Origin of the sequence: Lacrimispora amygdalina, from assembly GCF_900205965.1 — a bacterium.
Lineage (GTDB): Bacteria > Bacillota > Clostridia > Lachnospirales > Lachnospiraceae > Lacrimispora > Lacrimispora amygdalina_A.
Window position 1 is genome coordinate 173,015 of the sequence record NZ_OAOF01000001.1, and the last position, 57,671, is coordinate 230,685.

A 57,671-nucleotide genomic window follows, 5' to 3' on the forward strand; every position below is an offset into this window, starting at 1 on the left:
CCGTTTGATATAGTGAACAGCTGTAACATACACCTCCTCATGGATCGTGCTGTCCGATTTCACTGCACAGATTCTGATATAATGAGGAATATGGGTAGATTTATAAAGGGTGAACTGCAGCGTGTCATCAGCGGATATTTCCTCCATAAACCGGTAATTCTTAAGTTCTGTCTCCCGGTCGGACCAATAGACACGGTAAACTTCTGCTCCCTCCAGCCGGTCCCAGGAAACCGTCACCTCCTGGTTTAATATCTCTTTTAACCTGATCATGTTTCCCTCCTGACTTACATTATGCCTTACGGAACGTTTCCTCCGGCATGGTTTCTACAAGTTCATCCCCTTCCTTTAATGTCTTTGGAAGATAACTGCGGATAAACTCAAGAACAACAATCACATTTAAACACCACTGTGCGGTAAAATTCGTAGATATCCACGGAATCTCTTTTAAATCTTTTTGATTTCCCTGATTGGATACAGTAAGAATTCTAAATCCGTCGTGGTTTCCCTGGTTGATAGAAGCATGCAGGAGATACTGCCACGTTCTTTCTGCCAGCACCTGATCGTTCAGATACCAGGCCCCGTAGCCTCCCATAGCCGCCGCCATAAAAGGAAGACTGAATTCCCTGCTGCCTATGATACCTTCTGACTCTTCCAACTGCTGCTGCCGGGGCAGATAATAAAACCTGCCGTAATCCGCCAGCATCCGCTTCCATTCCTCATCGTCTATTAAGTCGGATAATTCCATCCATACCTCAGGTGCTCCCATGCAAATCTGAAGATGGGTGCCTCCTGACGCCCTCTCTCCGATATAACGCAGATGGACATCAGCCGGATTAAATTCAAAATCTGGTCCTGATATCAGCTTTAAAGGTGCCTTTTTAATATCCCGGATTCCCGTTAAAATCTTATCTCTGTATTTCTTATCGTCAAACCGTTCCCACTCAGTCAGCCAGTTTGCGCACAGAGAAGACCAGTCCGGTCCGGTTCTTGCATGAGCCGGATAAACCATTTTCTCCTTATCATAAAAATCGCCCAGGGGATCCTTATTCAAAAAGGTTATTTCATTATCCTTTAATTCTTCAAATATATCTTCCAGCCGCCGGTCTCCGGTCAGATAATAATAAAACCGGTGATGGGCCGCCATGGCAATCCGTGCCTCCTTGCATGGACAGCCCCAGTGCCTGACATTATGGCGGGAACCCAGTCCCTTGTATCTGCCCATATGGTATACATCAACCTCGGAAGCATGTCTTGACAGTTTCTCTGCCAGGATAAAGATATCTTCCCGGCCTGTTCTCATGAATGCATACCATAACCAGAGAGTGGGAACCAGTTCCGTATTGTCCCAGGCATATCCGCCCATATCATACCGCCACTGATGGCGCTCCCTGTCATAGGTATGCATGAAATCACCATAATTAAACAGACCATACCAGTTTCTCTGATCCACTTCATTCCGGTAAAAATCCACGGCCATATCAAGCTGATTCTCCAGCCAGCACTCCATCTGCGTATTACGCTGAGGCAGGGACCAGTACCCAAATGCCTTCCTCTCATGATAATATTTGGGGGTTCCTAAATACTGAACAGGCCGTTTCACTGATTGTGCAAATTCCTCCAGTTCCTGGTCATTTGGAATTATCTCCTCCGATAGCATGACAGAGCATTCGCTGGTACAGGCGATTCCATAAGGTGTGGCGCCCTTATAATCATATCCCTCGTAATATACCTGGTTATAACCACGGTTTGCATAGTGACGGAAGTCCATGGACTCTGCACTGGGAGACCACAGCCACATGACAGTCTCCGCCGTATCCCCATCCAGATTCCTAAACGTATAACCGGACGGATACTTTTCCCAAAAATCCCTGATTGAAAACAATACCGAGCCATGCTCTGATCCGAAGGCAGCCCCACCCTCTGTCCTTTTCCCGTGAAGGCAGTCCAGATAACAGCAGTTTTCATCCTTTATTTTCTTTTTGATTCTAAAGTGGCTTGCGCTGTCCTGGCATAAATCATATTCACTCCAAAACGGCATGTCTTTCAGAACTGTGTCCACGGTCTCTTTATCACTTCCGGTAAGCTTCAGTCTCTCCCCCCTGATCTGTTTTTCATAAATTTCCTGTGAAACCTTTGGTCTCCATGACAGAAGCTGGGCCATGCTTTCATGGAACATTCCATGGTCCCCCATGAATTTTACATGCCGGTTATAAAGCTTCCCTTCTAAAGGAGATTGAAAGCGAATCCCGATTCCTTTTAAAAAATCTTTCTCTTCCTCACCGTCATATAAAAAAGTATGTATAAAATCAATACGCGGGCTGTCAAATCCCACTTTCATACGAAGGATAAACGGAATTTTTTTATCACCGTCAGCTGATTCATGATAACCGGTATATTTTATAATAACCTGTAATACCCCCTCCTCCTCCACTGTCAGTTCCGTAATCCTTGAATCGTATTCTCTTTGGATTCTGACTGTATTTCCATTCCAGACGGAAGGTTCTTCCAAAAGCAATACCGTTTTGCCATTTATGAGAAACTCTTTGTCATGAAAAGAAATGGAATCAACCAGCTTCCTGCTGTCACAGGCAATTTTTACCTTTATGCTGCCTGCAAGAATCTCCATAAGACCGTCTTTTTTCATAACCTGGATTTTCTGCTTTAATTGAGAAGGGGTTCCGGGCACAACTTCAATCTCATTTCCCAAAAGGGCAGCATCCGCCGTATGAGCGGTCCATTTTACGGAACCATCGGGCCACCAGGCTGTAATCCGGCTCTGCATCGGCAGATTATCTTTCTCCCTGTTTTTCAACTGATACCCAGTATCTTTCGCACAGCTTCCTTTCTCCCACAAACAACCCCAGGTTGTATATCCAGACAGCTTTCTGTCTCCCAGGCTATGTAATATCATATCAATCTGCCTCCTAAAAATCCTGCTGCATAAAAGGCTTCAACCGTTGTCACACGCCTGAAGCCTTTTTATCACTGCTGTGTTATTATTTTGACGTATCGTTCTGATAAAGCTGGTTGATCTCTTCTATCAGTCTGTCTCCGCCGCGGTCCAGCCACTGTTTTGCTGCTGCCTCCAAACCTTCATCGTCAATCTGTCCGCAGATATACTGGGTTCTGGCATCATCAATGATCTGCTCTATGTCTGTTCCCACCTCTGCATTTACCTCAGAATTGGCCAGGTATCCAAGAGCCGGGTTATAAACGGCAACCTTTTCATTTCTTTCATATGCCTGATCCTGTGCGATCATCGGCTCATCCTTTTCCAGTGTTGGAGATTTGGCTTCCCGGTTTGGAATGTAACAAATACTCTGGTTTAAGCCTGCAGACGGAGTATACTGTGCCTCCATTTCATGTCTTAACACAACATTCCCTGCATCATTTAAATCGTAAGTAACTCCTTCTAAGCCGTAGTCAGCCAGTACAAGCATCTCATCATCACACATCTTATCCAGGAAATGCAGACAATTCTTTACCTCATCCTCTGTCTTTGCCCCTGCTTTGGTAATCAGATAGTATCCGTTAAAGCCGCTGTTTGCCAGTGTTCTGTCATTGATTGGTCCTACCAGTGTCATGGAAGCATTCTTAGAGGGATCGGTCACTGATTTTACATTGTTCATATTATAATAGGACCAGATTCTCTTAGCACCATCCATAACATCAAGAAATGCTCCTGCTTCCCCTTTCTTACAGCCATCCTGAAAGGTTCCTGAATCGACCGTAGCCCAGTCTTTTCTGATCAGGCCATCGTCATATATTTTTTTCATCCACTTTAAAGCTTCTTTGTATTCTTTTGTCTGGTGGACCGGAACCAGCTTTCCGTCTTTTTCCACCCATTCATTCCCACAGCCAAACCATGTCTGGATAATATCAAGCGGACCTGTATATTTTGTCATTTCAAGGCCATAGGTATCATTAACTCCATTACCATCCGGATCGTCATACGTAAATTTGTAAAGCATATTGTAAACATCTTCAACCGTTTTCGGCTCTTCAGTGATTCCTACCGCCTCTGCCCAGTCTGTACGGTATGAGAATCCGTAGCGGCCGATCACTCTGGACCGGTAAATACCTATGATTTTCCCATCTACAGTCAATGCCTTTAACACCTTAGGATTTGCCTGTGATAGGTTTTTATAATTCTCCTTATCCTGCAAATATGGTGTCAGGTCCCAGAAAGCGCCCTTTCTTGCTGCATCCACCACATTAGCCGTTAAGTCTCCGGAAGCAGTCACCACCATGGGCATATTGTCCTTATCCATTAAAGTAAGTCCAAGCTTTTCTTTATAAGTATCATTGGATTCCCATTGCCAGTTCACATGCGTGCCGGTGTAATCTTCAAATCTTTTAATAACCTCATCAGACTTATCATTCTTTAAATCGGTACCATAAAATGATGGTGCCATGAAAGTAATGGTTGGTTTTCCATCTGCCGTTGTATTGGCAGCCTCCTTTTTTGCGGATGCCGCATTACCGCCGCAGGCAGACAAAGATAATGCCACCGCACCTGCTAATGATACCGAAACCGCCTGTTTCCATGCTTTTTTCATCTTAAACCTCTCCTTTTACATATAATAATTTGGGGACTCAGCCTTTTACTGAGCCTACCATAACACCCTGGGTAAAGTACTTCTGTATAAATGGATATACCACTAAGATCGGAACAGTGGCAACCACAGTTGTGGCCATTTTAACCGCCTTCTCAGGAGGCATACCAAACAGCCCCCAGTCAAATCCACCTTCCGTTGCAACGGAAGACGTGAGAAATATAATTCGTCTTAATACAATCTGAATTACTTCTTTGTTTTTATCAGAAATATACATCATTGCATCAAAGTAAGAATTCCAGTGAGAAACTGCATAAAAGAGGGATACACTTGCAATGACCGGTTTGGAAAGGGGAAGTATAATTTTTATAAATATCTGTGCATCATTACCGCCATCCATTCTGGCCGCTTCCTCTAATTCTGCGGGAAGTCCCTGAAAATAATTTTTAATAATTATCATATTGAATGCATTGACTGCCCCCGGAAGCCATAATGACCAATATGTATTCTTTAAATGTAATACATTGGAAACCAGCATGTAGGCGGGAACCATACCACCTGAAAACAGCATGGTGATAATAACCATATTGGTAAAGAAAATCCGTCCTTTGAAATACGTTCTGGACAAAGGATAGGCCAGTGTGCAGGAAAGAGTCATATTAATTAAAACACCAACAATTGTCACAAACAGAGAATTTAACAACCCTTTTACCACATCACCTGTTTTAAAAATATACTGGTACGCATTAAAGGATATGGTATGAGGAAACAGAAAGAAAGCGCGCTCTGTCAGTTCCCTTTCAGTTGCAAAAGAACCTGCAACAATATAAACAAATGGAAGAAGAGTAATTAATGCAAATATTCCTATAAAAAGGTAGATGAGACACTGAACCAGTTCATCACCCGGACTTCTTTTTACTTTCAAATGCTTTGTTTTTGTCATTGCTTCATTCTCCTTTTTAATAGAATCCGGACTCTCCAAACGCTTTCGCCAGCTTATTTGCTCCTAAAACCATAATCATACTGACGATGGATTTAAACATACCTGCTGCCGTTGCCATGGAATAATTCCCGTTTACGACCCCTTTCGTATAGATGTAGGTATCAAAAACATCGGAAACGGACCGGTTCATGGAATTTTGCATCAGAAAGATCTGTTCATAGCTGGTATTTAAAATTGTTCCGACTTTTAAGATCAGCATAATAACAATCGTAGACCGGATCGCAGGCAATGTAATATGCCACATCTTGTGCCATCGGTTGGCACCATCAACCTCTGCTGCTTCATAAAGCTGGACATCAACTCCGGAAAGTGCTGCAAGAAAAATAATGGTGCCATATCCGGTTTCCTTCCACATACTCTGCCCCACAATCATATGGACAAACAGCCCCGGATCCGACATGATATCCGGTGCATTGGCTCTGCCGAACATCTGGACCAGACCATGATAAACCAGACCATCTGTCGTACTAAAAAGCTGGGAAGTCAATGCTGCCACAATTACCATGGAAATAAAATGGGGAATATACACCATTGTCTGTGTTACACGCTTAAAAGCTACATTCTTAATCTCATTTAGGAATAGTGCCAGTATAATCGGAGCTGGAAAGTAAAAGATTAAACTGGCAAATGAAATAGACAGAGTATTTTTAAGAACCCTGTAAAAATCCGGACCTGTAAAAAACTTTTTAAATATATCCAATCCTACAAACGGACTCTTAATAAACGCACCCATCATGGAATCGCCGTTATAAGGGCTGAAATCCTGAAATGCCATAATTAATCCGCCCATGGGAAGATACCGGAATACCAGCATATAAATCACACCTGGTATAATCATGATATACAGCCACTTATGTACGGAAAGTTCATGTCTCCATGTACCCGCTCTGGGCTTTGCATTGCTTTGCATCTTTTCCATATGCTCTCCTTTTCAATTTCCCCTTTTCATAAATCTACCTGATTTTGGTGATTATGTCTGGTTTTCGTAGTTTGCGGCACCGCTGTGTGAGCACATTTTATATCCTGTAACCCGTATTTGTAAATAATCATTTTATAACCGGTTTCAAACAGAAAAAAAGCCCCATATCCCGCATTATGAAACGGTTTTATGGGGCTATAAAAGGAAAATTATCAATTTCTTCCATCACTTACGGTGTTCCCTGCGAAATGCCGCGGGGGTAAATCCCACATTATTTTTAAAAAAGCGGATAAAGTTTTGTACATTATTATAGGTCAGTTTTTCAGAAATCTCAGCCACGGAGTATTCTGTTGTCAAAAGCATATATTTTGCCTGCTTCAGTTTCTCTTCCGTTGCCATATCGGTAAACGTAATTCCTAATTCCCGTTTAATAACCTTGCTTAAATAATTGGGGTGATAGGACAGCTTTTCTGCACAATCATTGAGGCTTAAATTTCCTTTGCTGTCTTTAATCAGATCAACTGCATGCCGGACTATTTCGGACTCCTCGCCCTCCTGCCCCTTTTTGATCAGCCTGGAGATAATTGGTTTAATAATCTGATCATTTACTGCAGAAATAACTTTTTTCTTATCATAGATCTGAGTGATGGAACTGAGTATATTATACTGTTCGCTGTCAAATACATCGGATAACGAAATATTGGCAGATGACGGTATATTCAGCATAGCGGTAAGCAGCCTTGTCAAATAGAAATTACGTTCGATCCCCACCACATTTTTAACTTCCATTCGGTCAATGATCACATTCAGCAGGCATTTGGCCTCTTCTTCCTTGCAGCTTGTAATTGACTGGATCAATTCATTTTCCATAATCATATCGTAAACATTTCCCACCTGGCTCTTCATTAAATAATCATCAAACAGGACCAGAGTGGAAGTATTCATGTCCGCTTTATTTGATTTATTATACAGTGCCTCTGCACATTCACTGTATGCACGCCTAACATGATGGAGTCTGTGAAATGGCTGGCTGATGCCCGATGCAATGACAAGTCCATAAGATTCTGCAATATAATCTTTCAGCCCCTTATAAAGCACAGCTGTTTTCGAATCCACATCCACATCGTTTTGTGCCCCGGTTATGAATATCAGCTTATCCCGGTAATATACAGGAGTGATAAAAATATCGTTTTCCAATGCCTTCGGAAGCGCAGAAAGAATTTCAGTATATTTTTCCTTTCCTTTTTCCTCCTCGTATGGAACGCTTTTACAGATCATTGCAATCATCCGGTATGCAAACAGGGGCATGATTTCCGATTTTTTTAATGCTTCCTCAATATTTTTCTCATTCAGCTCCCCCTCAATCAAATTGGAGACCAACAGCTTTTTAATCTGACGATCCTGGTCATCCACATATTTTTCCAGCCTTTTAAGAGGCATGGCAAATGTAACCGCAGTAAGCTGAATGAAAAAAAGGATAAGAGCAAAACCCGCCAGAACTGCAAAAGAGGCAAAAATAAATACGAAGGCATCTTTTTTTACGTTGGCTGTATTATAACCCACCAGATAGTTGAGTCCGCTTATCTCATCAGTCCGTACATTTATATGATATTTATCACCGTTTTCACTCTTATAGACTCCGGAACTTTCTCTCCCGCTGTTTCGATACACATTCGTCATTGCAGGATTGGTTTCCAGAAGCACTTCCCCGCTTCCGATTATTGAAACATCGTACCCCATCATTTTATAGGACTTAGCCATTTCATTCAGCTGGTTTTTATCAATCTTAATGGTAAGAAGCCAGGATAATCCACTTATTCCCTGTTCTTTTTTTATGACAAGGCGAAGGCCGGAGGAATCCACCGTATCCGTGATCCGCATACTACCATCCATCGGACTAAGAGCCCCGGACCGGTTCAGCCAGTACACCGACAACAGCATATTTTCCTGTTCTTTTAAAAAATGTTCTGTCTCTACCCGGTTCTTCATTTTATCAAACGAAAACATTCCATAATTATTAAACACCCAGCCATATTTTACATTAATGAACTCATAGTCAGCAATATATCTTCTCATAAAGTAATTGCCTTCTAAAATCCTCTGGGCCTGTTTTAAATTGCTGTATTTAGAAAACGGAGGCTCTTCCTGACGTTCCAGCCAGTGTATGTCATCTTTGCTGACTGCTTCAATGTAATATTCTTTTAAAGTGGACAAAATATTTTTGTATTCCCGCGAAACTTCATCACTATAAGAGTTTAATGCCATCTGTTTTTTTGAAGTCTCTCCCCTGATATAGATATTGCACGATATAATCCCCATAACAATGAGCGGTATCGTCACCAGCCCCAGCAGTTTCACAAATATCTGCTTTTCATAGGTTAATGAGCTAATAATTTTTTTAATCCGCATATTCCCCATTCCTTAATTGTCAATTTCTTTCGTCTTGCTCTTTAGAAACTGTTTCCAGAAAAGCGTGTCATTTCCTTCTACCTTTTTATCACAGATAATATGTAATCCGGCTATCTGTATGGCGGGTGTTCCCTGTTTTTTTATACAGTGCCAGCCATCAGACCGCTCTTCCCATACCGGCCGTTCCCCCATAGCGTAACCGGAAAGCGCTGTAAATCTAACCGCTTCTGTATTATATTCTTTATTAAACCAGGCTTTCTGAGACATAAAGGATGATGCAAACTGCCCTCTGGCTGCTTCCTCCCAGTTCTCTCCCTGCCGCACAAGAACCTCGTAGTCTTTTATACAGCCCTGATGCATTCGATCCTTTTGATCCGGTACAACAATTAATCCCGATACCAGAATGCTCTCACTGAAAGAAATTTCCACAGAAATCGGATAATTATCTTTTTCTATCCACACAGAGTGGTTTGGATTTTCATCTTCAAGAGCTGTGAAATTTATTACCGCTGCCTCTGGCTCTGCCTTGTAACTGGCATTCAACTGCTTCATTCTGTTATTTGGAAAAAGGTGATTCTCAATCCATTCCGGCTTAAGCTCTGTTTCCGGGCAGAATGATTCTGAAGCTGCATAGGTAAGAAGAGCCTTCTTTAAACTCCAGGCTGCCGGCCGCTTTTTAAATTCCCCTTCCAGACATGCCAAGACAATAAGAAGCCTTCCTTCGTTTACTCTTCCTTCAAAAATCAAGCCCAGAGGCAGATTCCTGTTCCAGTCATCAATCACTGAAACGATGGGAGTCAGTCCTTCTGGCATTTCATCAAGAAGAAAGCCTCTTGCCTGTTCCTGTATCTCCTCCCACTGCCAGCCTCCGTATTCCTCTGTTGGGAAATTTTGAAACAGGGGATGATCGCTCTGTATTACCAGTCCCAGGCTTCTTGTCCAGCCCGGTCCCATCTGGCTGTTCCAGAATACTGATCTCATGGAACAAGGAGGGCAGTCAAAGTCAAGCTCAGACAGATAGGGAGAATAAACCACCCGTTTCCCCCGCCCCAGTTCTCTTTTCGCCTCCTGCCAGTCTCTGGTGTACACAACCTCACTGCTTTTTTCCATATCAGAACAATCACTGCTTTTCTCGTATACAAAAAAATCCCAGTGATTTCTTACCTTTCCCATTTCCACAGTCAGAGTGAGCTTTTTACTTTCTTTTATTACCGTAAAATCAGGTTTGATTTCCCCGATCTGCGTATTCTTTGCTGCGGGGATAAAACAATCCTTCCACACTCCCTTAAAAATCACAGTTTTTAAGCCATTTTCTTCTGTCTCAATGCTCCATTTGACATCCCAGCTTTTAATGGGCTCTTTCCCAAAATGACATACTTCAACCGGAATATTAACCTGGTCTGCTGTCTGATAAACATAGGAAGGCATCCTGGCCAGAAGTACGGTTTCTCCACAAAATTCCCGGAATTCTTCCGGCTTTACATAGCCCTTACTTTCCCAGAATGGATCCAGCACCCCTACAAGGGCAGTTCCCTGTCCCAGATAATCATGTAGGTCCAACATTTCAAATCCATAAAGATGAGGAGTCCTGAAATTAGCTTCTATATCTTCCTTATACATCAACACCTGGTTTTTACCGGAACACCAGGCAAATTCGCGGTTCTTTTGAAGCACGCCGTGTGCTCTGGCACTTCCCTGGAATACGTTATAATTACCCGGTTTTAAATATCCGGTAAATTTCTCCATGACTGAAAAATCCGGATAAGAACACCATTGCCCCATCTCATGGCAAATGACTGGAAGCCTCGTCCCCTTTAAGGAAGCCCGGTAATCCTTCCCCCGCCAGCCTTCCGGCCCACGAATGTTTCCTCCCAGAATCGGACCATAAGCGGAGCGATGAAAATAAATATAATCGGTTCCTGTTATCTCTTCGGGAGGTGTATCGTAAAACCAGCCTGACTGGGCCGTATAAAGCCGTCTTCCTTCATACCCCAGACTTCGGTCGTATTCCCGGGTTTCTTTCACCCAGCGTTTCAGCGGGCCGTACCATTTCCCAGATGGCTCATTGGTAGCAGATAACAGCACAAATGACGGGTGATGACCAAACTGTCTTATAATTCTCCTGGTCTCATCTTTTAACACAGAAAGCATTGGGATCCCTTCCTCAAATACATTCCACATACCACATTCTGCCTGAATATAAACACCTGCACGGTCGGCTGCTGCAAATGCCGCCTCAGGAGGACAGTATGAATGGCATCTGAGAAAATTAAATCCCCATTCCTTTAAGGTTTCCATACGTCTCTCCCACCAGTCCGGGTCCGTCTCCGGATATCCGGTTAACGGATAATCACCGCCAAAATGGGTCCCGCGAAAATATTCCGGCCGGCCATCCACATGGAACACCCCTTCTCTCACCTCCAGAACTCTGGGTTGTTCCTTTGCATATCGTTTTTTTTCTTTCAGACGCCGCTTAACTTCACCGGAAGATATTACAGCAATTTCTCCAGCCATACCATTCCATGTTGATCCCAGGGCATCCGATACCCCATGTCCATCGGGACGGTAAGGATACTGGAACCGGTTATCAATGCATACCGTCAATGTATGGGGCCCTGCGCTCAGCTTTCCCAGACTGATCTGATGCGCAGTACACAAAGAGCAGTCCCCGCCCCGCGGCGTTTCATCAACCCATGCAAAAGAGCGCCATCTGGTTAATTCAATAACGAGATAGAATTCATCTCCTGTATCCTCTGTTACAGTAAATTCTCTCTCATACCAGGCCCTTCCTATGTAATGGCGTGGAGGCTGCGACAGGAACGGAATACTTACCTCCCCATCCTGTCCGTACGAATATTCTTCCCTTTCATACCAGAAAGGATCATGAAGCCCGCTGATCCACGGCGTATCCACCGTAACCAGGTCACCATATCCCTGGGCCTGCAGAATCCCCGGAAGTATAACCGATCCAACCGGCTTCTTTTCCGGCCGTTCCATTTCCGGTATTTCTTCCTCTGGATTTTCCAGCCATAACTTCCATTTCCCCGCCAAATCCATTAACATGCTTTCACCTTACCTTTCATTTTATCTGTGTTATTCTTTTATCATGCATACAGGCATAAAAAAAGAGAGCAAAAGCTGCGTATTCTTATACTAACGCAGCTTTTGTTCCGTTTATCTTCCTGTATCCGATATACACCTATGTGGCATATTATATCCCTGGCCCTGGTAAATGTAAACAATCATTTTCTATCCACTTTTTGTCTGATTTTCTTCTCAATGACAATGAATTTCTCCGGTTTTAAACGGTAGTTATCAATTTATGCCATTTATTATTGTTGAAAACTAAATCAATTCATACACCTTTAAATTCCTGTAATCCGCAGTAAGAGGCGCTAGCTGGCGGAATCCGATTTTGCCTCCATTTAAAACTTCTCCAATTGTATGTCCATCGTCTTCAAATTCAAATACCTGAAGATCATTGATTAAAAAACGGATTTCGTTATTATATTTCCGAATGGACATTCGGTAAAAATCGTTGGCATCCGCTGCTCCCGGCAGAGGGTCCGCGCCCTGTGCAACCAGATGGAACCCGTAGCTTTTTCTTAAATTACAGGTATGAAACGCTCTTTCATCCGGTTCCTTCCTGCGAAAATATGACACATGAAAGGCATTGATATCACCGCTGTGATACTGGGGATATTCCCCAGTCCGTTCTGCCAGGGCAGAGTCAAATAAGTCTTCTCCATTTCGTCCTGATGCAGCAAATAATAAAATGCACAGCCCCTGGTCAGTAACCGGTTTAAATTCCCAGGTAATCTTAATATTTTCCGGAAATTCCTCCGGACACCACAAAACGTAATTGGCCTTTTGCCCCAGTTCCTGATCCAGACCATTTTTTAAACGCATGTTCCCCTCTTCAAAGCTTATCGCTGCCTTTCCTTCCAACACGAAATTTTCCACATCTTCCGGTCTGGAAAGAGGATTGTCGTAAATTAATTTTTCTTCAATCAGTTGAATGTAACCCGTTGTTTCTTTCTTCATGCTATTCCCTCCATAAGCACCTCTCATCATCATACACAACGATTTTATTATACAACCGCTCTCTATTATTCACAACTCGTTTTCCAGAGCTGTGTTTAAAATTTTACACGAAAAAGCCGCTATTCTCTTCTTTCCATATGTAAACAGATATGGTAAACTATGTTACAGAATTGTGTACGAAAGGAGAACCTCATGCATGCAGGTACAGTATACCAAAGCGATTAATAACGAAAGTATTTTTAACATTATACGACGTTTTTGCAATTATATAGATCCCAGGCTCACAGAACACGGTACCCATGTATCTTACATTGTTTTCCGAATGCTGAAGGAGACGGGTAAGTTTACCAGCCAGGAGCTGAGAAACATCTGTTTTGTCGCACAGCTACATGATATTGGCGCTTACAAAACAGAAGAAATCTCCCGCATGCTTCAGTTTGAAACGAAAGATGTCTGGGATCATTCTTTCTATGGATATCTTTTTATCCGTTATTTCTCTCCCCTTAGGGATTTAGCTTCTGCAGTACTCCTGCACCATACCAACTGGGATTTTCTGGAAAAAGAGAGCGGGCTGGATCCATTAATGAAGGATTTAGGGCAGCTGATACATATAGCAGACAGGATCGATGTTTTAATGTCAATGCAGAATTGTTCCTGGGAAGAAACGCTTTCTTTCCTAAAAAAGGAGCAGGGAACCGTTTATGCTCCTCATATCATACAACACGCAGAAAAACTTTCCTTCAAAAAGTCTATTGATGAAGAATGGCAAACAGACTGCCAGTTTAATGATTTTCTCACCGGAATTCCGCTTTCCGGAGAGGATATTACTGATTATTTGAAAATGCTGGTTTTTATTATTGATTTCAGAAGCCACCACACAGTTACCCATACCATTACCACAACAAGCATCAGCTACGAGCTTGGTAAGCTTCTTTCCTTTCCGGAGGACCGCTTAAATGTAATTCTCTGCGGCGCTCTGCTCCATGATCTGGGAAAAATCGCAGTTCCTGTGGAGATACTTGAGTATCCTGGAAGGTTAAGCAGACAGGCAATGAATATCATGAGAACTCATGTTGATTACACGGAAGAGATTTTTGGCGGGAGCATTGACGATGCAGTTGCACGGATTGCTCTTCGACATCACGAAAAGCTGAATGGATCCGGTTATCCAAAGGGGCTGTCAGCAAAGGACTTATCAAAAGAGGAGCGTCTGGTTGCCATCGCGGACATCATAAGTGCACTTACCGGAACCAGAAGCTATAAGGATATTTATCCAACAGAAAAGATAAAGATGATACTGGATGGTATGAAGAACGATCAGCTTGTAGATCCGGATATAGTGAGAATCGCCGTGGCACATCTGGATTCTATTCTTGATACTACTGCTGTCCGCTGCACACCTATCCTCCATATTTGTGAAAATCTGAATAAGGAATACCTGTATTTTTTAGGGCTTTCTACCGATGAGGAAAAGCTTCGTTTTGCTCTTTCCATAAAGCAGCCGGAAAAAGCAGCGTTATGGCCTTAAATCAAAAAGGTGTGTTGTAAAAACAGGATTAAAATCTCTATTCTAATCCTGTTTTTTTAATTTGATTCATAATAAATCCACTTTTAGGCAAAGTTGGAATCCTTGAGAGACTATAGCTTAAGTCCTGCTCCGGCACTACAAAATCAATTTTGTTCACCAGGAAATTCAAACCGGCTTTCATAATTTCAATCGTAATACCTTCACCAGGACAGCGATGCCCTTTTGCCGGGTCCCCGCCGCCTTGAGGAATAAAACAATATGTCCTGTCTTTTTCTTCCTGAAAGCGCTCTGGACGAAATTTATCAGGATCCCCCCATATGACAGGATCATGGTTCATTCCGTATACATCAAGTAATACCAGTACTCCTTTTTTGAACTCATACTGATCCCAGACAAAATCTTTGTGAACTCTTGCTCCTACAAATGGAGTAAATGGATAGTACCGGCGTACTTCCTGTACAAACATTTCATAATAATTATTATCATTATGAATCAGATTTTCCCTGCATTGTGGATGTTCATATATGGCTAAAGCTGTAAATGTGATATATGAACATCAGTCATTAACGACATAAACAATAACTTTCGCTGTGTGTGTGCTTCCTTATCCATTCCTTGAATTGCATTAACTCCAAACAGAGTTTTTTGAATTCTCATTGGCATTGCACCTTTTCGCTGAAATAGCTCTTCATTATAAAAAATTTTACATGCTTCCTCTCCGCTTAAACAGATCGCTTTTTCTCCCATAATATGAGTTTCAAACATATTGCAGTGGTACCGTTCAGTTCTGTTTTTTATAAAGAGATACCCTTCTTCCAATATCTTAAGTGTGTGATCCAATCCTTTATCTTGCACGATTCTCTCTTTGACTTCCATTTTCTTTCTTCTTTCTTTTAATTAAAGTTTTATTTAAATAAATCTACTGTTTGCTTTATTATCACTCTGTTATTCATAATTATTCGTCTTATATCTTTTGGATTTCCTATTATTATACCTTTTTAAGCAAAATATTCCCTTCCTGACACACGAAAAAACAGGGTTTGAATCAAAATAGAATTCAAACCCTGTTTTTTGCATAAAAATTGTAACAACAACGAGTACTTACAATAGTGATACTTACAATGTATTTACAGCCCGCTCCAGTCTGCTTAAAGCCTCCTTAAGAACTGACCGGGGACAGGCTATGTTGATTCGTTCAAAGCCTTCTCCTGATTTACCAAACTTTAGACCGCTGTTCAGCCAGATACCAGCATTATTCTCAAGCAGATCCATAAGTCTCAACAAAATCAGATGTTATGATGTCTTTAATCGCATAAAAAAAGATCAAAAGATGGCTGCAATAAGCGTCCATCTTTTGATCTGTATTGAAAGAGAGTATGACATTTTTATTTTGCAATAACTTTTACAAACTTCTTCTTCCCCCGGCGAACTACAGCGCCGTCAGCCAGCTGTTCTCTGGTAAAGGAAGTTTTTATATCATTCACGGCATCACCATCTACCGTAACACCGCCCTGTTCTACATTCCTTCTTGCTTCTGAACGGGATGGTGCAAGTCCTGATTTCTGGAGAATGGTTAAAATATCAACACTTCCGTCGGTAAAGTCAGCTTCGGCCAGCTCACAAACAGGCATGTTTTCTGCATTACCGCCTGTAAACAGCTCTCTTGCACTCTTTTTTGCCTTCTCTGCTTCTTCTTCTCCATGCACGAGCTTGGTCAGTTCGAAAGCCAGTATCTCCTTTGCCTCGTTTAACTGACTGCCTTCCCAGCTGTCCATCTCATCAATCTGGCTTAGCGGGAGGAAAGTAAGCATACGAAGGCACTTTAATACATCGGCATCGGCAATATTTCTCCAGTACTGGAAGAAATCGAACGGAGAAGTTTTTTCAGGATCAAGCCACACAGCACCTGACTGGGTCTTTCCCATCTTTTTGCCTTCTGAGTTCAACAGCAGGGTGATGGTCATGGCATGGGCATCCTTACCAAGCTTTCTGCGGATCAGCTCGGTACCCCCAAGCATGTTGCTCCACTGGTCATCTCCGCCGAACTGCATATTGCATCCATAGCGCTGAAACAGCTCGTAGAAATCATAGCTCTGCATAATCATGTAGTTGAATTCCAGGAAGCTTAACCCTTTTTCCATACGCTGTTTGTAGCACTCTGCAGTGAGCATCCGGTTTACAGAGAAATGAGGACCAATTTCCCGGAGAAAATCAACATAGTTTAACTCCATCAGCCAGTCCGCGTTGTTTACCATCAAGGCTTTTCCTTCTGAAAAATCTATAAAACGGCTCATCTGCTTTTTAAAGCAGTCACAGTTATGAGCGATGGTTTCCACTGTCATCATCTGACGCATGTCGCTTCTTCCGGAAGGATCGCCAATCATAGCGGTTCCTCCGCCGATTAATGCGATAGGTTTATTGCCTGCTGCCTGCAGACGTTTCATTAAACACAGAGCCATAAAATGTCCCACATGCAGACTGTCTGCTGTCGGGTCGAATCCAATATAGAATACTGCCTTTCCTTCATTAACCATTTTGCTGATCTCTTCTTCATTGGTCACCTGAGCAATCAGCCCTCTGGCCTTCAGTTCTTCGTAGATTGTCATTCCAATTCTCCTTTACATAAAAAAATAAACCCCGTCCCATTAAAAGGACGAGGTTAAAATCTCGCGTTACCACCTTTTTTTATAAACAGCTCACGCTGCTTATCTCTTCGAGTACTGATCTGATACTCTAGCACAATAACGGGTGCAGGAATCCGTCGCCGCCTACCGGGTCTTAAAACCTTTGGGAGCGAAGCTCAAAGATGTATTCACAGTCCGTTTTCCATGCGCCTCTCATCAACCGGCTGCTCTCTGTCTGGTCCTGCGTACTGCTACTTGTTCTTATCAATGCTTTTTCTTGTATATGAAGTTAGTTTTTAGTATATGAGGTTTCTTTTTATTTGTCAAGATCCTTTTTTAACAAAGCAAATCCAACCAAAAGCGTCAAAATCATGAAATAATATCGTGGATCTGACGAAGTATCTTCTTTAAGTTTCCAGCTTCAACCTGCCCCGGTGCCGATTCTTTTCCAATTGCAGCAAAGGTCAGTGCAGATCCAAAAAACTCACCGGAGAACCGGCTGATCACACCCTCTTTTGACATGGACATGGTAATAATGGGGCGGTCCGAAATATAACGTGACATCTCGTAAGTTGCTATAAGAAGTACCATAACGTCCTCAACTTTTTGCGGCATCACCGCAATTTTAGGGATGTCTGCGCCCAGCTCAATCATCAGTTTCACACGGCGAAACAATTCCTCCTTCTCCGGTGTTTTCTGAAAATCATGATTGGAAGCGATGACACATACGCCCTCTTTGTGAGCTTCTTCCACAAGTATCTTAGAGGCTTCTTCATCAAAAAACAGTTCCACATCAATCAGGTCTACATAACCGGAACGTATAAGAGCGAGATATAAATCAATATACTGCTGCACACTGATTTCCTTTTCCCCCCCTTCTCCTGCTGTCCTGAAGGTTGCAAGAAGAGGAACCTCCCCAAGGGCTGTTCGGATACAGCCTGCCGCTTCCACAACTTTACTGATATCATGTGCATCATCAAGCCAGTCAATCCGCCATTCCGCCACATCGGCACCCCTGGCTTTTAAGTTCCCGGCAGACAATACTGCATCATTCACTTTTGTTTCCACGATAGGCACGCATACCTTTGGCACACCTTCTCCAATGACCACATCTCTCACTCTGACCGTTTTCATTCTAATCCCTTTCCTTATGCTCATATAACATAAGCATCCGTAAATTATATTTTTTCTATTATAACGTTGAAGAGTAAATAGTTCAAATATAATTTTCAAGTCAGCCTTTTCTGGACGCACCTAACCTTTGACAGCACCGGATACTCCCTCCACGTAGTATTTTTGTGATAACAAAAAAATAAATGCAATTGGTATCGAGATCAATACACAGCCTGCAAAGAACTGGGTATAATAATATTCCACAAATTCTTTCTCTAACATCGTCCATAATCCGATCGCAATGGTGTAATACTGTCTGTCCTGCCCCAATATTACCTTGGCAAAAATATAATCCACCCAAGGTCCCATAAAAGAAGTTAAAAGTGTTGTAACAATAACCGGTCTGGATAGAGGAATCGTAATTTTACGAAACACCTCCCACTTCGTTGCTCCATCGATAAATGCTGCTTCATCTATGGTTTTCGGAATGGTATCAAAAAAGCCCTTGATGACTAAATATCCCAGTCCCGAACTGCCTGAATATACCATAACCAGAGCGACTAATTTCAGAGGACCTGCCTCTAAAAATCCAAATCCCTTTAATATATAGTAAACAGCATACATTGACATGAAACCCGGAAACATACCAAGTATCAAAGCAATATTCATCATTATTTTACGCATTTTAAATCTCAGCCTGGATGTTACATAAGCGACACATAAAACAAAAAAAGCGGATAATAAGCAAGAACATATTGCTACGATTAATGTGTTGAAAAACCATCTTTCATAATTTAAGTTGCCTGTCTGATCAAATAATTTCTTATAATTATTCAGCGTATATCCTCTTGGCAATATATAACTTTTATAAGAGCCGCCTTCTGCACGAAAAGAAGTCAGGATAACAAAGAAAACAGGCAGTACCCATATAAATCCGAGAATACCCAATAATACATGAACAAAGGTATTATGAATGAATTGTCTTCTTTTTAAAGATTTTGTATCTCTCTTCATTATTGGAAAGCCTCCTCATTTTTATAGGAACCTGTGTGACGATAAGTTAATAATGATAATATTGCCAGTATTATAAAGACTATAATGCCAATGACAGCGCCTAAATTGTAATCCTTATTCGTAATAGTCAATTTATATAACCAGGTCACCAACAGATCTGTCTTACCGGCATAATAGTATTCCAGTGATTCCGGACCGCCGCCAGATAATAAAAAGATAACGTTAAAATTATTAATATTTCCCACAAAAGATGTTATTAAATATGGTGTTGTAATAAACAGCATATAAGGTAATGTTATTTTGAAAAATGTGACAATTGCATTTGCTCCATCCACCTTTGCAGCCTCATATAAATCTTTAGGAATATTTTGCAAAATACCTGTAGTTGTTAACATGGAAAACGGAACACCAATCCAGACATTAATACAGATAATTGTAATCTTAGCCAGTGTCGAATCAGTAAAAAACGGGATCGCCTCCGTCGGTCCAATGATACCGATATTACGCAACATTCCATTCACCGGGCCGTTGGTATTGAAGATGGTTCTCATGGTGAGCAGCGTTACAAACTGAGGCACTGCAACGGAAATGACAAAGATAAATCTCCAGAATTTTTTATATCTGGTACCTTCACGATTGATTAAGATTGCCAGCAACATTCCTAAAATGTAACAGGAAAATGTAGCAGATACTGCCCATATAATCGTCCAGTTAAATACCGGCCAGAATGTATGGGATAATGTGCCGTTTTGAGCAAACATTGCTGAAAAGTTTTTAAATCCAACCCAGTCAAAGAGATTTCCCGGCGTCTGATGGCTTTTATCGTAGTTCGTAAACGCAATTAATATCATAAAAACAAGGGGAACAATCGTGAAACATAAAACACCTGATACCGGTAAAAACAAAAGAGATTTATGTAAGTTTTGCTCCTTTAAAGATGCCAAATCTTCCCGGAAGGAGGGGATTGCCTTGCCGTATTCTATTTTTTTCTGTGTTACATAAGCACTTCTTACAGATGTCATTGCAAAAAGTATAAAACCAAGAGTCAGAAAAATTGTTACAACACCATAGAGCAGACATAACATGGAATTATCCCCTGGTACATATTCATAAATCTGTTTTGATTCATTAAAAACCTCTGCCTGAACGCTGGTTCCTAATGTCATAAAATCTGCAATGGAATTAAAACCAGCTGTGATCATATAATAAATATAAGCAATTTCTATTAAAAGCATAAGCAGGCCGCGAATAATTTGTTTATGCACGAAATTACCTAAACCAAATATTAGGGCGGATAATTTTGTTATCCAATTTCCTTGAATAAAAGCAGCAATTCCCCCTATATCACGAATCGATGTGTTATTATTTGACTTCTTTTCCTTTCTGCGAACCATGATCCAATCCTCTCTAATAAACTATCGGTGGTTATTGTTAATAGATTTTTATTCTACCTTTAATGTAGCTACAAATGTATCTAACTTTTTCTGTACATTCTCTTTGTTTAACTCACCAGTTTTGATTTCAGTTGCAATGCCAACAGCATTAGACCAGTATTTTGAGGTGAATTCTACGGATGTAGGCTGCATAACAGATGCGGTATTTACTTCGTCTACGATAACCTTTGCCAATTCATCTTCCTGTAATTCTTCGGATTCTCCTGCCTTAAGATTGGTAGGTACCTGACCATTCTTTTCAAAGCGCTCTAACTGCATCTCCTCACTCCCGAGATAAGCTGCAAACGCTACTGCTACAGCAGGATTCTGGGACTGGGAATTAACACCAATTGCTTTGGAACCATAGAAGCCTTTTAACTGATAATCCTTTCCGTCTGGATTGAAAGTCGGGATTACTGCCAAACCTAAATCATCGCCTAAAGCATCCTTATAAAGATTATAGTTCCAAGAACCGTCAAACCAGGCGCCTATTCTGTGATCTGCTGTTAATTCGGATAGAGAAACATCATCTGCAAATGCTGTTTTAGGGTTATTTATTAAGTCGATTAAGTAATTTGTTACCGCGACACCGGTCGAATTATTCCAGTTAGCACCAGCTGCAAAATCGGTCTGGCTTTCACCATAGATCGTTAAGCCTGCTCCGTAGTACCAGGCACCTAATTTCCAGCCGCCAGCGGGATCAAAGCAGAAATTGTAGACTTTATCACCTGTTTCTTTCGCCATAATACCTTCAACGGATTTTACGTCTTTGGCATTTAACAATGATTTGTCATAATACATAATGAAGGTGTTATGAGTGAATGGAATACCATAGATTGCATCGTCTTTTGTCACTGTTTTTACAACAGATTCTCCCATAGTGGATTTAACCATTTCTTCAGTGCTTCCGCCAAGTCTTGCAATAGCTCCTGCATTGATTAACTCATTTAACTGGTCACTTGCAAAGAAGAAGACGTCACCGGCTGCTGATACATCTTTTAATATTTCATCTTTTAAAGTATCCTCCCCTTGTGTTTCAACATTAAATGTAATATTCCATTCAGGGTGTAATGCCTGAAAAGATTTTGTCATAGAATCCAGAGTTCCTGTCTGGATTTGATTTTCAGGAGCCCAAATTTTTAATGTTACAGGCTCTGCTTCTCCCGTTTTGGCTGTGGCTGACTTCATAGGTTCCTGAGCTGTACCACTGCCTGGAACATTCTTGCTGCATGCAGAAGAAGATACTACCATTGCAGCGGCCATAAGTAAGGCTAAAAATTTTCTCTTCATAAAATACCTCCCCTTAATAAATAGTTTTGATTTTATAACTTCCAAATGTCCTTATTATACCCCCTGATTGTTCTGTCGGAGGAGAAATACCCTGCACGGCTGATGTTTTCCAGCATCATCTTTGACCATTTAACCCGGTCTTCATAATCTTCAACGATTTCTTCCTTTTTTGAGATGTAATCTCTTAAATCCAGTAAACACATGAACCAGTCTTTTGAAATAAGTTCATGATGTAAACGTTCCAGATGTTCTTTCCTGCCGACCTTCATCAGGGTATCGCTTACAATAAAGTCAACCAGTTTATGGATTAAAGCATCTTTCTCATAAAAATCTTTTGATACATAATCCTGCTTATCGTAATGGGCAATAACCTCTTCACTGGGTTTTCCGAAGATATAAATATTATCTTTACCCACCAAATCTGCGATTTCCACATTGGCACCATCCAATGTTCCTAAAGTAATCGCTCCATTTAACATGAACTTCATATTCCCTGTACCGCTGGCTTCCTTGGAGGCCAGAGAGATCTGTTCCGATATGTCACAGGCTGGAATCAGCTTTTCCGCTAATGTGACATTGTAGTTCTCAACCATAACTACGTTTAGATATGAGTTCACTTCCGGATCCTTGGAAATCACGTCCTGCAAGCATAAAATCAGATGGATAATATCTTTTGCTATGATATAAGCAGGAGCTGCTTTCGCACCAAATATGATCGTAATGGGCGTTTTCGGCTTATTGCCTTTTTTGATCTCCAGATATTTATAAATAATATACAGTGCATTCATCTGCTGCCTTTTATATTCATGTAAGCGCTTGATTTGAATATCAAAGATGGAGTTCTCATTAATCTGAATTCCCTGTGTCTGCATTAAGTATTCTTTTAGCACTTTCTTGTTCGTACTTTTTATCTGAAGCAACGTATTTAATACTTTGCTGTCTTCTTTAAACTCCAACAACTTCTCCAGTTGGTCTGCATCCTTTTTAAAACTGTCACCAATCAATTCGCTGATATAGGAGGTCAATGGATGATTGCAATACATTAACCAGCGTCTGAACGTAATACCATTGGTTTTGTTATTGAATTTCTGAGGATATATTTTATAAAAATTATTCAGTTCATTTTGTTTCAGAATTTCCGTGTGCAGGGCAGCAACTCCGTTTACACTAAAACCGTAATGGATATCAATGTGAGCCATGTGCACACGGTCCTCTTTGTCGATGATATATACGGACGGATCATCAAATTTACTTCTGACCTTTTGATCCAGTACTTTAATAATCGTAAGCATATGAGGCACTACCTTTTCTAAATGTTTAACAGGCCATTTTTCCAAAGCCTCCGACAAGATTGTATGATTGGTATAGGCACAGGTCTTTGAAACAATCTCAATCGCTTCATCCATGTCAATTCCCTTTCGTACCAGTAAACGGATCAGTTCAGGAATAATCATTGTAGGATGGGTATCATTAATCTGAATCACCGCATATTCATTTAAGTCCTTTAATGAACTTCCTTTCTTTTCACATTCTTCAATAATCATCTGTGCCCCATTGCTTACCATAAAATACTGTTGGTAGATTCTGAGCAATTCCCCCTTCTCATCACTGTCATCCGGGTATAAGAACAGCGTGAGATTTCGCCTGATATCCTCTTTGTCAAAGGTAATTCCTTCTCCTACAATGGTTTCATCCACTGTATCAATATCAAACAGATGAAGATAATTGGTACGATTTTCATAACCAGTCACTGCAATATCATATAACTTTGAAGTGACTGAAAAATCTTTGAAGGTAACCGTATAAGAAGTGTCTCTCTTCGTTAACCAGCTATCTCTGGTAATCCATGGATTGGTGGTTTCTTTTTGCAGATTCTCTTTAAACAACTGACGGAATAACCCCAAATGGTAATTCAAACCGATACCATCACCGTTTAATCCAAGACTTGCAATGGAATCCAGAAAACAGGCTGCTAATCTTCCCAGACCGCCATTTCCCAAAGACGGTTCCAGTTCTACATTTTCAATTTCAGTAATGGATTTCCCATTTTGAGCCAATTCCTTTCTCACTTCATCGTAAATTCCCAAATTGATTAAGTTATTGGATAATAACTTACCGATTAAAAACTCAGCTGATATGTAGTAAACCTTCTTCTTACTCTCTTCCCCTTTCTTTTCATCTGCCATGCTTCTGGTCATATCCAAAAGAGCTAAGTATATTTCTTCATTACTGCATTCCTGAAGCTTTTTACCGTATCGATTTTGTAATGATTTTTCTAACATTCTAACTACCATACCTTTCATGTATACCGATTACTGTTTTGTAACATCTCTTTGATGCTGTCAATTTCCTGTTTGAACTCGTCAAAGCTTTTTAACTTCCATTCCCAGTTAGGAGAACCCAGTGTACCCGGTGTATTGATTCTTCCTTCGTCTCCTAAATCAATCAAATCCTGCATCGGAACAATGGCAATGTCTGCAATACTGTCAAAGGTCATTTTAAGAAAACGCCTTGAAATGGTCTGATCCTTATAACCAAGCTTTTCTAATGCTTTTCTGATTGCAGCCCGTGTTTCTTTGTCCTGTGAAGCATACCATCCGCGAATTGTCTGATTATCGTGGCTTCCTGTATAGATCACCATATTACGTACATCTTCAAAATCATTGTTATTTTCTATCGGATCAAAAGTAAACTGTACAATTTTCATTCCCTTTAAATGGTAGTGATCCTTTAATACATGAACCTCTTTCCTTAAATTTCCTAAATCTTCTGCAATGATCTCCAGCCGTGGAAATTTTTCTTTGATCAAATCAAAAACTTCATAACCAGGTGCCTCAATCCAATTTCCTTCAATCGCAGTATCACAGGTGGAAGGAATCATCCAATAGGTATCAAACGCCCTGAAATGATCAATCCGAATGTAATCAAAAAGTTTACTGTTATATGCGATACGGTCAATCCAAAAGCTATAGTTGGTTTCCTTTAAGTGCTCCCAGTCATAAATGGGATTCCCCCATCTTTGTCCTGTTTCACTAAAATAATCCGGTGGAACTCCTGCTATAAAGTCAGGCTTTCCATCTGAATCCAGTAAGAAACATTTCTGATTTATCCATACATCCAATGAATCGATTCCTACATAGAATGGAATATCTCCCATAATTTTGATCCCATGATTGTTGGCATAATCCTTTAATTTCATCCATTGTTTATAGAACTCATATTGTACAAACATCTCATACTTGATTTCATTGCTGTAAGGAGAGATATCATACTTCCTATCCTTGATCCATTCCTTTTGTTCCAATCGCCACTCATTCCAGCATCTTAAATGATTCTGCTTCTTTAAGGTAAGAAATACCGCATATAAGTACACCCATTCCTGGGCGGCAAAATCCTCATAATCTTTTGTCGGTATAAAGTGCTCAAATGCTTTCTTTAAATAAAGCCCTTTGAATGCCCTTACTTTCTCATAATCCACACAGGAACTGTGCTCCATAAATTTGGGCGGTTCTTTCTTTAATAAGCCTTCTGAATACAACTCTTCCAAACTGATATAGATCTCATCTCCCGCAAAGGAAGAGTAGGGCTGATAGGGCGAATTACCATACCCCACGGGATTTAACGGCAGTATCTGCCATATATGAAATCCGCTTTTTTCCAATAAATCTATTAATTCATAACCATACTTGCCCATATCTCCAATTCCATGATCGGATGGCAGTGATGATAAAGGCAATAACATTCCTGCTTCTCTCATATATCAGCTTCTCCTTTTTTAGTCTGTCTGCCGTATATAGATTCCTTAAAATTAACTGCAGCCGGTACGGAAAACGGTTTCCGAATTCTGAAAAAAAATTATATTGATGTTATCCTTATTTCTGAATAACATCCATATAATTAATTTTACATACCTCATAGGGTATCAGAACATGTCTGCCGGTTTCACCATCAAGCAATTTCTTGAGTTCATCAAACGCCTGCCTGGACTTTCTTTTAAAATCCTGTTTCACAGTATTCATAGCTATTTGAGTGTACCCCATTAATCGAATGCCATCAAAACCGCATACAGGGCGGAATAAATCCATCTCCGTCAACGCAAACACTGCACCAATTGCCATTAAGTCTGATGCACATACAACCACATTGATCTCGGACGCATACTTTTGTGTAATCTCTCTTGCTTTATATTCATTAAAGTCACCATACTGTATCATTAGTTCAAAAGCATACTCTTCCTGCAGCCTCGTCATAGCCTTTAATCTTTGGTTCGTTATGTACCCGCCTGCACCTCCTGCAATATAAAGTACATGATTAATGTAGTCATTCTCATCAAAGGTTTTCTTCGCCACATCATACTGTGCCTGAAAATGGTCGATGGATACAGATGATGTTCTTTCATTGCAGATAGGGGAATCAACCAAAACACAAAAAAACTCCTGCCTTTCAATAATCTTGTAAATGTTTTTATTCTCTATGGATAAATTGTATATAATCAAACAATTAATCCTTTGGGATTTCAAAAAATTAGTAAGCTCTTTGTAATTCATCTCCTCAAACTGAGAACTAAAAAATGTCACCACCTCGATACGATATTCTTTCGCTTTTTCAAAAGCGCCAGTCAGGTGCTGCATATTGATTTCCTCGACAAACTCACTGTTATGTCGGATATCTACAATCAGCCCTACCCGGTTAAATTCTTTTTTAGAGAGGGAAATGGCAACTGAGTTCGGTACATATCCTAACTCTTCAACAACTTTCTCCACCTTTAATCTGGTTTCTTCGCTCACCAGGGAATACTTGTTTAAAACCTTAGATACTGTTGATTTTGCCACCCCGGCCTTTTTCGCCACATCATTTATAGATACCATCAAATTGCCTCCTGCGGAAAACGGTTTCTGTTATCTTAATATACAATTATTTGTTCGTCTTGTCAATGCCGTTTTTAATATTTTTCATAATCATATCGTCACTTTACGCGTTTTTTTGGTAATAATATATAACATTCGCTGCGATTCTGATGGAAAAAGCATTGAAAAATAGCGCCGGAAAAGTTCCAGCGCTATCTTGACTGCTATCATATTTTACATCTATTTTGCCTTTTCAAGAGCAGCCGCGACCGCCTCTTTGATTCCTCTGGAAGAGTTGGTCGCACCTGACACCCCATCTACAGAAGTACTCTGTGTTCTTATAATGGATGAAGTGACAGCTTTCTCTGCCGCCTCATAGATTCCCGGAGTCTCATGATGATCTGTTAGTTCTATGGCAGTCACACTTCCGTCTTTCACCACGACTTCTACCGTAATGTCTCCGTTATTTCCTTTACCTGTTCCTGTATAGGTTCCGTCCTTATAGTTACCATTTACTTCCGGCTGTGCTGCTTCTCCCTCTTCTGCGACCTTCATGGTTTTCTCAGTGAAACCGCCGTTTGCAGCGACATAGTCATAAGCCGCACTTCCTGCCAGTCTTCCGAAAACCACTATATCTGTCACCGCGTTTCCTCCCAGCCGATTTGCTCCATGAACTCCTCCAACTACCTCTCCGGCTGCAAACAGTCCTGGTATTATACTTCCATCTTCCTTTAACACCTGGGTGGATGTATCAATCTTCACTCCGCCCATGGTATGATGTACAGCAGGTGCAGACAGTCCCGCATAGTAAGGCGGCGTACTTAACGGAACCTCCATACTTTCTCTTCCGAATTCTGTATCCTTACCCTCTGCCTGGTACTTTGCATACTGTTCCAGAGTTGCTTTCAGCTGATCCTTATCAACACCGATGGCTTCTGCCAGTTCCTCCGGTGTATCCGCCTGGGTAATAATGCCCTGACCGATATACTTTTCAATCGCAGATAAGCTTTCCCGTACAGACTGGTCAAATACCATGAAACAGGTTTTGCCCTCCTGATTTAAGATGGCCTCTGAAACCACATCTCTTGTTTCCAGCTCATTGACAAAACGTTTACCGGACCGGTTGACTAAAATTGCTCCGTTTCCGCGGACGCCTTCTGTATACATAGTCGTTGTATCCGGATTAACAGTTGGGTGGGTTTGGATCTGCTCAATATCCACAAGTCCTGCCTTCAGTTCCTCAGCCATAACAATTCCATCACCGGTTGCACCGGAGTGATTGGTGGTGCAAAACCCTTCTAAATCTTTTTTGTATTTTACCACCATCTCAGAATTGGCTCCAAATCCTCCCGTTGCTAAAATCACAGCCTTACAGGAGATTGTATAAGGCTCGCCTCCCTTTGTTACTGCCTGAACTCCCTGCACAGCGCCCTCTTCGCTCAGTAAAATATGTACTGCTTCCGTCTTTAAAAATACAGGTACATCCAGTTCCTTTAGCTTTGCATTAAGAGCATTTACAAGCATGGGGCCTACTGCGGAAGTATCGGACGGACGGTGGATTCTCTTAACACTGGCTCCGCCGAACTGCCCTACTACGGATAAATCTCCGCCTATTTCATTGACCCACGTAACCGCATCTGCAGACTGCTCCGCCATCACCTGAACAAGCTTTGGATCATTTAAATTTTTGCCGCCTTTCATGGTGTCTTCCACAAACAGTTCAACGGAGTCCTCAATTCCCTCTGCTTCCTGATATGGTGTTTCAGCTGCATTTAAACCACCTGTGGCACGGACAGTATTTCCTCCTGTAATCGGCATTTTTTCCAATACAACAAGATTAGTGGCTCCTTTTTGAGCCACTTCTACAGCTGCTGTCATTCCGGCTCCCCCTGCGCCGATAATAACAATGTCCGCCTGCTTTTCATCTGCTTTTACTTCACTCTCTGGTATACCTTCAACCGCCGCTTCCTGAACATTCTTTTTCCCAGATTTGTCTAAACTGGTATAAAGCGGACCAGATAATACAATTACGGCGGCTGCCGCGGCTGCCATGGCGGCGATACCTATAAATATTCCTTTTTTCATATCATTCTCCTCACTTTTTCGCTGTCAGAACAGTTTGTCAAAGCATATAACTTTGACAATAATTTATCATAGATTGTTTGATTTAAAAAGATTTGGAATATAAAAAAGAGCTTTTGTAAGTAAAAAAAGAGAGGCTAATTGTGGAATATTAATAACCCCCCCTTTCTTTCTCCTAAGAGTCAGCCAATAAATTTCCGTAACGCTAAACAGAAAGCAACTATCTTAAATGACTTTAGAAGTTGCTTTCTGTATTTAAATCTTTTTATATTTATTTAAATTTGAAAATATATGCATTATAATCATCAACCAGTGATACTATCAGAGAACAAAAGTGCCATATAACATTGGTACTATAAAAGCCAAAATCTTAAGAGTATACTCAATAATATGTTCTTCTCGAGGTTCCAGAATCTTATATTTACTCACTAATATATTCACAACTATATATAAACAAAAATTTACAAAGAAATACTTATCTAATGGTGGATAGCTTTTAGGATAATGAAGGCGTATACATAAAAATACAAAAAAATAAATATCTGTAATCCAACTAATAATTCTAATATATCTCTTCAAATCCGTTTCTCCTTATTTTTTTTGATATAAATTATAATATGGTCTTTCATTCACTTTGGAATGAACAAGTAAATAGTAATCCAGTCTTACTCCTCCCCCCGCAACTTCCGTTGACAATGTAATACTTGTTGCTGAAGATCCCCCTGGACAATCGCAATATTCTGCACCAACTCACATTGAAGCACTAATGTCCCTAAATCCTCCACTGTATGCTTCGGGTGTATCTGCATTTTCTACTATACCCAATGCAACTGAACCACTAACTGGCATAATTCCAATTGAACCACCACCAACAACATGTACATACCCAGCTGTATAGTCGTTCGCATTTCCTTGAAGATATGAGTATCCGATTGTTGCAGAAAATGGCGAAATCCTAAGCTGATATTATTTTATTAGCTATCTTTATACAATCCTGCTAGACGGTTTTGAATCAGAAAAATAGGGCAAGTGGAGTAATCCATCACCGAATCATTCTTTCTTAAAAAAATATATTTTCCATGAACGATTTCAGTTGGACTTCTAAAGCATTATATTAAAACAGCCGCCATGTGTTTTATTCCAAGGTGGCTGTTTTATTGAATATTGTATCTAAGGGTCTATGACTATTAACTTTTTATTAACTTTGTGAAAGCCGCCTTTATAGCACTTTCAACTTCTACTTTAGTGCGATACACTTTAGGATATGCTTTGATGTCTTCATCAAACGGAGAAAACCTAACAACAATTTCTGCCAATGCTTCAAATTGCGCTAATTCATCGGCTGTCAATTCGTCGGAAGGAATATCTGGATAAAATACTTCTTCAAATGTTTTGCAGAATGTTGCAACATCATATTCCCTTCGATTAAACGCTTCTAATAAATAGTACAACTGCTGTTTTTTTGTCATCTTGACACCTCATTTATATAAGAAATGTAATATCGTATTACTTGCTTTATCATACAACACTTCTAAGTTATACCCCTTACCATTCTTAAACATTTCAATTGTATACATGGTCGCTTTCGTTCCTTGCGGATCAGGTCGTGCCCGCCCCTCTTTAATCGCCTGAATTAATGTTTGGACAGGTACAAATCTCCCTGGATTATTCATTCTTGATTTTGTTGTCTGAGTAAAGTTAACCCCCTTTTCAAGTGTCTTGTAGATAACCCCCCCAGATCCACCAGTTATTCCTGCGCCAGCAAAACCCATACCTGTTAGTACTGCACTGGTAGAAGCTGTTGCACTTCCGGCAAATATCGCTCCTGCCGCCGCGCCACCTGTTAAGCCGATTGCCCCACCTATGCCTGCACCTGCAACTACATTATGCCAGCGGACTTCGCCATATTTGGTATAAGAGTAGATTCCACCGCCTATCCCCCCAACTACTGCTCCAATTGCGCCTGTCACAAGCATAAAGATTTCGCCGTTACTATCCTCATACATAGTGGGATTATTCCCGCAGTAAACATACAGATTTGAACTCTGCGTTATAGCGTCAATATCCGGCAAATATGTATAAGCCTTTGAACCTAAATCATCCGTATGCTCATTTATTTTTCTTGGGTTATCCCCGTATATCATATTGCGACAATCCCAGTGAGGATCGGGAGACAACATACGTGAAGTAGTAGGGGAATAGTTTCTTGCCCGTAAGTAGTAAGTATTCGTCTCTAAATCTAGGAATTCCCCACAATACCGGAAAGGATTCTCGTCCTCTTTATCTGGTTCTCTCTCAATTCCAAATGCATCATATTCATACGAAGCTTTACACGTTCCGTTTTGACCCAACAGCTGGGTTACATCCCCATGTTCATTAAATATGTAGTAGTATACCACACGATCTATTTCTCTGGCAATTAAATTGATTCCTCTTAAATAGGTTTTAACCTTTTCGCCATCAGTCTGTTCCGCTACGATATTGGTCCCATCCCAGCAATATGATTTAGTTTTACCCTGGCGATCGGTCAGTTTTCTCTCATGGGTGCTGTAGCGCAGTCCATCTCCACGGTACTGATATGTAAATTCTTTGTCGTCCTGATTTATCTGGATCAGTTGGTTGAAACCGTCATAATGTCTCCACTCATAAACAGTCGGAGTTTCCATTTGGTAATGCCCTGATAGCCTGACATTTCCCGGATAGTCTGGTGTTGGCGACGTTTTCTCCCAAATCCGGAAGATTTCATTTCCATTGTCGTCATACCGATACCGATACGTTTCCGTTGTTTTACCCTGCTTTTTTGCTACCTTTTCCAGACGGTTGTTCAAACCATACTCATAGCTGGTAACAATGACCAGTTCATCCTTTGTTCTTCCTTCCACCATCATTTTCATCCGGTTAGAATAGACGTCATAAGTATAAAGCGTCCGTTTCCAGTTGGAATAGTCTTCTTCTGTCAGACGCCCCAGACGATCATATGAATAGGAAATCGTAACTGGGGTAGAACCTGTTTTGTTAATCTTGGTTAAAATATTTCCGTCTACATCATAGCTGTATTCCCATGCAGAAATCACACTTTCCTGGCATTTATTCACCAACGTCGTTACTCGATTCCCATCATTATACTGATAGGTGGTTTCTATACCTGACTGGGGGTAGCGTAGAGTTTTACGATTGCCTTTATCATCATACTCGTATTCTGCAAGAACCACTCCGTCAGCACTGTTTTTTCTTACCTGCGTTAAACGGTATAAGTCATCATAGAAATAATACAAATTGATATCCGGATTTACTTTCCATTGACAGGTCAGTTTAAAGGACTGACGGTTTCCATATATGTCATAAGTATAATCCTTTACCACATTTCCCGGATCTTCCTGGTGGATAAGCTGATCCTTATTGTTATAGCGGAAAGTTGTCTCCATAAGACTGGTTTGTTTTCCTGCCATATTTTCCCGAATGGATTCCCGGATTCGCTTTCCATTTTTGCCATAGGCATATTCCCGTTGGCTGACTGCCAGTCCGTCAGGAGTTTTCTTTTGCGCACTTTCTAATATCACACGTTCCAGGGCATCATGCTGATAAATAATCTGGTCTTTGTTCCTGTCCGTTTTTTTCTGAAGCCTTCCGGTTTTATCATACTCATAGTATTCCGTACAACCGCTGGAATCCGTCATTGTTACAACATTTCCAAAGCGGTCATAAGTGTATGTTACCACTTCCCGCCCTTTGCCAGACGGGGTATCGCCAGTTCTCCTTAATATGATCCGATTCATTGAATCATACCGACAGGTTGTCCTAATCCAATTTCCCTGACTTAAGTACTGGTAAGTACCAATTAATCGATTCCTGGCATCATAAACATACTGAATCTCCTGCCAGCTATCTTTTTGAGCTTTCTTTACCCATATGATATTACCGGCTCCATCATAGTAATATTTTATAATCTGGCTGCGGTGATCAAATGGTGTCGTGACTTTAACCAGCCGTCCTGCCTTATCGTATTGGAACTCACTTCTCTTTCCCGCTTCATCCCACTGGAACCGTTTATTGCCTAACCCATCATATTGAGTGCTGGTTATTCGCTCCTGTCCGGTATCTGTGCGTATATGTTTTACAATACGACCAGCATAATCATACTCCCATCGCTCTACTTTGTTAGCAGCATCAATTTTTTGGATCTTGTTACCTGCATTGTCAAATTGGTAGGTAAACAACCGTTCTCCCGCTAAAAACTCCTTCCGGACCTGACCTTTCTGGTCTTTATAATATTCCGTTACAATATCCGGTGTATATGAGTCTCCTATGATTTTTTTCAGTTCCCGATCGTATTTTCTCCCATCTGCCGGATCGGTAAAGACCTGATCGTATTCATACTTCTCCTCATAGCCCACCTGGGCAATACCACGAGACAGTATCCTGCCAAAAGAGTCGTACGTATAACGTTCGGTCTTTCTTATATGGTCCGCAGTCAAGCCGTTCCCATCATATGTAACTGCTTCTGTCAGCTCTCCCCAAGAATTATACCGAAAGTCCTGGAGAACAACATCACCAGCGGCTGGTTCATTGGATACGGCCAGACAGACTTGCTGTATCTGTCCAAGGGGTGTATATTGAATCCGTTTCTTCTGATGGTTAGCATCTGTTGTCGTAATAAAATTTAAGCGGTCATTATAATATGTCTCATTTACTGCCTGTTGGCCGTCTGCCGAAGGCAGCGTCTCTTTTATAATTCGTCCCATCTGGTCGTATTGGTAGGTAGTCACCTGATTCCTGGGATCTTTTTTGTAAATGAGCCATCCCCAGTTATCATATTGATACTCTTCCCTGATTGGATTGCAGGGATTGTCATCAGCATCCAGGATACCGAACTGTTCTTTTGATATAATGTTATGTGTGTATCTGCTCACAGTACCGGTAAGGGAGCTGTATTTATAAATGGTTTCTGCATACTCACCTGATGTCTCCAGTTCACCGGCGTCTGCCAGGAAATACCTTCTTTCGTTCGTCACACAGTAAGGATTTGCTCCATCCTTATAATCATATATTGTCTTTTCTTTTAAAGCTCCATTTTCATATACTCGATGATTTTTTATCACTCGATTTCCCAATTCTGTATGTAGTTCATTTGTTTCCCTGATTCTATCAGTTCCTTTTTTTCTTTCTGTTTCAAGAACAATGCTGTAGTCACCATAGGTTGTCTGAATTTCCTGATTACAGGAAGGGTCAGCCGGATATTCTTCAATATACTGAATAACATTTGCCTTTTGATCTGAGGAATATCTCCAGGAACTTTTCTTTTCCAGATAGTTTGATTCATTGTTCCTGTCAAATTTCTGTTCAACGGCTGACATCATTAGTTCATTATTATATTTATAAACACCTTTTGAAATAAGAGAATTTAGGTGACGGACTTCTTTGATTAATAGCTGACCTTCTTTATTAAATTGATGTTTTTCCAGAATGTCATGGTGATTTGTTACTTCTGCATATTTTATATATTCCCCATTACTGGCGGATTCTGGTTCAAGTGTGTACCTGTATTCTCCACGATTGTATTCGACTCCATCAACAATATCCCTTTTCATCGTCAATGCAAAATGGCTAATATGTCCACCAACATTATTTTCAATGCTAATATTCCTATCATATGAAAATTGAGTGGATGAATAATTGGGATATGTAACACTTTCTAGCAGCAGATACCTACGCTCTCGAGTTTTAGTATTGTTTCCTGCAACACTGGGAGCCGCACACTTCATGGAACCACTATAATCTCCAGGATTATAGTAGTTATACTGAGTCATACGGCCTACAGGGTCTGTGACTGCAGATAGTTTATGTGTACCGCGCCTATCAATATTGTAGGAAATTTCACATGCTTTTCCAGCCGTACTTTCCGGTAGTTTCCAGATAAGTCCGTTATTAGTTTTCTCCAGGTTGATAGTACGGCCCCAGGTGTCCACAATCTTCATACCGCCGTATTTGATTAAATTATAAAAAATAGTATTTCCAAATTTGTCCTGGCGGGCAACCAGTTTGAAATCAATCGCATCGGGTATATCCCGATCGCCATCATCATCATCTGAACTTTGAAAATAGTCCTTATTCCCATTCTTATATACAATTATGAGATTATAACGTTTTGTAATATCTGTTGCATAAGGATGCCGAATGGTGCCTGATCTGGTGACAATTTCCACATCTTTTAAGCTATAATTCTCAAATCTATCTGAAATCCTGCTTATTTCTATATTTCTTCCATCTTCAAGATGCAGGATGTAATCATAACTTCTAGTTCCTATTAAGTATGGCCGCCAGTCCCACCTTAAATTCTGCACAGTCTCAATAGATGGCAGAACAAAGGACCATCCGTGACCAAGTCCGTAAGATGCAGTGTAAAAGCTGTTATCTATGGAACCTGTTAATAACCTTGAATTAAGAACATACGGAGCCATATCCACTAAATTGGAACAGCCGGAATCATAACGCCTTGCAATGGTTAAATCAAAGCCGTCCCTGCCGGGCAGTACAAAATCTGTTGTCTCATATTGGACATTGCCAGTGCTTAACTGAACATTTACCTGATTTGATTCAAAGTAGATAAATGGGGATTCCGGATACTGTTTGATATTGGTAAAACCGTCCTCCTCTGATGATAGAACCGTCCGGCTCAACTGTGTAATCAGACTCTTTTCTTCCGTTTCTTCTTCTGATACAGCCTCATCCGCATTTGTATCAGGCGCATTCCTTTCATCTTCTATATAATCCTCTATATTTTTTTTATCGTCCATTAATTTCCTTCTTATCTTAATATAATGATACTTCTGCGTTTCCGGTTCCCCTGGCAATAAATTCTACCAGTGCAATGGAACCACTAAAACACTCATTTTGACTTAACTGCCTGGTTGACTGAAACCATAATTCCCCCGGAATACTGGAATATATTCTTAAATTTTCTTCCGGATAATTACCTGGTTCTGTTATCTTTCTTAAGCTGCCGGCTGCAAGGCTGGTTAATTCCAGTAAGTATGGATTATATCGTAGATTCATGCGGATTTTATCCAGATCACTGACTTCCTGGGCTTTTAGAAGTACTACGTAACATTTACCAGACTTTACCGGATATTCTATGGTGCTTCTTCGGTAAAATATAGGAATCACTGGCAATTGTTCTGTGATTAGATAATCTGACTCTTCTTTTGAATCAAATGCCTTGATTCGATACATAGCATTGATTGCCCCAATTGGAATAGAGTCTGTCATTCCCCGATGATCTTCTATGTATTTTTGTGTATCTAAATCTTGAAAAGTGAGTCCTTTACTCTCCCATTCGTTAAACGACAGACATCTGGAGTCAATGCTCTCCCATGAGATTCCAGGCAACGTCATACTCTCCCATTCTTCCCATGTATGTCCGGAATTTTCCTGACCGGCCCAATCTTTATTAAGCTCGTCCAGTTCCAGCCATGTACACCCCTGCTCAATTCCAGATTTTATGATTCCAGGACCTTTAAATATTTCAAAACTGATTACCCGCTCTTCCAACTGCTGCCAGGTATAGGAATTACTCTCAAGCTGTGACCAGCTTAACTGCTCATAATTCAGACGTTCCCAATTCTGACCTTTGCCTGTTCTGGTTTCGATTTCATGCCAGTTCAGATCTTCCTGTTCATGCCTGCTCCATGTTGCATTTGTACTGTCAAGATTGTCCCAAGTACATCCAGACATGGCTTGCAAAAAAGATTCATTAAATACTCGTTCCACAATATAATTTGTATCTGCTTCTCCTGCTCCCCAACTGATCTGTGCTTGGTCTCCCTCGTAGAGAGTCGGGATATGTAAACATTCCGGTCGGTTCATAAATAATAGGTTCCTCCTTTCATAATTGCTTGTAATTTTAATTTTTGTTTCATATTTGATTTTAGTTGAATTTTTTATCTGATGCTCACCTACATACCATCGTGATTATGATGTTTGCCGTTTCATAAGCATTTAGTTACTTGCCACATTCCTTTTTTTCTATGGTAAACTTCTGTTAGAAAGAAACATTTTTGTGCTGATACTCCTCTTTTGATTGATGATATAGGGAGTATCAGCATCCGTTTAATAAATAGCAATTTAAAGGGGGGTACCGCGCTTCCAGACGATACGTTAGGTGTAAATATCTTTCCCACCAACATAAACGAAAAAGCCATATATTTATGTAATACTAAAAGCGATGCCCCGAAGACTATATCTGAAAAATATGTAATTGAAGTATACCGTGATACAGATTTTATTATACAAAAATGGTATTCTTTGTGGTTTGATACTGTTTATTACAGGCGGTGTAATGTTTCAGGCGGGTGGATATGGGAGCCATATAGGACAATTAGATTAACTTTACTGTAAAATAAATGATCATTTAGCTGGAGAATTTTATCCAAGTCATACTATTGTCATTTGTGTCTAAGCGCCCAAATCCGCCCCTGGTGCTATTTACCTGACTTGCGAATAGACCAATGTAACGAGCATTATAAGCTATTGCAATGATAACCCAACCGTCACCCTCATTGCCATCAGTAGCATAAGGCAGATATTTCCCGGTTGCCAGTTTCGTCAAACCATTAGCGGAATGAGTGTAATAACCACTCATTCTTATTCGATCTGGCCATTCGATGGCTTTTGGCGCAATGTCATTTTTTAAATTCGTTAAATTACTATTTACGTTATCTAAATTGCTATTTACGTTATCTATATTACTATTTACATTATCTAAATTGCTACTTAACTGAGTTATCTTCTCATCAATAATAGTATTATCATTGACAAAATCTTGTCTAACCGGCTTATCCGATGCTTCCCACATATTTAATCCTAATGAAGTTTTGTTTGTACTTGACATATTTTTTCTCCTCTTTTTATTTTAATTATGCTTGAAATTTATTTTGATTATTTAACTATGGCATACATATTGCCACCAAATAATCTTTGCTTTTTATACCTTCTTTCGAACATGTGTTCTATTTGTCGACATCTAGATCATAATACTTTATAATCCTGTTGTCAACATTTTTGCGAACGTATGTTCTGTTATTGGGTTAAAATCAAAAAGAAAAGCATCAATTTTAACCGTAAATCGTTGAATGTGAGGCACATTTACGCTTCATTTGACTTGACTGTAAATCCCCCCAAACATTTCACCCGAATTTTCCATATAAAAAACAAAAAAAGAGTCTCCAGCAAGAAACTCTCATTGTACTATTTAAGTAATTATCCCTTTTGCATTGTATCAATACATTGTTTCATTTGAGCAAAGAACCGCATCATAAATATCCTTTCCCTGCTGGTGAACTGCAGTTCCGTAAGAAAAAGAAACGAGCAGTTCACAATCCCAAACTGTTTGTGCGCTGTTTTAACACCTAATTTGTCTCATTTTCATAAATCCGGCTGCTAACCATCACTAATTCGTCACCTCTATAGCGATATAGTTTTGTTTCATGTACCTGGACTTCTGCTTTAAAATAGCCACTGTTACGCTGCAGATTGCCGCATCTACTCCCGTACATCAAAATCTATATATATATCTATATTTGCATTTCACACCTGTATCTATAATTTATCTACCTGCCATTTTCACCAAAAAGATCGTGCTGCAAAGCGGTATATCCCACTCTTGCAGCACGATCTTTTTATTTTTTCATACGTTTCACAGCCAGGAAAGTATCAAACAAAATTCAGGACGTCTTGTTTCCGGTCATTTCAACAACATAAACCTTAAATATAACGGATACCCAGTGAAAGTCCCCCGATTTCACAGAATATCTCCATTACTTCTATTACAGGTTTTGTTCTGCCAAACAGCCCGCCCTAACTTTGGCGATAAGCTATTTAATTCAATCCATTCTGGTCCACGTATTGTTATTTATGATGCCCTGACAAACTCGGCTGCGTCCTCCGGCCAGGCGGGCATTGACTTTGCATCATCTTTATCATTGGTACAGTTTTCACAATTTCAATGGCATTCTTCGTCCATGCCAGATCAGCACATCATATATGCCTCTAACCTTTGCATGTGCGGTCCTAAACAGTATCAGCATATTTCCGACCCCTGTTCCTGTTTAGTATCCTACTGCAACAACTATCAGTCCCGATATCAAAGAAATTGTTAAAACCATAACGTTTTGGGTGTCTTAAAAACACCATATACATGTAAAATTGTGTAAGCACTTACAGATGGATTTTACAACCAGCTTACAAAATAAGCAAGTAGTAAATTATTTTTTGTTAATGAAGCACAATATATCGTTTATTTTTTGATAGTTTTTTACATTAACCTTTTTATTTTTTTCACATATTTGTATATTTAATATAAATATTCTACAATATTTTTATCAATATTTTTCATCCGACACAATTAGTTAAGCGCTTACATTTTTCGACATTTTCTATCATTATAACACAATTCCACCTGTCTATCTAAATAATCTTTAAGGAGAACGGTAAGCCTGAGTTAAGATAAAACCTTTATCATGTATCTAACACCATATAAAAGGAGGCAGATTATGATTGATGAAATTTTACAATACAATGACAGCTTTGTGAACAGCGGTTTCTATAAACACTTTCATTTCAACAAATATCCCCGGAAAAGGCTTGCCATACTGACCTGTATGGACACCCGGCTGGTTGAGCTTCTTCCTGCTGCCCTCGGTATCCACAACGGAAATTAAAATTAATTAAAAATGCTGGCGGCCTGATATTAGACCCATGCGACAGTACCATACGCAGCCTGCTGATTGCCATACTGGAATTTGGTGTAGAAGAGGTCATGGTAATTGGCCATACGGAATGCGGAGCCGCGTCCATCAGCTCCGAAACCATTATCAACCATTTGTTACAGCGTGGTATTACAAGAGAAACCATACAGAAACAAAAAGAAATGGGATTTGATTTTGATCACCTGTTTCAGGGATTTGAAAACTCCAAGACATCGGTCAAACGCTCTGTTACCTTGCTAAAAGAACACCCGCTGATGCCTTCCGGTATTACCATAAAAGGCTTTGTTATGGATACTTCCTGCGGCAGGCTGGATCCTGTCGGATTATCATAAAAAACTGCGATCTGTTATCATACCGAAAGCTGGCTTGATAACAGATCGCAGTTTTTCTAATAAAAGAAAGACTACGGGGCCGCCATTTCGGCAGCCCCGTTATTCTTAGGATATATTTAAAATGTTATGACACCAAGTACAATACCGGCAACCAGACATACAAGGCTGACGCCCCAGATCCAGAAGAAGGAATTCTTTATATGATCCTTAATCTCAACACCAGCAAGGCCGAGTCCAAGGAACGTAGCTGGAACGACAGGGCTGATAAAGGTTGCACAGTTTCGGCATACCACCATGGCAATTGCGGTATGTACCGGATCCACTCCGAAGTTGTTTCCGACACTGATCAGAACCGGAAGGAGTCCATAGAAATAAGAATCCGTACAGAACAAAAGTGTCAGCGGCACGGATAAAACGCCGATTATTAAAGGTAAGAAATGGCCCATAGACTGTGGAATAAAAGAAGCCAGAATATTTGCCATATGGTTCATAATTTCACTCTGCTCCAGCACGCCTAAAAATACGCCGGCTGCAAGAATGGTGGAAGCCATCATAAGAGCAGGACCTGAATGGGATTTAATAATCTTATTCTGCAGTTTTGCTCCGGGATAGTTAACCAGAAGAGCAATTACACAGCCCACCATGAAGGTCAGGTAGGATGGAACCTTTAAAAATACAAGGCATACAATCACAAGCAGTGTCAGTGCAATATTAAATACTAAAAGCTTGGGTCTTGCAAGATTTCCCAGATCACTGGTAGAAGCACTTTCTTCCAGAACTTCTGTATCTTCCATTACCAGAGTGCTGTCAATTCCAGCTCCGCGTTTTTTCTCCATAACGCCCCAGAAGAATGCGGTAAATAATGCAACAACAATACCAACTGCCTGCATTGGAAGAAGTCTCATCCAGAGCACATTGGCATCAATTCCCAAAACAGAAGCAGAACGCATGGTTGGACCGCCCCATGGAAGTAAATTCATAACACCCATTGATGTAACACAGATTAAAAGCAGCGTGGTTGGGCGCATTTTTAACTTTTTATAAATCGGCAGCATAGCCGGTACGGTGATCAGGAACGTAGAAGCTCCGCCTCCGTCCAGGTGGCCGATCATCGCAATGATACAGGTCATAAGCGTAACACCAATTACATTATGCCCCACTTTTTTCATTAAAGCATTGATGATGCAGTCAAACATGCCCGCATCTGTCATAATTCCGAAAAACAACACCGAAAATATAAACAGTGCAGCAGTGGAATGCACATCGGCAACTCCTGCCTTAATAAAATCCCCAATTTCTTTGACTGTAAAGGTTCCTGTTAAAACCAGAATCAGCGCGCTGATACTGGATACTCCGATAAATGCAAGAGCGGGAACAGTAACATTTCTCAGCAGTAAAACAATGATCATGATAATGGTTGCAAATCCTAATAATGCAAGCATTGTCTCATTCATGTTTTTCTTCCTCCTCATATTTTGTTTATGAGAAAAGTATAAAGGTCCAACCTTACAGCCTCACATCTTCTCCCTTTCATTTCTTTAAGAGAAAAATTAAAAATTGTTAAGATTTGACACTATTATTTTAGAATAATTCCTTTAAATTTCTGACTGCCTTTAATATAGCGGAATCAGATACCGGTTTATCAATGTATTCATCAATCATTCTCCGCTTCTTTGCCTCTACCAGCTCCTTTGTCACCCGGTCGATCATAAGAATGCGGACCACTCCCGGATATGGTCCCTGTAAGGACATACAGAAATCCACGCCACTTTTTCCCCTGACATACTGTTCCGTTACAACAGCGTCCACTTCCTGCTCTTTTAAGACTCTTCTGGCCTCTTCAAAATCCATACAGGAAATAAGAGGAACATTCAGTTTACTGAAGTTTTTTTCCAGAAGCCGCAGGACCTTAGGATTATCATCTACGATCATGATTCTGAGAACTGGTCCATTTACCCCCAGCTGAACCGGTTCTTCCCGCTCCTTCTGCTCATTAATCGGAAGATACAGATGAAAAATGCTTCCCTTGCCCAGAATGCTTTCTGCAAACACATATCCTTTATGGGAATGAATGATCTGCTCCACCAGGGAAAGTCCCAGTCCTGTGCCTTTTCCATTTTTCTTTGTGGTAAAAAACGGATCAAAAATCTGCTTCACCACTTCGCTGCTCATCCCCTCTCCATCATCTTCAACATCAATCCGGATATAATGCTTCCAGCCCTCCGGAAGCGTGGAAATCTTATATTGTGTCAGGTCTTCCCGGTCTACTACCTGGCAGGATATGGTAATAGTTCCCTCTCTGTGTCCGATGGCATGAATGGCATTAACGCAGATATTTAATATAACCTGATTCATCTGTGTTTCATTGCCCAGAAAGCTCTCTCCATGAAGTGTGATCATATCCTTTAAATGTATATTAGGGGGACAGACAGAACTCACCATCTTAATTGATCGTTTTAACACCTTTTCACCGCTGAGATTTTTAAACGCTGTTTCCATGTTTTTCCGGCTTAAAGATGAGATCTGCTGAATGATTTCCTTTGCTTTTGCGGAAGCTTCATAGATCTCCGAAGCATTATCATAATCCTCGGACCGTTCTGGCAGATCCAGCATCAGAAGTTCTGCATACCCCATAATGGGCGTCAGCAGATTGTTAAATTCATGGGCAATTCCCCCTGTCATGGTTCCCATGATCTGAAGTCTCTGCTGGTGGGCTATGGTTTCCTCACTCTGATGGATTTCTTCCAGGATCTTATTCAGTTCCAGAAGATAGGCAATTTCCTCCGTATCCTTTCGCTTTTGAACCCTTAAGTCTCCGATATAAATCACAAGACCAAGGACAATTGCCATGGCACAGAAAAAGACAAGTCCAAGCTTAAAGAATCCTGCTGCCACCGGAATATAGATATCATTATAATCAATTACTGCACTCACGATCAAAAAACCATCCCCGATCTTTGCCGGAGAATAAGAGCAGATTTTTTTAACTTCCGGTACCCCCGGATCTACCCACCAATAGGAATAATACTCAGAAACCCCTTCTTCCCCACGGTTCTGCTTGTCTATCATCTGCTCTAAGCTGGTTAAATCCACGTTAGGAAACATCTCTTTCCTGCCTGAAATGACATTGATCCCCCACTGCTTCTCCTGAGGGTGGGCAAGAATTATACCGGAGGAATCCTTAATAACAACATATCCGTTGGTTCCAAGCCGTATATTGGAGACTAGTGACTTATAATAATCTCTCTCATTAATTACAATGGAGATAGAACCAATGTCAGGCAGGTCTCTCTTTAATACCAGATAAAGATCCCCATTCTCCAGCTTGCACTGAAGAAACTGCTCGGACTGATTAATCGCAGTGACGGAGTTAATTTTCTCCACGCCGTATCCCTTGATACTCTTTATCAGATTTCCTTTCGTATCCTCCACAATCACATCATAAACAAAGCGTTTATGATTGGACACATATTCCCTGATGATACTCCAGTCTCTGGTTCCGGTCTTTTTATAGTTTTCCTCGACAATATCATAAATCGTATTTAAATCTGCCTGGTATCCTTCTATAAAGACCTTTAGATTCTCGCCCATACTCTGGGTCGTCAGAAGCATCTGCTTTTTCTGATTGTTTATAATCGCATCCTTATATTCCTTCCAGATTCCAAAGACAAGAAAGCAGAAAATAACCAGAACGGCCGCCATGGCACAGCAGATAAATATTCCGGTATAATTTCTCTTTCCATTTATTTTATTCATGATTCTGCTCCTCGTTTGTCTCTTCCTCATTGACTTGTTCTAATATTAATATTATAATAAATTATAACAAATTTCGATAAAATTCTACATGATTTTCATTTGGGGGAAACTATGTCTGATAAAGTACTAATCGTAGATGATGATCCAGCCGTTTTAAAGCTGCTGGAAAAAGTCATGCGCAGCAATGATCTGGAAACTACTGTGGCAGACAGCGGTCTTGCTGCTCTTAACTATATAAAAAACCACACCTATGATATGATTCTTATGGATGTTATGCTGGGTGATATGGAGGGCTTCGAAGTCATTAAGAAACTGCGAAGCCAGGGGATACAGACTCCGGTCATGATCGTCAGCGGACGCAACGAGGACTATGATTCCTTATATGGCCTGTCTCTGGGCGCAGATGATTATATCACAAAACCATTTCGTCCTCTTGTTCTGGGTGCAAAGGTAAAGGCACTTATAAGACGCTATAAAAACCAGATTCTGGAAAGTTCTGATATTCTGGAATGCGGTCCCTTTTCCTATAACACTTCCACCATGCGTTTTTATAACAAGGGGGAAGAGATCATACTATCTTCGAAAGAAAGCAGTCTGATGCTTCTGTTCTTAAAACATCCCGGGCAGGTTTACACTAAAGAGATGATCTACGAACACGTGTGGGGCAACAGCGTGGCAGTTGATGACAATGCCATTATGGTTTATATCAATCGTCTCCGCAGTAAAATCGAAGAGGACCGGCAGAAGCCGGCCCATATTGTAACTGTCAGAGGTCTGGGATACCGGTTTATCCCTTAGACCTCTGGCTTTTTTTATTTATCAGATATTCCAGAGTAGATTGAGGCACCACATCCTTAATATGATTAAAGTCACCCTTTTCATACCATATCCTAACCGCGGAAGCACTCACTGCTGTACCTTTTATTTTTTTCCGTTCAAATTCCATAACCTCAATTCCATATTGGGACAGAATCTGCTTCATCTCTTCGTTATACTGACTGGTTATTGCACAGTTTGGCTCCGTCCCCACAAAACGTCTGGTAATTCCCAGTTCCGGAGCGATGCGGCGTGCAAATAAAGTCAGATCCAGCAGGCAGTTGGCCTTTTGGGCCTGTGCTTTCTCCTTCATAAAATACGTAGGAAAGGTTGCAGCCGAGATAACAAAATCGGATGACCTGTGAACTATCACTCCGGATAAGTCCCTGACTCCTTCTTTTACCAGCTGATACCGCTCCTCTGCTTTAAACAGGCTCCTGTCATCGGATAAGACAAGCACGTGAAGATAATCACAGTAGTTTTTTGCCTGCTCCACCAGATACCGGTGTCCGTTGGTAAAAGGATTACAGTTTACTACCATACATCCAATTACCGGTCCAGGCAGCAGTGCTTCCTTTGGAGTCTCCTCTTTTAAACGGCGGATAAAATGATAAAAGCCCTCTTTCCGGTTTTCCATAAAAAGAATTTCCCCGGTTTTTAAGACACTGTAAAATCCCAGATTTTCAAACATTTCCTGATTACCCGGCTTGGTATAAAGGAGTATATGGGACCTTCCCTTATCAAATTCATACTGAACCAGTGCTGATACAATGGTTGCCGCCAGTCCGAAGCCTCTGGCCTCCGGATCCACAGCAATGCATTTTAACACATTCTCATGAGCAGAGCCTGTTGCCACAATCCGGTAGTTCTCATCCAGAAGGCATATGGTATATTCAATTTCCTCATCGTAATCCAGCTGATTACAGGCAAGAAATTCCCTCAAACGCTCCAGCTCTTTCCCATGAAAGGGACTGCCTTCCAGCCTCATGAATTCCATAGAATCCTCCCAACTCCTCTGTTAACTGTGTGAGAAATATGGTGACAGCAAGAAGATCTGCACTTCCTCCTGCACTGATATTCTTCTTCACAAACCAATGGTCCAGTTCTTTTAACCGTTCCATGCTTTCCTTTCTATAGGCACCTCCGGCATATAAAAAACCGGCTGCAATATCCTTCACCTGCTTTAAGACCTTCGGATTATGTCTGGATAAAATATTGGAATCGTCCACCCGGCTCATCAGATGAAACAGAGTTTCCAGTTTGATGAGGTTCCACTCCTGATTAGTGGTAAGACCCATGGTCATTACCGGCAGGGAAATCTCAAATACAGAGGAATAACCGCTGATCGCTTCCCCCCTGGCGCCGGTCAGCCCGTACTTTTGAAGGTTTTTCTCTCCTTTTGATACAAAATTTTCCATATCCCGGACTTCATTTTCCAGCACATTCCTGACCATGGCCTGTTCCATATCCATCAGTTGTTTTAAGGTAACTCTTCCAAAGAACCGGTGGCAGGCTCCTGCAGCCGAACTTAATATTCCCAGATGAAAGATCAGGCCTTTGTGTGTATTAACGCCTCCGGTTGCCAGATACATGGCCCGTTCCGCCAGAATGCCGATTCTGCGAATGGTTTCAAATAACACAGGGGGAGCCTCCCACAGCCTCTCCCCCTCCAGAGCCATTGTGATAAAATAAGGCTTCAGTGCTTTGGCACTCCGTTCAAAGGAAGCGACATCCATATCGGTATGGGCCCCATTGGAATAAGGATCCACCAGACCTGGCTTTACAAGAGTATAAACCTCCTCAAGCAGCGCACGGTACGCCAGATTTCCAATCCGGTATGCAGCTTCTTCCTCCTTAGAGGGTACATTCACACAAGACCTGCTTTGCATTGTCTATTCTCCTGAAAATTCGAAATTTTTAATTTTACGGACAACATCCATGATGGTTCCATCACGGCTTTCTATAATTCCCACTACTTTATCATCAAACTGCACCCGTTCCGGCTCCCCCACGATGGAATATGCAATATCTCTCAGTTCTTCTATGGTTTTAAACGGAAGATCCACATTTTTCATAGAATCAATTAAATCCTGTCTCCTTGGATTAATGGCAATTCCATAATCTGTGATCACTACGTCAATGGATTCTCCCGGAGTAGTAACCGTTGTTACGTCAGTACAGATGGCTGGAATTCTTCCCTGAAGAAGAGGTGCGATTACGATGGTACATTTTGCACCGGCCGCAGTATCCGGATGACCGCCCTGTGCACCGGTAATAATGCCGTCAGACCCAACCACTACATTGCAGTTAAAATTCACATCGACTTCCAGCGCTGCCAGTATGACGAAATCCAGTTTATTTACCACAGCGCCCTTATTAAAGGGATCTGCATATTCGCCCGCACTGATACGGAAATGTTTGGGGTTAATCACGGACTCCACAGCATTTAAATCAAAATCCTGGGTATCTAACAGTGCATCCACCTGACCGTTCTCCAAAAGATCGCACATGGGCTTTGTTAAACCGCCCACCCCAAACTTCATCCGGATATTTCTCTCTTTCATAATTTTTGCCAGAGAGATGGTTGAGGCTATGGAAGCGCCGCCCACTCCGGTCTGATAGGAAAATCCGTCTTTGAAATATGGAGTATTCACTACAAACTGGGTGCAGTAATCCGCCATCATCAGTTTTCTCATATCTGTTGTAGGTTTTGCCGCTCCCGTCGCAATTTTATCCGGATTTCCGATCTGGTCTACTACAACTACATAATCCACCTTTGTCATGGAAATGTGGGCTGGAAAGTTTGGAAATGGTACCAGACAGTCTGTCACTGCAACTACTTTATCCGCATAATCCGCATCAACCATGGAGTAAGAAAGCACACCGCAGTCAGACTTTCCGCCGATTCCGCGGCAATTTCCGTAATCATCGCAGGTAGGTGATCCGATAAATGCGATATCAATTCTCACTTCTCCAGTCTCAATGGCACGGACTCTTCCGCCGTGGGAACGCATGACGGCCAGTCCTCTCAGTTTGCCTTCTGATATGGCACGGCCGATTTTTCCTCTTACACCAGAAGACTGGATATTTGTAATTGTACCATCTTCAATGTATTCCACAAGCTTATCATGTGCCTTTCCAAGAGAACTGGCACAAATGGTAAGGTCTTTAATGCCCATGTTGTGAATTTCTTCCATCACCATGTTTACCACATAATCCCCGTCCCGGAAATGATGATGAAATCCCAGTGTCATCCCATCCTGAATGCCGCATTTTACCAGCACCTCATGAATGTTCTCCACCAGCTTGCTTCCCTGCGAATTAATCACACACCTGGTAGACGGACCGTCCTTTTTATACTCATATCCATCAAAATAATGATTCCCCTTAAATGGTTCTTTCCCTGTCTGTTTTAAGATTTCTTCCGGAATCTCTCTTCCTACTGCATTGATCATCTTATAAATCTCCTTTATATACGCCGGAGGCCTTAGCCAGTTCAATGGTTCTCCTTGCTCCGTCATAAAATGCAATGTCAATCATTTTACCATCTACTGTAAATACACCGATTCCCAGTTTCTTTTTCTCTTCAATCTCCTTTACTACCTTTTCCGCAAAGATAATGTCCTTTCCGGATGGAGTGAAGATATCATGAACCACAGGGATCTGCCGCGGATTGACAATGGATTTACCGTCGAATCCCATGAGATGAATATTTTCCACGTCCTTTCGGAATCCCTCCATATCATCCAGGTTGGTATATACGGTATCAAAACACTGTACCTTTGCAGCTCTTGCAGCAATAATTAAATTCTGTCTGGCACCCATCAGCTCAATGCCCGTTCCTGTAATGTGAGTCTGTAAATCCTTGGTATAATCTCCGCCTGACAAAGCAATTCCAAAAAGACGGTCCGATGCTTCGCAGATATCCAGAGCCTTCATGACGCCTCTTGCAGATTCGATCGCTGCCATAATAAGGGTCCTGCCTTCCGGTATCCCGAAATCCTTTTCCGCCTTAATAATCTCCTCTTCCACTCTGTGGATTTCTTTGGGACATTCCGTTTTGGGAATACGAATGGAATCACATCCGCCTGCCACCGCACACCGGATATCCTCCAGCCAGTATGGTGTATCCAGTCCGTTAATCCGGACTACCCGTTCACAGCCTCTGTAATCAATCTCCTTCAGCGCGTGATACAGGGAAAATCTGGCGGCATCTTTCTGATTCTCTGCAACCGCATCCTCCAGATCCAGAATAATACTGTCCGGTTTATAAATATAGGGATCCTTAATTAATCCCGGTTTCTGGGCATTTAAAAACATCATGGTTCTTCTGAGCCGCTTTTTCACTAAATTGATCATCCTTAAACACCTCCCCAAAGAGTGTTGACAAAGTGATCGGCAGAACGGGATACCGCTCCTTCTACCCTGGCTTTGATGGTACAGTCAAGAGCACCTTTGTCTACAATGGATATTTTAATATTATCCACTCCCAATTGATTCAGAGTTTCAAAAACCACTTTCCTGATCTGGTTGCCGAACTGATTGATCACTGCACTCTCCAGTGTGAGATCGATTCTGCCGTCTCCGGGTTCCACGGTTACCTGACAGTCACTGGATTCCAGCGTTCCGGCCATAGCCGGTCTTTCTATCTCCATTTTGTTTAGAGCCTCCCTTTTATTTTCTATGATTTCAGTTTACTCCGGGAATCTTAACTCTGGAGAAACAGTACCTTAAAAAATGTTAAGAAAGGGAGCCTGCCATCCCCGCAGCGCTCCCTCTCTTAATATTATTTTATTTCATTATTCAGAAAAATGTTCTTTAATAAACTGGACCGCGTTCTCTCCTGCCATTCTTCCTGAATTGACAGCAAACCCAAGAGAATTACCTGGAAGAATAAATACATAATCCGGATTGCAGATAGAATTCGCATCTGTTCCTGCTGCATAAAGACCCGTTATCACCTGATTATCCTTGTCAACCACCTCTGTCTTATAGTTAATCCGGATTCCGCCAATACTTCCATACGCACTTGGTGCAAACTTCAGTGCATAGTATTTCGGTCCGTTAATCGGCTTTAAATATTTTGGATTTTTATTAAATAAGGTATCTCTGAATTTACAGCACTCATTGTAATCCGTAATGGTTTTTGTAAGTCCTTCTTTATCAATTCCTGTTTTTTCGGCAAGTTCCTCAATCGAATCAGCAATGAACAGTACGTCATTTCCATTTTTGATCATTTCATTCATTTCCTGTTTGAAATCATCCATGCTGATATTGGAGGTAACAACATTCACCAGATCCAGCCCGTTTTTATCGTACTGCTGTAAAATAGCATCATCAATAATAGAGAATACAGTCCTCTCCTTCTGTCTGGCAATGGCATTTACTGAGAATACCGGATTTTCCACAACTGCTTCATCATAAAATCTCTGTCCGTCTAAATTAACGAAAAGGTTAGGCTGACGGAACGGCAATTCGATGGGTGCATAGCCTCCTGTATTCGGTGCAAAAAATACCAGTTCCATATCCAAGTGGTCCTTTGCAGCACCTGCTTCCCATGCCATGCTGATTCCATCTCCTGTAAGCCCCGGAATCCGATAGGAGAAAAGATCCTTGCCCCATTCATAGTCGGTATGTTTTTTGATAAATTCAGGATTATCCCCGAACCCTCCGGTAGCGATAATCACAGCAGAACCATAGGCATTTATTTCTCCCTCTCCGTCTTTTGCAATCACGCCAACTACTTCACCATTCTCCTTGATAAGCCGCTGTACCGGAGCCTCCAGACAGATTGTCACTCCCAGTTCTTCCGCTCTGTCTGTCATTGCTTTGATCATGGTCGCAGCAGCTCTTAAACCGGGTGCTCCTGTCTTAGGCTGTACGATGTGCCAGGTTGCCTCTGAACCAGGAAAATACTTGGAAGGCAGTGCAAACTTTACCCCCATATTCTGAAGCCATTCGATGGTATCTGCTGATTTGTCAAGGTAATCCTTTACCAGTCTTGCATCGGCACGCCAGTGTGTGTAATCCATAAATTTCTGGAATGCGCCCTCCCTGGTGCAATCAATCAGCCTGTCCTTCTGCAATTTTGTCTCCACACCCAGAAGACCCATTGCCATGTTGGCACAGCCTCCAGTTGTATTGGCCTTTTCAAATACAATCACCTCTGCCCCCTGCTCTGCAGCCGCTATTGCAGCAGCAAGTCCTCCAGCTCCTCCGCCTACAACAATTACATCCGCTTCCATCTCTCTCATGATTCCATCCTCCGTCTTATTTTTTATATTTTATAATTTTAATTATAAACTGTTTCTGCTCTGCCAAAACGCCTTATACTCTCCGCCTTCTGCCAAGTCCCTTTTTTATTCCATTACCCTCACCAGAAAAACTTCCGGCTTGTACCGGTTCTGACGGCAGAACTGGTTTTACAGTACCATACCGTCTTACAGCGTTCCTGCTGCATACCGTTGTACATCTTTCACACTTGCTGCAAATATCTGGATCAATGATGTGAATTAAATTTTCCCCTCCTCTGACCGCATGCTCCGGACACACCATACAGTCTCCGCATCCGTTGCAGAGAGCAGGATCAATATAAAATTTCACATAGGAAATGCAGCTTAACGACTGACAGATCTTTCTGTCTATATGTTTTTCAAATTCTTCCCCAAATTTATTCATAGCTGTCAGCAGAGGAACAGCTGCTGTTCTTCCGATATCGCATAAAGTTCCTGATTTCAACGTTTCACAAATTTCTTTCATTAAGGAAATATCACCTTCCCTGCCTTTTCCTTCTGCTGCATCCTGCAAAATACGGAAAAGCTGATAGATTCCTTCCCTGCAGTACACACAGGATCCGCAGGTTTTCCTGCTGTTTATAAGCATTCTCTTACAAGCCCAGTCCACAATACAGGTATCATTGGAGCAAACCTCTATTTGGGCTGATTCAAGCATGGTTCCCTCTTTTAAAAGGCTGGAATAGGTAAATAGAGTATCCAGTTCATCCGCACCATAAACTGCTCCCATGCTCCCGCCTGCAGACACAAATTTTACTGTTTTACCAGCGGTTACTCCTTTTGCGTATTTGGTAATAATTTCTTCCAGGGTGATTCCAAAGGGAATTTCATAAATTCCCGGCTCCATAACATCGCCTGTTACAGATATGATTTTATGAGGTACATAATTTTCATCCGTCAGATTTCGGTGAAGAGCCAGCATTGTCTCTGCATGATGAACCAGAATTCCCTCTTTGAATATTTCTTTCTGTATCCCTTTCATGTCATCTGTCAGATTAGTCTGAATTCCACTCAGTCTGAATTTCTCTTCATAAATTTCGTGATTCTTCGACAACAACGCGCATATACTGTTTAGTTTAAGCCGGTCTTTTAAAGCTTCCATACCACTTATTATTTCATCCAGATAATGTTCCAGCAGATATTTTACAGTCCCGCTTTCACTCTGGTCTTCCGGAAAAAGACAGACAAGCTCTTTCCATTCCCTGCTGCTCCATCTTTCTGCAGAAGGTCTTCCTTTAATCCCGTGTCCGAATATTTCAATTCTCTCCGTTTCCATTTTTTCACCCTCTTTATTTATACTGATACTCTGTCCAGAACCTGGATCTGGTAAGCCTTGGACGCAGATCACACTGCAGGCATCTTTCTGCTTCACATCTGGCCTCCGCTTCCTCAAGCCCTTCTGTCATAAGATTAAAGTTATCTTTTCGCTGATCCAGTGAAATGCACCGGTATGTCCTGCGGTCTAATTCTGCAAATCCCTCTGACTTACCAATGAAGCCGTCTGCTTCCTGATATTCTGATAGAGATTCTTCTATATTGCCATCCCCACCTAAATAACGGTCGATTTCAGATGCTGCCTTTCTGGCTCCCGCAATTGCCTGAATGACAGAAGCTGTTCCTGTAACCGCATCACCAGCTGCAAAAACTCCCTTTATTCCCGTGTTTCCACTGCTATCTGTTTCCATAAGCCCTCTCGGATTCAAAGACAGCTCCTCAAAGCTTTCCAGATCCGGCTTCTGTCCGGTGGAAAATATAACCATCTCTCCGGGAATCACATGATCAGAATCTTCTTTTTCTGTTAAAATCAGCTTTCTGTTTTCATCAAATGTGAAGCTCTCAACTTCACGGCAGAGAACGCCGGCTGCTTTTCCGTCCTTTTCTATAATTCTTACAAAAGTTCTTCCGTTGTAAATCTGGATCCCTTCTTCTCTGGCTTCTGTAATCTCTTCTTCACCGGCGGTCATACTGCCTTCCTCTTCCAGGCATACCACAGATACCTGACTGCAGCCCAGCCGCTTGGCAGTTCTTGCACAGTCGAAGGCAACATTCCCACCGCCTAATACCACAACAGAATCTTTCAGTTCCATATGAGTGTTTAACAGGTCCCGTCTGAGGAAATCAATATTTACATGTACATTGAAAAGATCAGCCCCGGGAAGCGGAATCCGCACTCCCTTATCGGTTCCCACAGCAATCAGAATTGCTTCATAGCCAAGGTTTCTCAGTTCTTCCAATGAATTGATCTTCCGATTGGTGAAAATTTTTACTCCTGCCTCTCTGATCACTGCAATTTCCTCTTCCACAATTGATGCAGGCAGACGGTAATCCGGGATTCCGGCTGAGAGCATTCCTCCTGCAACCGGAAGTTTTTCATAAACATCAACTGCATGTCCTGATTTAACAAGATAGTAAGCCGCCGTAAGTCCTGCCGGACCGGCTCCGACAACTGCCACTTTTTTTCCAGTTTTTGGTTTGAAAACAGACTTTTCTTTCCACTGATAAGTATCCTGTTCTGCTGCAAACCGTTTCAGTTCTCTGATCGAAACAGCTCCATTTATCTCTTTTCTTCTGCAGGCAGATTCACAAAATCTCATGCACACCAGCCCCAACGACTTGGGAAACGGTGCTTTTTCCCGGACAACCGCGGCCGCCTGCTCATACTTTCCTTCTTTAATAAGGCGGACATACTTGGGAATATTGATACCGGCTGGGCATTCCTGCTTACAGGGTATGAGGATATCTTGTCTGTTTCCCTCTTTAAAAGTTCCTTTCTTATCCTGTAAAGCTCCAGTCGGACATACTTCCACACATGCACCGCAGAAACGGCAATCTGCTTTTGCCAAAGAAAGATCTCCGGTTACACCGACTGTTATTCTGTCTTCTTCATTCTTATGATATTCAAGAATTCCAACCCCTCTCACATCGCGGCAGACACGCACACAGCGTCCGCAAGCCACACAGCGATTGGAATCTCTGATAATTAACGGATTACCAGTTTCCATATTTACCGCATTTAGGGTTCTTCTTAACCTGGAAGTGCTGACTCCCAGATACTGGATCAGAGATTGAAGCTCGCATTTTAGATATTTGGGACAGGTCGTACAGTCATCTACATGATTGGCCAGCATCAATTCCATGGAGAGCCTTCTCAGCCGGTCAAGATCCTCTGACTTTGTATTTACTGACATGCCTTCTTCAGCCAGTGTGGTGCAGGCAGTCTGAGGTTCCTTTTTCCCGTTTATTTCGACCACACACAGCCTGCAGCCGCCCTCCGCATGCAAGTCCGGATGATGGCACAGGTGAGGTATGTATATATCCGCATGCTCCGCTGCCTCCATGATCGTCTTTCCTTTTTCTGTATAAACTTCCATGCCGTCAATCTCAATTTTAACCTGATTCATTTCAACCTCCAATTTTCTTGACTCCTTTGTTGAGATTCATTTATACTATTACTATAAACTTTGCCATAGAGGCAAAGTCAATAGCGGAGTGTGAAAAAAATGACAAACTTATATACAATTGGGGAAGTTGCACGGTTTCTTAAAATTTCAACGAAGGCTTTGCGTAATTATGATGACATGGGACTCTTAAAGCCCTGTTATATATCACCCGAAACCAAATACCGCTACTACAGCTATGAGCAGTTTTTCATTATAGACGTAGTCCGTTACTTAAACAAAACCCTTGGGATTCCGCTTGAAAGCGTAAAAAAGCTGTTGGAAGAGAACAAAGAACCAGACCAGTTATTAACCCAGCTTAAGTCCCATAAACAGCAGCTGGAAAGCAGAATGGCTGCCTTAGAAAGCTCCCGGCAGCTGACAGAGCATCTGATAGAAAAGATAGAAGACCAAAAAAAATATCCCGGTAAAATCGGGATATACGAAAAATACCAGATGAGCCGGAATTTGTATTATCACAAACTGGACATCTCTATTTATGATATAGATAAATATGTAACAAGAAATGGGGCAGATGAGGATCTGCCCGAGACCAACACGATGTGTCTTTTGTTTTCCCGATCAGATCTTCAAGCAGATGATGGTTTGAAAGTCCGTGGATTTGGTGTTTTATCTGAGAAAAAGCTGCCTGGAATGGAGTTAAAAACCATTCGGGAAGGCCGTTATATCACACGCAGCTTCCTTTATTCAGAAGAAAACACCATCACTGCATTTAACGAACTGGCTAAATATGCCCAGGTAAAAGGAATTGTTTTAGACGAAACCGCATATTTAATCTCGCCCATGGTGAAATTTCCTGCCTGCTCTAAATATGATTATCTGATGGAGCTTCAGATTATGATTCATCTATAGAATTTAAAATGCTCCTTATTTACTCTGATGAGTTTTCCAGTCAAAGATCATTTTATTTATTTCACGAATCAGTTCCTCAACCGAATGGGTTCTGTTTCTGGCGCACCCTTTTGCATCCTGCCCGCAGATTAAGCATTTACGTACAGGTGCAGAAAGGGATTCTCTGCTCATACTGATACCATTTTCATCATAAACATCAATGTCCCAAAGCCGTCCTAACGGGTGAGTCTCTTCCAGCCTGACCGCAAGTTCTTTAACCAGCACAGGATCGAAACAGTTCAGAGCATAGAATTTTATATATCCTGCATTCTCTGATATAGCGGCCATCTCTTCGATGCCGATTCCCGAATCAGAAACCACCTGTTCCAGTGCTTTCGTTCCTTCCGAAAAGGCAAGTAAAATGTCGGGGGAAGTCTTGACTGGCCCCGGTATGTTCATTGCAAGTGCCACCGTAACCAGCCCCTTATGTTTGTCCTTTAGTTCCTCCTGGATTCTGACTTTCTTCTCCCGGAACTGAAGCATCTTATCAAGATCCACATATCTCTCCATATTATACCTCTAATCTATACATAAAATCTTCTCTCTGAAAAACTTCTATAGCTTTCTGATCTTACATGTCAAAGGAATTACCATAAGAACCCAGACAACAGGTTCCGCTATGATAATTCCCATATATTTTAGTACCGGTGCTAAAAATGCTGCAATGGCGACCTTCCCTGTCAGCTCGATAAAGCTTGACACAACCGGCGTTTTATGGTCACCGCATCCTTGTAGTGCATTTCTGAAGATGGAAATTGCTGCAGGTACAAAATAAAACACGGAATTAATCTTTAAGTAAAGGGCAGCCGTTCCAGCTATCTCACGATCATACGTGCCTGTCACCAGATGCACCAGACCAGGCGCGGCGGTATAGCTTAAAATTATCATTGCCACGGACCAGATGGTTGTAATCACAAGTGCCTGGGAAATTCCTTTATGGATTCTGGAAATCTTGCATGCTCCCATGTTCTGGCCACAGAAATTAGCCATAGTAACGCCCATCACCGAAAACGGGAGCATGAAAAACTCCGTGATCTTGCGGGCAGCGGTATGGGCAACTATGATATCTGTTCCAAGGAGATTAATGGCACTCTGCAGGGAAAGCGTTCCGAAAAATACCAGTGACATCATCAGTGCCATGGATATTCCCGCAGAATAAAGCTGAAGAACCTCTCCCTTTGTTATCCTAAAATCCCTTATATGAAACCGAAAAACCGGATACCGCTTTATCATATACACCAGGCTTAGTACCGCCGACAGCGCCTGGGACAATACCGTTGCAATAGCCGCTCCCTCCACTCCTCTGTGAAGGACAAGGATAAAGAAAAGGTCCAGAAATACATTGAGTATACTGGAAAAAATCAAAAATGCCAAAGGTGCTGCCGTATCTCCCAGCGCTCTTAATATAGATGCACAGGCATTATACAGCATCATCATAACCATTCCAAACAGAATGATACGGATATAGCCAGAAGCAGCAGGCATCAAAGCATCCGGCACATTAAGAACTCTTAAAAAGAAGGGCAGCCCCCACACACACAGCAGCGTAAGTAAAGCTGAAGTCAGGGTTCCAAGAAGCAGGCAGCCTGCTGAGTACCTCCTGACCTTTTCTTCATCCCCGGCTCCGCAGCTTCTCGCCGTAAGAAGGGCAAAGCCACCGGTCAGTCCTGATAAAAACCCAATAAACAAAGTGCTGATCGAGGTTGTGGCTCCCACAGCTGCCAGTGCACTCTCTCCCAGGGTACTTCCAACCACCCGGGTATCTGCAAGGCTGTAAAACAGCTGAAAAATATTACCGGCTGCAACAGGAAGTGCAAACTGAAGCATGACCTTTCCAGGACTGCCTTTTGTTAAATCCTTCATAGGTACTCCTTTGTGACCTTCTAATTCAGACCATAAAATCCTCAAATCCAGAGATCATGGGATAAGGCGCAAGGCTTTTGCCCGGACCGGTTATGGTTCCCTTTACATAAGGGCTGAATGCCAATCGCCGAAAGTTTTCTTTTGTTTTATTTTTAATCAGTCTGTCATTTCTTCCTAATTCTCCGATGTAATTGCCGTTCCTGTCGTACAGCTCTCTGCCGTAGAATTTCCCAAGAACCGTTCCATCACACGCAACCAGATAATCCCGTTGCTTTACCCCAATATAATTTCCTCCCCAGTTCCAATATTTTTCCATATTTTAACACCTTTCCTTAATTCATTCGATATTATCATACAACATTTTTTCAAAAAAAGGAACACTTATGGAGTAGCACTTAGCCAATCTTAACCAAATTTCAAGGAACACTGGATTTTTCCCGTGTTCTGTTATATAATCAACTGCAAAAAATAAAACTGCAATTACACAGGAGGATATTATGGGATTTCAATATGTCAGCAATTTGCCCAGCCCGGAAGAAATCAAAGATCGTTTTCCTCTTCCAGCCGCTTTAAAAGCCCTTAAGATAGAAAGAGACCAGGCCATCCGTGACGTACTTACAGGAAACAGCGACAAATT

Annotated in this window: 43 protein-coding genes and 1 other annotated feature (2 of these 44 running past the window's edge); of the genes, 6 read left to right on the top strand and 37 right to left on the bottom strand. The window is 41.4% G+C overall.

The features are described 5' to 3' along the window. The 8 genes from CRO04_RS00845 to CRO04_RS00880 form a co-directional block, all read right to left on the bottom strand. A protein-coding gene (locus CRO04_RS00845) for an SGNH/GDSL hydrolase family protein (RefSeq protein WP_097002343.1) crosses the window boundary here: on the bottom strand, positions 1–270 show its 5' portion. The gene continues 2,859 nt to the left of window position 1, outside the view; 270 of the gene's 3,129 nt are visible here — the first part of the coding sequence; the start codon lies at positions 268–270; its stop codon lies beyond the left edge, outside the window. A gap of 19 nt (positions 271–289) precedes the next feature. Further along, positions 290–2,911, bottom strand: a complete 2,622-nt coding sequence (locus CRO04_RS00850) for a hypothetical protein (RefSeq protein WP_097002344.1) — start codon at positions 2,909–2,911, stop codon at positions 290–292. An 85-nt stretch (positions 2,912–2,996) separates the two neighbouring features. Then, the gene (locus CRO04_RS00855) at positions 2,997–4,559 is read right to left on the bottom strand and encodes an extracellular solute-binding protein (protein ID WP_097002345.1); all 1,563 of its coding nucleotides are present in this window, start codon (positions 4,557–4,559) and stop codon (positions 2,997–2,999) included. Between the two features lie 37 nt (positions 4,560–4,596). Continuing rightward, the gene (locus tag CRO04_RS00860) at positions 4,597–5,499 is read right to left on the bottom strand and encodes a carbohydrate ABC transporter permease (protein ID WP_097002346.1); all 903 of its coding nucleotides are present in this window, start codon (positions 5,497–5,499) and stop codon (positions 4,597–4,599) included. A 16-nt stretch (positions 5,500–5,515) separates the two neighbouring features. Then, positions 5,516–6,478 (bottom strand): ABC transporter permease, encoded by a 963-nt coding sequence (locus CRO04_RS00865; RefSeq protein ID WP_097002347.1) that lies wholly within the window; start codon positions 6,476–6,478, stop codon positions 5,516–5,518. Between the two features lie 225 nt (positions 6,479–6,703). After that, entirely contained in the window at positions 6,704–8,887 is a 2,184-nt protein-coding gene (locus tag CRO04_RS00870) for an AraC family transcriptional regulator (RefSeq protein WP_166432443.1), read from the bottom strand. A gap of 12 nt (positions 8,888–8,899) precedes the next feature. Next, positions 8,900–11,950, bottom strand: a complete 3,051-nt coding sequence (locus CRO04_RS00875; RefSeq protein WP_097002349.1) for a glycoside hydrolase family 2 TIM barrel-domain containing protein — start codon at positions 11,948–11,950, stop codon at positions 8,900–8,902. Between the two features lie 282 nt (positions 11,951–12,232). Next, on the bottom strand, positions 12,233–12,931 hold the full coding sequence (locus CRO04_RS00880) for a DUF1961 family protein (RefSeq protein WP_242974299.1): 699 nt from the start codon (positions 12,929–12,931) through the stop codon (positions 12,233–12,235). A 196-nt stretch (positions 12,932–13,127) separates the two neighbouring features. On the opposite strand from CRO04_RS00880, the gene CRO04_RS00885 reads away from it, so the two are divergent. After that, positions 13,128–14,459, top strand: coding sequence for an HD-GYP domain-containing protein (locus tag CRO04_RS00885; RefSeq protein ID WP_097002351.1), 1,332 nt, complete (start codon positions 13,128–13,130; stop codon positions 14,457–14,459). A 37-nt stretch (positions 14,460–14,496) separates the two neighbouring features. Here the strand turns inward: CRO04_RS00885 and CRO04_RS27095 are convergent, their stop codons facing one another. The 16 genes from CRO04_RS27095 to CRO04_RS00960 form a co-directional block, all read right to left on the bottom strand. Then, positions 14,497–14,925, bottom strand: coding sequence for a cytochrome P450 (locus tag CRO04_RS27095; protein WP_330400744.1), 429 nt, complete (start codon positions 14,923–14,925; stop codon positions 14,497–14,499). A 62-nt stretch (positions 14,926–14,987) separates the two neighbouring features. Continuing rightward, positions 14,988–15,335, bottom strand: a complete 348-nt coding sequence (locus CRO04_RS27100; RefSeq protein ID WP_330400745.1) for a hypothetical protein — start codon at positions 15,333–15,335, stop codon at positions 14,988–14,990. A 240-nt stretch (positions 15,336–15,575) separates the two neighbouring features. Continuing rightward, on the bottom strand, positions 15,576–15,731 hold the full coding sequence (locus tag CRO04_RS26050) for a hypothetical protein (RefSeq protein ID WP_166432431.1): 156 nt from the start codon (positions 15,729–15,731) through the stop codon (positions 15,576–15,578). Between the two features lie 113 nt (positions 15,732–15,844). Further along, the gene (gene tyrS, locus CRO04_RS00895; protein ID WP_097002352.1) at positions 15,845–17,065 is read right to left on the bottom strand and encodes a tyrosine--tRNA ligase; all 1,221 of its coding nucleotides are present in this window, start codon (positions 17,063–17,065) and stop codon (positions 15,845–15,847) included. A gap of 40 nt (positions 17,066–17,105) precedes the next feature. Next, positions 17,106–17,360 (bottom strand) — a binding site (T-box leader). Between the two features lie 92 nt (positions 17,361–17,452). Continuing rightward, complete coding sequence (aroD, locus tag CRO04_RS00900) at positions 17,453–18,217, bottom strand: type I 3-dehydroquinate dehydratase (protein WP_097002353.1); 765 nt, start codon at positions 18,215–18,217, stop codon at positions 17,453–17,455. 120 nt (positions 18,218–18,337) lie between these two features. After that, a complete protein-coding gene (locus tag CRO04_RS00905; protein ID WP_097002354.1) occupies positions 18,338–19,210 on the bottom strand; it encodes a sugar ABC transporter permease in 873 nt (290 codons plus the stop codon). After that, positions 19,210–20,604 carry a carbohydrate ABC transporter permease gene (locus CRO04_RS00910; RefSeq protein WP_097002355.1) on the bottom strand — a complete coding sequence of 465 codons (1,395 nt, stop codon included), beginning with the start codon at positions 20,602–20,604 and terminating at the stop codon, positions 19,210–19,212. Before CRO04_RS00910 ends, CRO04_RS00905 begins: the two co-directional genes overlap by 1 nt. A 48-nt stretch (positions 20,605–20,652) precedes the next feature. Next, positions 20,653–21,933, bottom strand: coding sequence for an extracellular solute-binding protein (locus CRO04_RS00915; RefSeq protein WP_097002356.1), 1,281 nt, complete (start codon positions 21,931–21,933; stop codon positions 20,653–20,655). 32 nt (positions 21,934–21,965) lie between these two features. Then, positions 21,966–24,215 (bottom strand): glycogen/starch/alpha-glucan phosphorylase, encoded by a 2,250-nt coding sequence (locus CRO04_RS00920; RefSeq protein ID WP_097002705.1) that lies wholly within the window; start codon positions 24,213–24,215, stop codon positions 21,966–21,968. A gap of 17 nt (positions 24,216–24,232) precedes the next feature. Next, a complete protein-coding gene (malQ, locus tag CRO04_RS00925) occupies positions 24,233–25,690 on the bottom strand; it encodes a 4-alpha-glucanotransferase (protein WP_097002357.1) in 1,458 nt (485 codons plus the stop codon). 115 nt (positions 25,691–25,805) lie between these two features. Then, on the bottom strand, positions 25,806–26,801 hold the full coding sequence (locus CRO04_RS00930) for a LacI family DNA-binding transcriptional regulator (RefSeq protein ID WP_097002358.1): 996 nt from the start codon (positions 26,799–26,801) through the stop codon (positions 25,806–25,808). 219 nt (positions 26,802–27,020) lie between these two features. Continuing rightward, positions 27,021–28,865: a flavocytochrome c gene (locus tag CRO04_RS00935; protein WP_097002359.1), complete on the bottom strand. Its 1,845-nt coding sequence runs from the start codon at positions 28,863–28,865 to the stop codon at positions 27,021–27,023. Positions 28,866–30,049: 1,184 nt separating this feature from the next. Continuing rightward, positions 30,050–30,331 (bottom strand): magnesium and cobalt transport protein CorA, encoded by a 282-nt coding sequence (locus CRO04_RS00945; protein WP_097002361.1) that lies wholly within the window; start codon positions 30,329–30,331, stop codon positions 30,050–30,052. Positions 30,332–30,340: 9 nt separating this feature from the next. Continuing rightward, entirely contained in the window at positions 30,341–35,656 is a 5,316-nt protein-coding gene (locus CRO04_RS00950) for an RHS repeat-associated core domain-containing protein (protein WP_097002362.1), read from the bottom strand. Between the two features lie 16 nt (positions 35,657–35,672). Next, the gene (locus CRO04_RS00955) at positions 35,673–36,725 is read right to left on the bottom strand and encodes a hypothetical protein (protein ID WP_097002363.1); all 1,053 of its coding nucleotides are present in this window, start codon (positions 36,723–36,725) and stop codon (positions 35,673–35,675) included. Positions 36,726–37,269: 544 nt separating this feature from the next. Next, positions 37,270–37,749: a hypothetical protein gene (locus CRO04_RS00960; RefSeq protein ID WP_097002364.1), complete on the bottom strand. Its 480-nt coding sequence runs from the start codon at positions 37,747–37,749 to the stop codon at positions 37,270–37,272. A 1,660-nt stretch (positions 37,750–39,409) separates the two neighbouring features. Between CRO04_RS00960 and CRO04_RS27105 the strand changes: the two genes are divergently transcribed. Both CRO04_RS27105 and CRO04_RS27110 read left to right on the top strand, forming a co-directional pair. Next, the gene (locus tag CRO04_RS27105; RefSeq protein WP_330400746.1) at positions 39,410–39,577 is read left to right on the top strand and encodes a hypothetical protein; all 168 of its coding nucleotides are present in this window, start codon (positions 39,410–39,412) and stop codon (positions 39,575–39,577) included. 50 nt (positions 39,578–39,627) lie between these two features. Continuing rightward, complete coding sequence (locus CRO04_RS27110; protein ID WP_330400756.1) at positions 39,628–39,957, top strand: carbonic anhydrase; 330 nt, start codon at positions 39,628–39,630, stop codon at positions 39,955–39,957. 116 nt (positions 39,958–40,073) lie between these two features. On the opposite strand, the gene CRO04_RS00970 is transcribed toward CRO04_RS27110, so the two are convergent. Both CRO04_RS00970 and CRO04_RS00975 read right to left on the bottom strand, forming a co-directional pair. Beyond that, entirely contained in the window at positions 40,074–41,411 is a 1,338-nt protein-coding gene (locus tag CRO04_RS00970; protein WP_097002365.1) for a CitMHS family transporter, read from the bottom strand. A 127-nt stretch (positions 41,412–41,538) separates the two neighbouring features. Beyond that, positions 41,539–43,713, bottom strand: a complete 2,175-nt coding sequence (locus tag CRO04_RS00975) for an ATP-binding protein (RefSeq protein WP_097002366.1) — start codon at positions 43,711–43,713, stop codon at positions 41,539–41,541. A 111-nt stretch (positions 43,714–43,824) separates the two neighbouring features. Between CRO04_RS00975 and CRO04_RS00980 the strand changes: the two genes are divergently transcribed. Continuing rightward, positions 43,825–44,511, top strand: a complete 687-nt coding sequence (locus tag CRO04_RS00980) for a response regulator transcription factor (protein ID WP_097002367.1) — start codon at positions 43,825–43,827, stop codon at positions 44,509–44,511. Here the strand turns inward: CRO04_RS00980 and citC are convergent. The 8 genes from citC to CRO04_RS01020 form a co-directional block, all read right to left on the bottom strand. Beyond that, positions 44,501–45,526 (bottom strand): [citrate (pro-3S)-lyase] ligase, encoded by a 1,026-nt coding sequence (gene citC, locus CRO04_RS00985; RefSeq protein ID WP_097002368.1) that lies wholly within the window; start codon positions 45,524–45,526, stop codon positions 44,501–44,503. The two genes, CRO04_RS00980 and citC, sit on opposite strands and share 11 nt — an antisense overlap. Continuing rightward, positions 45,450–46,418 (bottom strand): triphosphoribosyl-dephospho-CoA synthase CitG, encoded by a 969-nt coding sequence (gene citG / locus CRO04_RS00990; RefSeq protein WP_097002369.1) that lies wholly within the window; start codon positions 46,416–46,418, stop codon positions 45,450–45,452. Before citG ends, citC begins: the two co-directional genes overlap by 77 nt. A gap of 3 nt (positions 46,419–46,421) precedes the next feature. Continuing rightward, positions 46,422–47,984, bottom strand: a complete 1,563-nt coding sequence (citF, locus tag CRO04_RS00995) for a citrate lyase subunit alpha (RefSeq protein WP_097002370.1) — start codon at positions 47,982–47,984, stop codon at positions 46,422–46,424. A gap of 1 nt (position 47,985) precedes the next feature. Continuing rightward, the gene (locus CRO04_RS01000) at positions 47,986–48,888 is read right to left on the bottom strand and encodes an aldolase/citrate lyase family protein (RefSeq protein ID WP_097002371.1); all 903 of its coding nucleotides are present in this window, start codon (positions 48,886–48,888) and stop codon (positions 47,986–47,988) included. Between the two features lie 2 nt (positions 48,889–48,890). After that, positions 48,891–49,184, bottom strand: a complete 294-nt coding sequence (citD, locus tag CRO04_RS01005) for a citrate lyase acyl carrier protein (protein WP_097002372.1) — start codon at positions 49,182–49,184, stop codon at positions 48,891–48,893. Positions 49,185–49,328: 144 nt separating this feature from the next. Next, the gene (locus tag CRO04_RS01010) at positions 49,329–50,783 is read right to left on the bottom strand and encodes an FAD-dependent oxidoreductase (protein WP_097002373.1); all 1,455 of its coding nucleotides are present in this window, start codon (positions 50,781–50,783) and stop codon (positions 49,329–49,331) included. Between the two features lie 73 nt (positions 50,784–50,856). Further along, positions 50,857–52,194, bottom strand: coding sequence for an NADH-ubiquinone oxidoreductase-F iron-sulfur binding region domain-containing protein (locus CRO04_RS01015; protein WP_242974300.1), 1,338 nt, complete (start codon positions 52,192–52,194; stop codon positions 50,857–50,859). Continuing rightward, positions 52,112–54,223 (bottom strand): FAD-dependent oxidoreductase, encoded by a 2,112-nt coding sequence (locus CRO04_RS01020; protein ID WP_097002374.1) that lies wholly within the window; start codon positions 54,221–54,223, stop codon positions 52,112–52,114. Before CRO04_RS01020 ends, CRO04_RS01015 begins: the two co-directional genes overlap by 83 nt. 99 nt (positions 54,224–54,322) lie before the next feature. Here CRO04_RS01020 and CRO04_RS01025 point away from each other — a divergent pair, with 99 nt between their 5' ends. Continuing rightward, positions 54,323–55,132 (top strand): MerR family transcriptional regulator, encoded by an 810-nt coding sequence (locus tag CRO04_RS01025; protein ID WP_097002375.1) that lies wholly within the window; start codon positions 54,323–54,325, stop codon positions 55,130–55,132. Between the two features lie 15 nt (positions 55,133–55,147). On the opposite strand, the gene citX is transcribed toward CRO04_RS01025, so the two are convergent. Genes citX through CRO04_RS01040 form a run of 3 tightly spaced genes read right to left on the bottom strand, consistent with a single transcriptional unit; the run spans position 55,148 to position 57,350 of the window. Continuing rightward, positions 55,148–55,681 carry a citrate lyase holo-[acyl-carrier protein] synthase gene (gene citX / locus CRO04_RS01030; protein WP_097002376.1) on the bottom strand — a complete coding sequence of 178 codons (534 nt, stop codon included), beginning with the start codon at positions 55,679–55,681 and terminating at the stop codon, positions 55,148–55,150. Between the two features lie 45 nt (positions 55,682–55,726). Further along, positions 55,727–57,034 (bottom strand): MATE family efflux transporter, encoded by a 1,308-nt coding sequence (locus tag CRO04_RS01035; protein WP_097002377.1) that lies wholly within the window; start codon positions 57,032–57,034, stop codon positions 55,727–55,729. 25 nt (positions 57,035–57,059) lie between these two features. Next, entirely contained in the window at positions 57,060–57,350 is a 291-nt protein-coding gene (locus tag CRO04_RS01040) for a hypothetical protein (RefSeq protein ID WP_097002378.1), read from the bottom strand. A 181-nt stretch (positions 57,351–57,531) separates the two neighbouring features. Between CRO04_RS01040 and CRO04_RS01045 the strand changes: the two genes are divergently transcribed. Then, a protein-coding gene (locus tag CRO04_RS01045; protein WP_097002379.1) for a 3-deoxy-7-phosphoheptulonate synthase crosses the window boundary here: on the top strand, positions 57,532–57,671 show its 5' portion. The gene runs 889 nt beyond the window's last position; the window shows 140 of its 1,029 coding nt (coding positions 1–140); it begins with the start codon at positions 57,532–57,534; the stop codon falls past the right edge of the window.

Bases quoted from the DNA above. Each gene is read 5' to 3' on its own strand.
- CRO04_RS00850 (WP_097002344.1), bottom strand. From the start codon at position 2,911: ATGATATTACATAGCCTGGGAGACAGAAAGCTGTCTGGATATACAACC.
- CRO04_RS00855 (WP_097002345.1), bottom strand. From the start codon at position 4,559: ATGAAAAAAGCATGGAAACAGGCGGTTTCGGTATCATTAGCAGGTGCG.
- CRO04_RS00860 (WP_097002346.1), bottom strand. From the start codon at position 5,499: ATGACAAAAACAAAGCATTTGAAAGTAAAAAGAAGTCCGGGTGATGAA.
- CRO04_RS00865 (WP_097002347.1), bottom strand. From the start codon at position 6,478: ATGGAAAAGATGCAAAGCAATGCAAAGCCCAGAGCGGGTACATGGAGA.
- CRO04_RS00870 (WP_166432443.1), bottom strand. From the start codon at position 8,887: ATGCGGATTAAAAAAATTATTAGCTCATTAACCTATGAAAAGCAGATA.
- CRO04_RS00875 (WP_097002349.1), bottom strand. From the start codon at position 11,950: ATGTTAATGGATTTGGCGGGGAAATGGAAGTTATGGCTGGAAAATCCA.
- CRO04_RS00880 (WP_242974299.1), bottom strand. From the start codon at position 12,931: ATGAAGAAAGAAACAACGGGTTACATTCAACTGATTGAAGAAAAATTA.
- CRO04_RS00885 (WP_097002351.1), top strand. From the start codon at position 13,128: ATGCAGGTACAGTATACCAAAGCGATTAATAACGAAAGTATTTTTAAC.
- CRO04_RS27095 (WP_330400744.1), bottom strand. From the start codon at position 14,925: ATGTTTGTACAGGAAGTACGCCGGTACTATCCATTTACTCCATTTGTA.
- CRO04_RS27100 (WP_330400745.1), bottom strand. From the start codon at position 15,335: ATGGAAGTCAAAGAGAGAATCGTGCAAGATAAAGGATTGGATCACACA.
- CRO04_RS26050 (WP_166432431.1), bottom strand. From the start codon at position 15,731: ATGGATCTGCTTGAGAATAATGCTGGTATCTGGCTGAACAGCGGTCTA.
- tyrS (WP_097002352.1), bottom strand. From the start codon at position 17,065: ATGACAATCTACGAAGAACTGAAGGCCAGAGGGCTGATTGCTCAGGTG.
- aroD (WP_097002353.1), bottom strand. From the start codon at position 18,217: ATGAAAACGGTCAGAGTGAGAGATGTGGTCATTGGAGAAGGTGTGCCA.
- CRO04_RS00905 (WP_097002354.1), bottom strand. From the start codon at position 19,210: ATGAAGAGAGATACAAAATCTTTAAAAAGAAGACAATTCATTCATAAT.
- CRO04_RS00910 (WP_097002355.1), bottom strand. From the start codon at position 20,604: ATGGTTCGCAGAAAGGAAAAGAAGTCAAATAATAACACATCGATTCGT.
- CRO04_RS00915 (WP_097002356.1), bottom strand. From the start codon at position 21,933: ATGAAGAGAAAATTTTTAGCCTTACTTATGGCCGCTGCAATGGTAGTA.
- CRO04_RS00920 (WP_097002705.1), bottom strand. From the start codon at position 24,215: ATGTTAGAAAAATCATTACAAAATCGATACGGTAAAAAGCTTCAGGAA.
- malQ (WP_097002357.1), bottom strand. From the start codon at position 25,690: ATGAGAGAAGCAGGAATGTTATTGCCTTTATCATCACTGCCATCCGAT.
- CRO04_RS00930 (WP_097002358.1), bottom strand. From the start codon at position 26,801: ATGGTATCTATAAATGATGTGGCGAAAAAGGCCGGGGTGGCAAAATCA.
- CRO04_RS00935 (WP_097002359.1), bottom strand. From the start codon at position 28,865: ATGAAAAAAGGAATATTTATAGGTATCGCCGCCATGGCAGCCGCGGCA.
- CRO04_RS00945 (WP_097002361.1), bottom strand. From the start codon at position 30,331: ATGACAAAAAAACAGCAGTTGTACTATTTATTAGAAGCGTTTAATCGA.
- CRO04_RS00950 (WP_097002362.1), bottom strand. From the start codon at position 35,656: ATGGACGATAAAAAAAATATAGAGGATTATATAGAAGATGAAAGGAAT.
- CRO04_RS00955 (WP_097002363.1), bottom strand. From the start codon at position 36,725: ATGAACCGACCGGAATGTTTACATATCCCGACTCTCTACGAGGGAGAC.
- CRO04_RS00960 (WP_097002364.1), bottom strand. From the start codon at position 37,749: ATGTCAAGTACAAACAAAACTTCATTAGGATTAAATATGTGGGAAGCA.
- CRO04_RS27105 (WP_330400746.1), top strand. From the start codon at position 39,410: ATGATTGATGAAATTTTACAATACAATGACAGCTTTGTGAACAGCGGT.
- CRO04_RS00970 (WP_097002365.1), bottom strand. From the start codon at position 41,411: ATGAATGAGACAATGCTTGCATTATTAGGATTTGCAACCATTATCATG.
- CRO04_RS00975 (WP_097002366.1), bottom strand. From the start codon at position 43,713: ATGAATAAAATAAATGGAAAGAGAAATTATACCGGAATATTTATCTGC.
- CRO04_RS00980 (WP_097002367.1), top strand. From the start codon at position 43,825: ATGTCTGATAAAGTACTAATCGTAGATGATGATCCAGCCGTTTTAAAG.
- citC (WP_097002368.1), bottom strand. From the start codon at position 45,526: ATGGAATTCATGAGGCTGGAAGGCAGTCCCTTTCATGGGAAAGAGCTG.
- citG (WP_097002369.1), bottom strand. From the start codon at position 46,418: ATGCAAAGCAGGTCTTGTGTGAATGTACCCTCTAAGGAGGAAGAAGCT.
- citF (WP_097002370.1), bottom strand. From the start codon at position 47,984: ATGATCAATGCAGTAGGAAGAGAGATTCCGGAAGAAATCTTAAAACAG.
- CRO04_RS01000 (WP_097002371.1), bottom strand. From the start codon at position 48,888: ATGATCAATTTAGTGAAAAAGCGGCTCAGAAGAACCATGATGTTTTTA.
- citD (WP_097002372.1), bottom strand. From the start codon at position 49,184: ATGGAGATAGAAAGACCGGCTATGGCCGGAACGCTGGAATCCAGTGAC.
- CRO04_RS01010 (WP_097002373.1), bottom strand. From the start codon at position 50,783: ATGAGAGAGATGGAAGCGGATGTAATTGTTGTAGGCGGAGGAGCTGGA.
- CRO04_RS01020 (WP_097002374.1), bottom strand. From the start codon at position 54,223: ATGAATCAGGTTAAAATTGAGATTGACGGCATGGAAGTTTATACAGAA.
- CRO04_RS01025 (WP_097002375.1), top strand. From the start codon at position 54,323: ATGACAAACTTATATACAATTGGGGAAGTTGCACGGTTTCTTAAAATT.
- citX (WP_097002376.1), bottom strand. From the start codon at position 55,681: ATGGAGAGATATGTGGATCTTGATAAGATGCTTCAGTTCCGGGAGAAG.
- CRO04_RS01035 (WP_097002377.1), bottom strand. From the start codon at position 57,034: ATGAAGGATTTAACAAAAGGCAGTCCTGGAAAGGTCATGCTTCAGTTT.
- CRO04_RS01040 (WP_097002378.1), bottom strand. From the start codon at position 57,350: ATGGAAAAATATTGGAACTGGGGAGGAAATTATATTGGGGTAAAGCAA.